The sequence below is a fragment of the Stenotrophomonas sp. CFBP8994 genome, assembly GCF_034044835.1.
In the GTDB taxonomy this organism is placed as follows: Bacteria; Pseudomonadota; Gammaproteobacteria; order Xanthomonadales; family Xanthomonadaceae; genus Stenotrophomonas; species Stenotrophomonas rhizophila_A.
In genome coordinates this window covers 395786-451485 of the sequence record NZ_JAXCWT010000002.1, presented here as the reverse complement: position 1 = coordinate 451485, position 55700 = coordinate 395786, and the positions used below count along the sequence as shown (strand labels likewise).

The following is a 55700-nucleotide window of genomic DNA, read 5'->3' as shown; positions in this document are numbered from 1 at the left end:
CGACGCGAGAAAGTATGCGCTCGCAATCAACCTTGGTGACCTCGCCCAGACTAATGACGATATCGTCGGCATAGCGGGAATATTCACCCCCATATTCCTCCGCAATCTTCTCGATCTCACGATCCTGCGGAGCAAAGGCTAAGTTTGCCAGCATTCCGCTTGATGGAGCTCCTTGGGGAAGGTGGCCGAGATCCCGAATGTCGGCATGTGGCGCCGCTGCTACCCTAGCCGTATTTGTCCAGCGCCATTTATACTCCCTGGGCCTGAGCGTCCCGTTTGCCCGAGCAGGCGCAACCCGAGTGCACATCCTGGCCAATTCAAAGCTGAGTAGACTGGGATACCCCAAGTCCTTAAAGACATGATACACCTGCCGCTCGGAAACAGACTCAAAGAAGTCCTTAATATCAAGTTTCACCATCCACTTCGCGCCGACATGCCGCTTAGCATTACTGATGATAGAGCATCCGGGAGCATACGCTGAAGACGCAGAACTCAGTCTTGCCAGCGCACCAGGCGACAGGAGAATTTTATCGTGAATCCACCGCTGCGCACGCATCAAGATACTGTGCGGAGCACAGATCAGCCTGTTCCCGCCGCTACGCTTCCGGATTTGAAAGATTTGATACGGGTGGCTTTCGCGTCTCACGACGCTTCGTAAGATGCGCCACGGACAGTTTGTCAGTTTTGCAAGATGCATCAAACTGAAAACAACCGGAACCCTTGCTTCGCGCATTTTAGAAAGCGCGGCCAGCAACTTACCAGAGTACTCAGAGCGAAAACCGCTCCGAACTGCTTCGCTTTTCAAGCTGTGAGGGGATGGCCCAAGCATTACTTTGATCCGCGACCACGCGCTAGCGGGGTTGGTTCGCTTCTCAGAGGTATAGGCGCTTCTTACGAAGCTCTGAGAAGTGAACGAACTTCGATAAAGACTAGAAGGTATCCAGGCTCAAGGACTCCCTGAGCCCTGCCGCTCGAACTGGCAGGTATGAGTGTACATTGCACGCTCACTTCGCTAAAACTTGGCCACCCCCTCACAGGAGTCAGGGTAATACAAATCGGATAACAGCGATAGCCTCCCTGCTGCCTTCGCCTTCCGTTGGGGCGCGGTCCTAGATGCAGCCTTCATCCGGTCGATAAGTTCTGCACCGAATTGGGTGATCCTACCGTCCGGACTTGAGAGAAGGCTTGCCTGTACGGCGAGCTCTCTAAGTATCTTGATGTCCTTCGCCGGAAGCAACAATTGCTTCTGGACCCTTTTGTCATCCCACCTCCCATGTACTGATGCCAAGCCCAAGGCCACCATCATTCTCATTCTAAGGTCATCCCTGCGCCCGCCGTCTCGATTCAATAAGGAGAGTGCAAGCCGATACTGGCCAAAGTCCCAAAGTGTCTCGGCGAGGGACAAGGCATTTGCCACCCCAAAGCAACGCTGGAGGGTCGCTGGAATCCCTCTGTTAGGGAATAGCGGCTTGAAGCCCTTACCAGTAGCCCAAAGCATTGCAGGCGTATTGTTAGGGCAGCCATGTTGAAACACTATCGCCCCTCCACCTTGCGAGTAGCCAGACCACGCGTCTCCTCTGAGCCTTCTCCCATACTTTTCGGCCACGAAGTTCATTGCAGGCGACATAACTATTCGCCGATCTGATGGCGGAAGGATCGTAACCATTCGGGACGGGTCCACTGGAACATCGCGCCTGACGGCGGCAACGCTATTCTTCAAAGAGGCATAGCAAACGATCCAGACTTTTGTCCACCCGAAAGAGACCCAGCTTTTTACGGACTTGGCCACCCTGTCTCGCCAGTAGGACCTGATCCGGTCCCCAGAACCCACAAAATCCTCCACAAGAACAATGTTGCGAATTCGATCAGCGCGCATTGAGGCAACGGTTGGATTCGCTCTTACACGATTGCCATGAACTCTTACGAGATTCTCAAGCAAGTGTTTGATACGATCCGAGCTACTGCCAGGAACTCTCCGTTCCTTGCCACTTTCGTACACCGTCGGCGGAGGCTCGTCTACGCTGACAAAAGCTACGTTTTCCTTGCCAATTCGAAGAAGCACCCCCTCAAGCGCCAACTGAAGGTTTACCTCGAAATCGCTTTGGGAAACAAGAGTCAGCCGCCTTAGAAACTGCCTCGCCACTTCACGATCCGCAGGATCGAACTGCGCAAGCCAAGTCGACGCTTCGCTGGTAAATTCTAGGCGCACAGTGGGGCACCGAAATTTTGGACGGTCGAGCCATCATGCCTGCCTCGGCTGCCCTCTACAATCCTGTTCAACGTGTTGCGAGGCCGGAGTGGTCGCTGGCCTGAATGGCCAACACTTTCTTACAGCCTTTCGGACTACCTGTTTCGCAGCAGTTCGAGAGCTCAGAATGCGCCTTTGAAAGGCAGCATCAGCGTGAGAGGGTGGATGGGTGAAGCGATGAAACCGTGCTTGAGGTAGAACGCCTTGGCGGGCTCATCGATGGCATGGCAGAGCAACGCCCGTGCGCCGACCTGACCGCACGCCTGCAGCGAACGCAGCACCGCATCCTTCAACAAGCCCTGGCCAATGCCTTGCCCCGCCCTGTCCGCATGTACCGCCAACCGCCCCAACACGATGACCGGAATGGGATCGGGCATGTTGCGGCGGATTCGTCCGGGCGCGGCTTCATGCGCCATCGAGCCGGCTGAGAGCGCGTAGTAACCGACAACGCGACGCCGCTCGTCGCAGGCCACGAAACATCGCGATGCGCCGGATGCCTGGTTCTGGCGTGCGCGTTCAAGCAGCCATTTCGCAAGGGCTGGAGCACTGCAGCGGAAGTCATCCAACAGATGTTCCGCGTGCAGCGGGGCTGGTGCGGAGAGCCACAAGGGCTCAGCGTTCCCAGGGCGCCGGCGTGCTCAACAACCGGCGCAGCGCCAGGTTTTCCTCCAGCGGCGCGTCCAGCAGCGCATTGAAGCGCTGCAGCTGCTCAGCATTCAACGTGAACTGCGTCTGGTCGGCCAGCACCTCGCGCGCCCTGTCGCACGCGGCATCCAGGATGAACTCGGTGCGATTCACGCCACTGATTGCTACTGCACGATCGATCAGAGCCTGCTTATCGGCAGGTGCGCGGAAATTGATGACTTTGCTTGCGGTTCCCATGGGAAACACTCGCACGTTGCTGGATTGTGCATACATTGTACATACGCCCTGTAGGCCCCTCAAGTGGGGCCTGCAGTGTCTGCTTCCGACCGCGCAGTATCCAATTGATTCTATTCAATAAAAGCAGACTTCCGATAGCGCCTGCCTTTCGTGGCGCCGGGCGGCCTCCGGGGTCAAGCCGCCTCGGCCAGTCGCCGTGCGCGCCGCGCACGCACGGCCTCGGCCAGCGCTTCGAGCACCTGCAGCGAACTATCCCAGCCGATGCAACCATCGGTGATGCTCTGGCCGTACACCAGCGGCTGCCCTTCCACCAGTTCCTGGCGGCCAGCCACCAGGTGGCTTTCCACCATCACGCCCACGATGCGCTCTTCGCCTGCCGCCAGCTGTGCATTGATGTCGGCGATCACCTTCGGCTGGTTCTCCGGATTCTTGCTGCTGTTGGCGTGGCTGGCATCAATCATCAACCGCGCCGGCAGCTGTGCCTTGGCCAGGGTCTGGCTGGCGGCATCCACGCTGGCGGCATCGAAGTTCGGCACCTTGCCGCCGCGCAGGATCACGTGGCAATCCGGGTTGCCGGCGGTGGCGACAATGGCCGTATCGCCCTGTTTGGTCACCGACAGGAAATGATGCGGGTTGGATGCGGCCCCCACCGCGTCGGCGGCGATCTTGATGTTGCCGTCGGTACCGTTCTTGAAGCCGACCGGGCACGACAGCCCGGAGGCCAGCTCGCGATGCACCTGGCTTTCGGTGGTACGCGCGCCAATCGCGCCCCAGGCAACCAGGTCGGCGATGTACTGCGGCGAGATCACATCCAGGAACTCCACGCCGGCCGGCAGGCCCAACTTGTTGATGTCGCGCAGCAGGCCGCGCGCAACGCGCAGGCCCTTGTTGATCTGGAAGCTGCCATCCAGGTCCGGGTCGTTGATCAGGCCCTTCCAACCCACCGTGGTGCGCGGCTTTTCGAAGTAGACGCGCATGACGATTTCCAGTTCGCCCGCGTACGCATCGCGCAGCGGCTTCAGGCGCTGCGCGTATTCGATCGCCGCGACCGGGTCATGGATCGAGCACGGGCCGATCACCACCGCCAGGCGGTCATCGCGGCCGTGCAGGATCTCGTGCAGTGCGGCGCGCGAGGCGCTCACCGTGGAGGAAGCTTCATCGTCGCAGGGCAGCATCGCCAACAGCTGCGCCGGCGGGGTCAATGGTTCGATCTTGCGGATGCGCAGGTCGTCGGTGTGGGGGGGCATGGGGTGTCTCCTGGAAGGTGGGGGTCCCCAGCGCGGCGGCAACAAAAAAGCCGCCAGGTGCGCTGGCGGCTTTCGGGAATGCGTCTGAAGGTTTCTTCAGGGTGAGCGCATGCCTTCCTCCGCCGGTGGCTTCGGAAAGTAATACCAAAAGTAGGAATTGGCGTGGCGTGCGTTCATTGGGGAGTATTGATAGCACAGGGGTTTGGGAGTGCCAACTGTTTCATTCGCAACTGGGGTGCAGTGTTCAGGGCTGCAGGCCCGACGGTACGATTGGCGCCGAGACCCGGAGGAGTGCCGTGCATGCGCCCGTTAGTCCTGATGTTCTCCCTGTTGATGCCCGCGTCCGTTGCGCTGGCCGCCGCCCCACCCCACGCGCTGCCGTCCCCGCCCGCGGTGGATGCGCAGATGCAGCGTCTGATGCGGGCAACCCAGGCCCAGGGGCTGGCGTTGGCCGTGATCGATGACGGCAAGGTCGTGCAGGTGCACGCGGCCGGCAAGCGCAATGCGGCCGGCGAGCCGCTGCAGCCGGACACCATCATGTATGCCGCGTCGCTGACCAAGGCGGCGTTTGCCTACATGGTGCTGCAGCTGGTGGACGACGGCATCGTGGATCTGGATCGCCCCATCGCCGCCTACCTGGACCGTCCACTGCCGGAGTATCCGGCCGACAAGCGCTACGCGCCTTGGCCCGACCTGAAGGACGACCCGCGCTGGCAGCAGATCACCCCGCGCATGCTGCTCAGCCATCGCAGCGGTTTCTCCAACTTCGCCTTCCTTGAACCGGAGGGAAAACTGCGGCTGCATTTCGACCCGGGCACGCGATATGCGTATTCCGGGGAAGGGCTGATCCTGCTTCAGTTCGTGCTCGAACAGGGCGTAGGCCTGGACGTGGGCAAGGAAATGCAGCGGCGGGTGTTTGATCGCCTCGGCATGACCCGTACCAGCATGACCTGGCGCGCGGACTTCGCCGGCAACCTGGCCGACGGCTGGACCCAGGATGGCAGCACCGAACCGCATGACGAGCGCAGCCGTGTGCGGGCGGCGGGTTCGATGGACACCACCATCACCGATATCGCGCGGCTTGCCGCAGCGCTGGTGAGCGGTGAAGGCCTTTCGCCCGCATCGCGACGTGAGCTGGTGCGCGCGCAGTGGCCGATCACCACCGCCTCGCAGTTCCCCACGCTGCAGGACGAACTGCCCCCGGCGAAGCGGCGTGCCGACCTTGCCGCCGGGCTGGGCGTGGTGGTGTTCGACGGCCCGCAGGGCCATGGTTTCTACAAAGGCGGGCATGACGACGCGGTGGGCAACACGATGGTCTGCCTGGCACGTGGCCAGCGCTGCGTGGTGATCCTGGGCAACGATGTGCGTGCGGAGGCGGCATTCCCCGCACTGGTGCGCTACGTCCTGGGTGACACCGGCGCGCCGTGGACCTGGGAATACGGCAACAAGGTGTTTGTCCCATAACGAAAGAACCCCGCCTTTCGGCGGGGTTCTTCGTTTACAGCACGACGGGATGTCGCGTGTGCGGGGACCTTAGAAGTCCATGCCGCCCATGCCACCCATGCCGCCCATGCCGCCGCCGCCCATGGCCGGCTCGTCCTTCTTCGGGGCTTCGGCCACCATCGCTTCGGTGGTGATCATCAGGCCGGCGATCGAGGCAGCGTTCTGCAGGGCAGAACGGGTCACCTTGGTCGGGTCCAGGATGCCGAACTGCAGCATGTCGCCGAACTCGCCGGTGGCGGCGTTGTAGCCGTAGCTGCCGGTGCCTTCCTTGACCTTGTTGACGATCACGGACGGCTCTTCGCCGGCGTTGGCGACGATTTCACGCAGCGGGGCTTCCATCGCGCGCAGGGCGATCTGGATGCCGTGGTTCTGGTCTTCGTTGGCGCCCTTCAGGCCAGCCAGCGCGGTGACCGCACGGACCAGGGCAACACCGCCGCCCGGCACCACGCCTTCTTCGACCGCCGCACGGGTAGCGTGCAGGGCGTCGTCCACGCGGTCCTTCTTTTCCTTCATTTCGATTTCGGTCGACGCACCGACCTTGATCACGGCAACACCGCCGGCCAGCTTGGCCACGCGTTCCTGCAGCTTCTCACGGTCGTAATCGGACGAGGTGTCTTCGATCTGGGTCTTGATGCGGGCCACGCGTGCCTGCACCGCGTCCTGGTCGCCCTGGCCGTCGACGATGGTGGTGTTTTCCTTGGAAACCTGCACCTTCTTGGCGCGGCCGAGGTCGGCGATGGTCGCCTTCTCCAGCGACAGGCCGATTTCTTCGGAGATCACGGTGCCGCCGGTCAGGGTGGCCATGTCTTCCAGCATCGCCTTGCGACGATCGCCGAAGCCCGGTGCCTTGACGGCCACGACCTTGACGATGCCGCGGATGGTGTTGACCACCAGGGTCGCCAGCGCTTCGCCTTCGACTTCTTCAGCCACGATCAGCAGCGGCTTGCCGGCCTTGGCGACGCCTTCCAGCACCGGCAGCAGGTCACGCACGTTGGAGATCTTCTTGTCGTGCAGCAGGATGTACGGATCATCCAGGTCGGCGGTCTGCGCCTGCTGGTTGTTGATGAAGTACGGCGACAGGTAGCCGCGGTCGAACTGCATGCCCTTGACCACGTCCAGCTCGTTTTCCAGGCCCGAGCCTTCTTCAACGGTGATCACGCCTTCCTTGCCGACTTCACGCATCGCTTCGGCGATGATGTTGCCGATCGACTCGTCCGAGTTCGCCGAGATCGTACCGACCTGGGCAATCGCCTTGTCGTCGGCGGTGGGCTTGGAGATGTTCTTCAGCTCGGCGACGGCGGCGACCACGGCCTTGTCGATACCGCGCTTGAGGTCCATCGGGTTCATGCCGGCAGCCACGGCCTTGGCGCCTTCGCGGATCAGGGCCTGGGCCAGCACGGTGGCGGTGGTGGTGCCGTCGCCGGCGTCATCGTTGGTACGCGAGGCAACTTCCTTCACCATCTGCGCGCCCATGTTCTCGAACTTGTCAGCCAGTTCGATTTCCTTGGCGACGGACACGCCGTCCTTGGTGATGGTCGGGGCGCCGAAGCTCTTTTCGAGCACGACGTTGCGGCCCTTCGGGCCCAGGGTGGCCTTGACGGCATTGGCGAGAACGTTGACGCCGCGCACCATGCGGGCGCGGGCGTCTTCACCGAAACGAATTTCCTTGGCAGCCATTGCGATTACCTTTTATGTGGCGCCGGGCGATGCCCGGCTGCGTTGATCTGAAAAAAGAAGAAGCGGCGGGGCAAGCCCGGCGGCGCAAACTCAGCCGATGACGGCGAGGATGTCGTCTTCGCGCAGGACCTTGTATTCCACGCCTTCGCTCTTGTAGGTGCTGCCGGCGTACTGGCCGTAGATCACCTTGTCGCCAACCTTCAGCGACGGCGCGCGCACGCTGCCGTTGTCCAGCGGCTTGCCCGGGCCCACGGCCACGACTTCACCCTTGGTCGACTTTTCCTTGGCCGAGTCGGGGATGACGATGCCGCCGGCGGAGACTTCGTCGGCTTCGATCGGCTTGACCACAACGCGGTCGTGAAGCGGCTTGATGTTCATGCGTGCCTCTTAAGTTGTTGATTGGTTTGAAAAAGTCCGGCGATCTTAGCACTCACCCCAGGTGACTGCCAGCACCGCTCGTGAAAAAACCCGCCAGTGCGGGACAGGGCAGAGATGGTGCTGTCCCGAGCCCTTTCAAGGGGGTGCCGACGAATTCCCCCAGACCGCCATTTTCTTGACGCACGTCCCACTGCGGAGTGCCGAAGCCGACAAATCGATAGATGTGTCATATGGATTAGCTAGATTCGGCCGGCAAAACCCAATCACAAGGAGCCGTAGATGAGGTTGCTCACACCGCTGTCCCTGGGGTGCCTGTTGGCGCTGGCCGCTGGTCCCGCCCAGGCGGACGTATTCATCAATGAACTGCACTACGACGACAGCACCCCGGCCGGGGATGTCGGCGAAGCCATCGAGGTGGTCGCCACCGGCGGCGAGGACCTCGGTACCTACCGGCTGTACCTGTACAACGGCAGCACTCCGTCTGCGGCCACGGTCTATGCCAACAACGCCGTGCCGGCCGGTACCGCCGCCGGCTGCGGCAAGGCCAGCATCGCCACCGTCACCTACCCCACCAACGGCCTGCAGAACGGCGCCAACGACGGCATCGCGCTCGTGGATGCCAGCGGCAAGGTCATCCAGTTCATCAGCTACGAAGGCACCATCACCGCCGCCGGCGGCCCGGCCGCCGGCCTGACCAGCCAGAACATCCCCGTCAGCGAGAGCAACAGCACCGCCCCGGGCACGTCCCTGCAGCTCACCGGCAGCGGCAGCCAGTACACCCACTTCACCTGGGCCGGATCGGCGGCGCAGACCTTCGGTGCCTGCAACACCGGCCAGACCTTCAGCGGCGGCGGCAGCACCGGGCCCAACACCCCGCCGTCGGTGAGCACCACCACCCCGGAACAGGGCGCAACCAGCTTCCCGGCCGCTGCCGACCTGGCCGTGACCTTCAGTGAAAGCGTCACCGTCAGCGCCGGTGCGTTTGCCCTGAGCTGCGGCCAGTCCGGCACGGTGCCGCTCACCCACGCCAGCAGCGGTACCCGCTTCACCCTGTCGACCAACACCGCGCTGCTGGCCGGTGAAGCCTGCCGCTTCGACATCCGTGCCGCGCGCATCAAGGACGCCCAGGGCGCACGCCCGGCGGCCGATAGCCGCATCGCCTTCACCGTGGCCAGCGGCGGTACCGACCCCGGTCCCGACCCGGATCCGGGCAGCTACTACTCGAAGGTCAACACCTCCAGCCCCAGCCTGCTGCGCTGCTCGCTGCACGCCACCATCAAGGGCCACACCTCGTACCCGTACAGCGGCACGGGCACCAGCACGTGGACCATCCTGGAAATCGCCGACGAGGATCCCAACAACAGCGGCCGCATCCTGGACGCGTACCGCAACCGCAGCTACGCCAAGGTCACCGACCGGGCCGGCACCGGCAGCGGGCTGACCTACAACCGCGAGCACACCTGGCCCAATTCACTGGGCTTTGCCAGCACCACCGGCGACAAGGGCCTGCCGTACGCGCCCTATACCGACACCCACATGCTGTACCTGACCGATGCGCAGTGGAACGCGGACCGCGGCAACAAGCCGTTCGCCAAGTGCGACAGCAACTGCGGCGAGCGCGCCACCGAGGCCAACAACGGCACCGGCGGGGGAAGTGGCGGCTACCCGGGCAATTCCAACTGGGTACGCACCCCGGACGGGAATGCCGGCACCTTCGAGGTGTGGGGCCACCGCAAGGGCGACATGGCGCGTGCGGTGATGTACATGGCGATCCGTTATGAGGGCGGCAAGGACGCAGCCACCGGCCAGTCCGAACCGGACCTGGAGCTGACCGACGACCGCAGCAGGATCGTGAAGACCTCGGCCTCGCCGGCCTACATGGGCCTGCTCTCGACCCTGATCGACTGGCACCTGTCCGACCCGCCGGATGCTGCAGAAAAAGCCCGCAATGAAGTGATCTACAGCTTCCAGGGCAACCGCAACCCGTTCATCGACCACCCGGAATGGGGCACGCCTGCCCTGTTCACGTCGGCCAAGCCGGCAACCTGCGAGTTGGCGAACTGAGGCATCCCGGGTCGCCGGCCAGGCGCCGGCACCAGGGCAATACGGTGCGCCGGCCACCCGCCGGCGCCACCGGGATTCGATTCTCCGGCCGGTTCCCCTGCGGAACCGGCCGGCATCGCCAGGCCGCGATCTCTATACTCGGCGGTCATGTCGACCCCCGATCCCGTATTCATCCTCCTGACCACCTGCCCCGATGCGGCCACCGCCACGCGGCTGGCGCATGCGCTGGTGGAAGAACGCCTGGCCGCCTGCGTGACCCGGCTGGACGGGGCGCACTCGACCTACCGCTGGCACGGTGAGGTAACCGAGGACGCTGAGGTCCAACTGCTGATCAAGACCACCGGCAGCCGCCTGGATGCGGCCATCGCGCGCGTGCAGGTGCTGCACCCGTATGAACTCCCCGAGTGCATCGCGGTCGAAACCCGCGCCGGACTGCCGGCGTACCTGGATTGGATTCGGGCCCAGACCCGAGAGGAAACTGATTGATGACGCTGTTTCGTCGTGTTGCCGCGCTGTGCGCGCTGTTCCTGGTGTCCCTGCCGGCACTGGCCGTCAGCGAGAAAGACCTGCTGCCGGTGGATCAAGCCTTCGGGCTGAGCGCGCAGGCGCGCGACCGCGACCGTATCGAGGTGAGCTGGAAGATCGCGCCGGGCTACTACCTCTATCGCCACCGCACCACGGTCAAGAGCGACGCCGGCTTCAGTGCCGAGGCGCTGCAGATGCCGGCCGGCAAAAAGCACCACGATGACTTCTTCGGCGAAGTGGAAACCTACCGTGAGCGGCTGACCGCCGTACTGCCCGGCAAGGCTGCCGACGGTGCTGAAACGGTGACGCTGGAAGTGCGTTACCAGGGCTGCGCCGATGCCGGCGTGTGCTACCCGCCGCAGAAGCGCAGCGTGCAGGTCACGCTGCCGGGTGGCAGCGCCCGCGCCGACAGCGCCATGACCCCGGCCTTGGGCGCCGCCGCCGCGTCGCCGTTCAACAACCCGCTGGCCGGCAATGCCGCCGGTGGCCTGCGCCTGCCCGGCGCGGCCAGCACCCCGTCACTGCCGCTGCCGTCCGAACGCGCCTTCGGCTTCGAAGCCATCGTCGGCGATGGCAATGCCGTGCTGCTGCGTTTCAGTCCGGCGCCGGGCTACTACCTCTACCGCGACCGCACTTCGCTGAAGCTGGAAGGCGCCCCGGGCATCCGCGCGGACAAGCCGCTGTGGCCGGCCGCCAAGTCGCACCGCGACGAGCACTTCGGCGATGTGTCGGTGTATTTCGACCAGGTCGATGTGAAGCTGCCGCTGCGCCGCAGCGTGGCCGAGGCCGCCGATGCCACGCTGGTGATCACCTTCCAGGGCTGCCAGACCGATGGCATCTGCTACCCGCCGATGACCCGGCGGGTGAAGCTGGCGCTGCCGGCCGGCAAGGTCAACGCCAGTGCGGGTGAAGAAGCGCGCCGCAGCGAAGTGATCGCCCCGCTGGTGACGCGCGATAAGCGTGCGCAGGAACGCGAGGCCAACGGCATTGCGACCCAGCCGATGCTGATCCGCCCGAACGAACCGGCGCTGGCGCTGCCCGCCGACGGCACGCCCGACGCCAGCGCCGACAACGACCAGCGCACGCGTCCGCCGGGCAGCAGCGGCAGTGCCACGCCGATCACCCTGATCACCGCGTTGCTGCTGGCCCTGGCCGGCGGCCTGATCCTCAACCTCATGCCGTGCGTGCTGCCGATCCTGTCGCTGAAGGTGCTGGGCGTGGCGCAGAGCGGCGAAAGCCGCCAGCGCGCGCGCAGCCACGCGCTCTGGTACACGGCAGGCGTGCTGGTGGCGTTCGCCGCGATTGGCGCACTGGTGCTGGCGCTGCGTGCCGCCGGGCAGGCGGCGGGCTGGGGCTTCCAGCTGCAGCACCCGTGGTTCATTGCCGCACTGGTGTACCTGATGTTCACCGTGGGCTTGAGCCTGTCCGGGGTGTTCACCCTGGGCGGCAGCCTGGGCGGCGTGGGCCAGTCGCTGGCCTCGCGCAGCGGACCGATGGGCGATTTCTTCACCGGCGTGCTCGCCTGCGTGGTGGCCAGCCCGTGCGTGGCGCCGTTCATGGGGGCGCCGCTGGCCTATGCCTTCACCGCACCGGCGGTGCCGGCGATGCTGGTGTTCCTGATGCTGGGCCTCGGCCTGGCGCTGCCGTTCCTGCTGATCGGCTTCGTGCCTTCGCTGGCCAAGCGCCTGCCGCGCCCGGGCGCGTGGATGGAAACGCTGAAGCAGGTGCTGGCCTTCCCGATGTATGCCACCGCGCTGTGGCTGCTGTGGGTGCTGGGCAAACAGCGTGGCGTGGATGCCATGGCACTCGTGCTGGCCGGGCTGGTGGTGCTGGGCCTGGCGCTGTGGTGGTTCGAGCGCAGCCGCTGGCGCAGCCAGCGCGTCGGTGCCGCATTGGCGCTGGTGCTGCTGCTGGGCGCACTCGTGCCGGTGTGGGGCGTGACCCGCATCGCTGCACCGGCCAAAGCCGCACTGGCCGCGGCCGACAACGTGGTGGCCTATTCGCCGCAGATGCTCGACCGGCTGCGCCAGGACAACCGCGTGGTGTTCGTCAACATGACCGCCGACTGGTGCGTGACCTGCAAGGCCAACGAACGCGCGGTGCTGGGCACCCAGGGTTTCGAGGAAACCCTGCGCCGTACCAACGCGGTGTACATGCGCGGTGATTACACCAACGTGGACCCGGAGATCACCGCGTTCCTGGAAGAGCACAAGGCGGTCGGCGTGCCGCTGTACGTGGTCTACGGCCCCGGCGCACCGCCGACCGTGCTGCCCACCGTGCTGACCCAGGCACTGGTGGAAGAAGCGCTGCTGCGCACCGCGCGATGAGCACGACGCCGCCCCGCACCTCGTTGATGGTAGTGGCGGCGCTGGCTGCGGCGCTGGGGTTGGGCACCGGCGTGTACTACGTGGCACGCACGCCACAGGAAACGCGGTTTCCCGCGGTGGAGCGCCCGGCCGCCGCGCCGGCCCAACCCGGCGATGCGATGCCGGCCATCACCCTGCCGGACGTGGATGGCACGCCCCTGGACTTCGCCCGCTTCGGTGGCCGCCCCCTGTTGATCAACGTGTGGGCCAGCTGGTGCGGTCCGTGCGTGGAAGAGATGCCCATGCTGGCCGCGTTTGCCGCTGCACAGCCGGCCGATGGCGTGCAGGTGGTGGGCCTGGCCATCGATACGCCGGACGGCGTACGCGATTTTCTTGACCGCGTGCCGGTGACCTACCCGATCGTGATCGAGCAGCCTGCGCCGGATGACGCCAGCGTGCGCTTGGGCAACGCCCAGGGTCTGCTGCCCTACACGGTGCTGGTGGGTGCGGACGGGAAGATCGTCAAGCAGAAGCTGGGACCGTTCGCAGACGGGGAAATCGAACGGTGGGTGGGCAGTACCGACCAACGGTCGGTACCTACCGCCGGGGCGCCGGCGACTACGCGGTAGGTGCCCACCGTTGGTGGGTACGGATGCCCACTCAGGCGAAGAACCGCCGCAGGTAGCCCGCCGTCCTGCCTGCTTTCGATCGGCTCACCTGCTCGGGTGTTCCCGCCGCCACGATCTGCCCACCCTGCTCGCCCGCGCCGGGACCCACATCGATCACCCAGTCCGCATCGGCCACCACGCGCAGGTCGTGCTCGACCACCACCACCGTGTTGCCCGCATCCACCAGCCCGTGCAGCTGCGCCATCAGCTTGTCCACGTCGGCCGGGTGCAGGCCGGTGGTGGGCTCGTCGAGCACGTACAGACTGTTGCCGTGCTGGCTGCGCTGTAGTTCGGTGGCCAGCTTGATCCGCTGCGCTTCGCCACCGGACAGTTCCGTGGCCGGTTGCCCCAGGCGCAGGTAGCCCAGCCCGATATCACGCAGCAGCTGCAGCGGGCGCTGCACCACGGTTTCCTCGGCAAAGAACGCCAACGCCTCCTCCACCGTCATCGCCAGCACCTGCGCGATGTTGCGGCCGTTCCACTCCACCTCCAGCGTCCTGGCGTTGTAGCGCTGGCCGTGGCAGGTCGGGCATGGCGCGTACACGCTGGGCATGAACAGCAGCTCCACGTGCACGAAGCCTTCGCCTTCGCAGGTCTCGCAGCGGCCCTGCGCCACGTTGAAGGAAAAACGACTGGCGCTGTAGCGCCGCGCCTTGGCCATGCGGGTACCGGCGAACAGCTTGCGCACGTGGTCGAACAAGCCGGTGTAGGTGGCCAGGTTGGATCGTGGCGTGCGCCCGATCGGCTTCTGGTCGACGTTCACCAAGCGCTTGATCGCCGTGTGACCGCCATGCAGGCGGCCGCGGGTGCGCTCGATCCGGCTGGGTTGTGGTAGATCATCGTCCGCATCGGGCGCCACCGGCTCATGGCCTAGGTGCTCACCCACCAGCTCCACCAGCGCCTGGCTGACCAGGCTGGACTTGCCCGAGCCGGAGACACCGGTAACCGCGCAGAACGTGCCCAGCGGAAAGCGTGCATCCAGCCCGTGCAGGTTGTTGCGGTGGATGCCGCGCAGCTCCAGCCAGCCGGCAGGCGTGCGCGGGCTGCGGGTGGCACGGTCGTGCTTGCCGAACAGGTAGGGTGCAGTGGCCGAGGCGGCGACGCCGCGCAGCCCCTCGGGCTCACCGCTGTACAGCACCTGCCCACCATGCTGGCCTGCACCGGGACCGACATCCACCAGCCAGTCGGCACGGCGCAGCATTTCCAGATCGTGCTCCACCACGAACAACGTGTTGCCGCCTGCCTTGAGCTGGTCAAGCGCGCCATACAGGGCCTCGCCATCTGCCGGATGCAGGCCGGCGGTGGGCTCATCCAGCACGTACACCACGCCGAACAGGCTGGAGCGGATCTGGGTGGCCAGGCGCAGCCGCTGCAGCTCACCCGGTGACAGCGTCGGGGTGGCGCGGTCCATCGACAGGTAGCCCAACCCCAGCGATTCAAGCGTACCGATACGCTCAACCAGATCGTGCGCGATGCGCTGGGCAGCGATACGCTTCTCCTCGGACAGGTCGGGGGTGTGGCGCAGCTGTTCGGCATTGCGCCCGGCTGCGCGGCTGCGCGTTGCCCCCTTTGCAGGCGCGTTGAAGCGGCCTTCCGCCGCCGGCCGCAGCGCCTCGGCCATCGCCGCCAGCGACAGCTGGGACAGCGCGCCGATGTCCATGCCGGCGAAGGTCACCGACAAGGCAGCACGCTTGAGGCGCTTGCCGTCGCAGACCGGACAGACTGTACCCACCATGTAGCGCGCCACGCGCTTCTTCATCATGGCGCTCTGGGTGGTGGCGAAGGTGTGCAGCACATAGCGGCGCGCGCCACTGAAGGTGCCCATATAGCTGGGCTCTTCCTTGCGGCGCAGCGCGGCGCGGGTTTCTGCCGGAGTGAAGCCGGCATACACCGGCGCCACGGGCTGCTCGTCGGTGAACAGGATCCAGTCGCGCTGCTTCTTCGGCAGGTCGCGCCAGGGAATGTCAACGTCGTAGCCCAACGTCACCAGGATGTCGCGCTGGTTCTGCCCGTGCCACGCCGGCGGCCACGCGGCGATGGCGCGCTCGCGGATGGTCAGCGAGGGGTCGGGAACCATGGACTGTTCGGTCACTTCATACACGTGGCCCAGGCCGTGGCAGTTCGGGCAGGCGCCCTGCGGTGTGTTCGGCGAAAAGTCCTCGGCATACAGCATCGGCTGTCTGGCCGGATACGTACCAGCGCGCGAATACAACATGCGCAGCAGGCTGGACAGCGTGGTCAAGCTGCCCACGCTGGAGCGTACGCTCGCGGTGCCGCGCTGCTGCTGCAGCGCCACCGCCGGCGGCAGGCCTTCGATGGCATCCACGTCAGGCACGCCTACCTGGTCGATCAGGCGGCGCGCGTAGGGTGACAACGACTCCAGGTAGCGACGCTGCGCTTCGGCATACAGTGTGCCGAAGGCGAGCGAGGACTTGCCGGATCCGGAAATTCCCGAGAACACCACCAGCGCATCGCGCGGGATCTCCACGTCGACGTTCTTCAGGTTGTGCTCGCGGGCCCCGCGCACGCGGACAAATGCGTTGCGGAGCTGGGCGGGAGACGATGTTTTTCGACGTGTGCTCATGGTGGGAAGCATACCGCCGGCGGCGCCGCCCGTTGGGCGGCCCACGTAGACGCCGCAATCACGAACCCATCACGCTACCGCCGGACGAAGCCCGCGCACTGGCGCAGGCCGTGCCACCACGAACGCGGCCACCGCTTCGGACAACAGCGCCGCCTGCCGCTGCATCGCCTGCGCGGACGCCGAGGCTTCCTCCACCATCGTCGCGTTCTGCTGCGTGCTGCCGTCCATCTGCAACAACGTCCTGCCTACCTGCTCGATGCCCACGCTCTGCTGCTGCGAGGCCGCCGCGATGCTGGCGCTGATCGCGGTGACCTGCTCCACGCTGCCGACGATGCGGCGCATGGTGGCACCAGCCTCGCCTACCAGGCGGGTACCGGCGTTGACCGTCTCCACCGAGGTCTCGATCAGCTGCTTGATCTGGCGGGCGGCATCGGCGCTGCGCTGGGCCAGCAGGCGTACTTCCCCCGCGACCACCGCGAAACTCCGGCCCTGCTCGCCGGCCCGTGCGGCTTCCACTGCAGCGTTGAGGGCGAGGATGTTGGTCTGGAAGGCGATGCCGTCGATCACCCCGGTGATGTTGCCGATGTGCCGTGAGGAGGCGGCGATGTCGTGCATCGTGGACACGACCTGTGCCACCGCGTTGCCGCCCTGCCCCGCGATGGCAGCGGCATCCATCGCCAGCTGGTTGGCCTGCTGCGCCGAATCCGCGTTCTCGCGCACGGTTGCAGTGAGTTCCTCCATGGAGGACGCAGTTTCTTCAAGATGCGCCGCCTGCCGTTCCGTGCGTTCGGCGAGGTCACGGTTGCCGGCCACGATCTCACCGGCCGCGCCATTGATCGCCGAGGTGGCGTGCTGGATGCGCGCCACGATGTCGGCCAGCTGTGCCACGCTGGCGTTGGCATCGTCGCGCATCTGCGCGAACACGCCCTGGTAGTCACCCTGCATGCGGACGCCCAGGTCGCCGTGCGCCAGCCCGGACAGCAGCGCCTGCAGCCCGGCCAGGTTGCCCTGGAAGGTATCCAGCAGGCGGTTGATGCTCACCGCCAGGGTCAGCACGAAGCCCTGCTTGTCGTTCACCGCGATGCGCGCCTGCAGCTGACCCTGCGCGGCGGCGTCCACCAGCGCGGCCACTTCGGTTTCGACCGTGGTTTCCAGCGCGCGGCTGCGCCATTCCACCGCGGCTCCCAGCAACTGGTCGTGGTCGAGGATGGGGTTGAGTACCAGCTGATAGCGGATTCCGCCCTGCTCGATCTCGTGTGCACTGGCATGGCCGCGCTGCAGCTGCACGGCGACGCCCGCAAACACCGGATGCAGCGCCTGCGCCGGTTGGCCCTGCCACTGGCCGGGCGTGCAGCCCAGCGCAGTGCACAGCGCATGGTTGAGGAAGCCGATGCGGCCGTCAGGCTCCAGCACCATCAAGCCGGTCTGGGCACTGTCCAGCGCCTGGCGCGCACGGGTGTTGTCGCGCGCGGCGGCCCGCTCGGCCTCGATCCGGCCGCGCAGTCGTTCCTGCATATGTCGCAGGCGTTGCGCCAGCTGGCCGAACTCATCGTGCGGGTTATGCACGACCAGCACCGTATCCAGCCGGTCCTCGGCGATGTCCTCGGCGAAGCGCAACGTGTTGGCGATCGGGCGCTGCACCGCCTGCAGGGTCAGCAGCAGCGTGGCGATGAGCAACGCAGCCACCAGCAGCAGCGTGACCGCGAACACCACCGTCATCGCCCTCGCCTGCGCCTGCAGGCGCCCACGCGCGGCCTCCAGCGCCGTTGCCTGCGCACGCTGCACCTGCTCAAGCGACGGCGCGATCTGTGCAGCGGTATCGGCCAGCGACTGCGCTTCCACATCCAGCCCGACCCGCGCGGCGGTGTAGCCAAGTAGTGCACCCTGGTAGCTGTCCATCGCGGTGCGAAGCGCGTCCTGTGCGGCCGCCGGCACGCCCGGCGCTGCCAGCGCCAGTTCGAACGGCAGCTTGGCGTCGCTTGCGCGGTCGGCATGGGTGGAATCGCCAGTGAGCAGCAGCAGCGCTTCCTGACGGCGGATGGCCTGCCACTGGGCGTCCAGTGCGGGTCGTTGCAGGGGGCCCAGCGCGGCCTCCATCGCAGCAGCGGCGGCCTCCAGCTGCGCGCGCAACCCGGCCTCGCCCCTTCCCATTTCATCCACGCGTGCATTCAGCGCGTTGATCCCCTCGGCAAACTCGCCGATGCGGGTGGCCAGTGCCCTCAGTGAAGCCGCATTGCCGTTGGCGGCGGCGGTGCGCTGCAGTGCCTCCAGCGACACCTGCAGGCGTTGGCGTGCCTGCTGCAGTGCGTTCCGGTCGGCATCGTCGAAGCTCGCCGCGTAGCGGGTCTGCAGGCGACGGGCATCGGCCACCTGGGTGCCCAGCAGCGCCATCAGGCTGGTCGCCTGCTGGTGGGTGGCGAAGGTGTCGGCGGCGCGTTCGCTGTTGTACCTTGTCCAGGCGTAGACGGCGGCCACCAGCAGCAGGCCCGCTGCACAGGCCACCAGGCTGATTTTAAGCTTGCGCGCCACGCTGAGCCGGCGCAGGGGTTCAGCCCTGCGGGCAAGGGACGACAGCACACGGCGGGGGATGGCCGACATGACGCACTCCAGACAGAAGGACGCATCGGTATCGGCCGCATTCGCCTGGACTTTAGGGCAGGATCCATTTGCATCCTGCCCTGTCCGCGCAGTGCCTACGTTGTAGCGGGCGTTGAAGACCGCACGATGACGGTCGGCGGTGCGGGCATTGGATTGGGGAGGTGCACCCGCGGCAGAGGCCAACGTAGTGCGCAACGCCGGCGCGATCACAGCACGATGGGGCTGGCCGGCACCTGCGGCACTGGAATGTCGCGCTCATCCAGCAGCAGGCGCAGGTCCAGCTCGATGGAGGTGCACAGCTGTGAGATCGGAATGTCGTTGGCGCCACCCTCGAAGGGATTGGCGCTGCTTTCGCCGACCTGGTCCAGCGCGGCATACATCCACGACACCAGCACGCTCAGCGGAATTGCCAGCCACACCCTGTGCCCGGCCATCGCCCCGCCCACGGTGTCGTTCATGGGTGCCAGCAGGTCGATCATGCCCAGTGGCAGCAGCAGGCACAGGATGCGGACAAAGATCACGTTGATCACCGCGTACTGGCGCGGGTAGGGGTAGTTCTTGATCCGTTCGCTGCGCGCCTGCTGGTCGTGCAGGTCACGCAGTACGCGCTGCAGTTCGGCGAAGCTGGCCTGCGGCAGGTCGCCTGCATCCAGCAGCTGACGCAGCGATGCGCCCTGCAGCGACAGTACTTCGGTGGCCTTGCCGCCAGCGCCCAGGATGCGCGCGCGTTCTTCGGGGGTGACGTACTTGATCAGTTCGGTATCCAGCGTGCGCACCTTTTCCGGCACGTCATAGCGCTTGCGGTACTCGACGTTGGGCGCCAGCTGCACGGTCTCCCAGGGTTTGGTTTCGCGCATCTGGTAGCGCAGCGCGGTCAGCCACGCCAGGTGGCGGTATACCAGCCGCCGGGTGTGTTCGGGATGGGCCACGTAGTCGCGGCTCATCGTGCCCCACAGGCGGCTGGCGGCGGTGATGGAGGCCCACACCTGCTGCGCTTCCCACAACCGGTTGTAGGTCTGGGTGTTCTTGAAGCCTGCGATCAGCGCCACGCTGGTACCCAGCATGAAGATCACGTTCCATGGCACCGCCAGCCAATGCAGCCCGCCGAGCTGGTACAGCGCCACCAGCGCCACATCCAGCAGGATCAGCAGGTACAGCGGGCGGCGGGTCCACAGCAGGAACTCGGTGAACGTATAGGAGCGGCCGGCGTGCATGAGGGTGTTCTCCAGCAGGGGGAAGCGCCGCTCAGGGGGCGGCGGTGGGCACCACGCTCACCACGTGGGTGATGCCGTTGCGGAACATCTTTGCGTAGGGGCAGACACGTTCGGTGTTGCGCACCAGCTCGGCAGCCACGCCGGCCTCCAGGCCGGGCAGGTAGGCTTCCACCTCGGCCGACAGCAGGTACAGGCCGTCGATCGGGTCGCGCGAGAAGGTCACCGACACCTCGATGCAGGGGTCTACCAGCACCAGCCCGGCACGGCTGGCCAGCAGGTTCATCGCGCCGTGGAAGCAGGCCGCATAGCCGGCAGCCAACAGCTGCTCGGGGTTGCTGCCGCCCCCTGGACCGCCCAGCGAGGGAGGCAGGCGCAGGTCGAGTGCCAAGGCGCCATCGTCGGAGACGACCACGCCCGAAGCGCGTCCGTGTCCCGTCTCGCCGCCGCTCACCCGCACCCGCCCGGTGTAGAGCGGGCGCACCTCGTCGCCACGGTATTTGTCGAGAACGGCGGGCGACGGCGGCTTCAGGTCGGACATGGCGTTTCCACGAGGTGCGGGCGGACGGGCAATCAGTTGCTGCGTACCAACCCGGACTGCTGCAGCCAGGCATCGAAGCCCTGGCGGCCCAGCCACGCCTGGCCGACCGGCACCAGTGTGTCGTCCTGCAGTTGCGCACCGAAGTACGGTGCCTGTGCGTCGCCCACCACCTGGCGGGGATCGTGTGTGCGGTCGAGGAAGCGCTGTGCCAGTTCGTCCATCGGTGCGCGCTCCGGGCCGGCGATCTCCACCACCCCATTGACGGCAGGCTGCAGCGCAATGCGCGCCACTGCGTCGGCCACGTCGTCCGCCGAAATCGGCTGCACCAGCGCGGTGGGCAGGCGCAGCGCTTCACCGGCGGACTGGAGGATGCCCGGCAGGAATTCGAAGAACTGGGTGGAATGGATGATGGTGTAGGCGATGCCCGCCTCGCGGATCAACCTCTCCTGCGCGATCTTGCCGCGGAAGTAGCCACTGGCCGCCAGCTTGTCGGTGCCCACCACGGAGAGGGCCACGTGATGGCGTACGCCGGCCTTGGCTTCGGCGGCCAGGATGTTGCGCCCGGCGGTCTGGAAGAAGGCCAGCACCGCCGCGTCTTCGAACGACGGCGAGTTGGCCAGGTCGATGACCACGTCGGTGCCGGCCATGGCCGCCTCCAGGCCGTCGCCGCTGATGATGTCGATGCCGGTGGACGGTGCGGCGATGACGATGTCATGGCCGCCCGCGCGCAGGCGGTCGACCACCTTGCTGCCAATGCGGCCGGTGCCGCCGATGACCAGGATCTTCATGTTCTTGCTCCAGAAGGGGAAGGAGGAACCCCGGTGGCCGGGGCATGTGACGATGCTAGGCACGCCGCTGCGGCGGCAGTAGGTCCGCGCGCGGACGCGCACTGTTGCCTGTCAGGCACCAATGGCGTTCATTGCCATGCGCCGGCATCGACGTCGCGCGCCGGTGCACTGGCCTGCTGCACGCTTTCCCAATGGGTCACCACGTCCAGGTCGAGTGCACGCACCTCGCTGGTGATGAAGTCGATGAACGCGCGGATGCGCTTGGGCAGCTGGCGTCGGCTGAGGTAGCACAGGTAGTGCCCGCGGTCGTCGGCGGCGTACTGGTCCAGGCAGCTCACCGACAACCCGGCATCCAGCGCAGCGCGCACCTGGTAGTTCGGCAGCTGCGCCAGGCCCTGCCCCTGCAGGACCGCCTGCAGCGCCAGGTCGGCGTCGTTGAACACCAGCGCCGACGCCGGTTCCACGCTCAGCGGCCGGCCGTCCACACGAAACTCCCATGGCTGCAGCCGCCCATTGGCCTGGCGCTGGCTGATGCAGGCATGCGCGGCCAGCTCGCCCACGGTGGCCGGCAGGCCGTGCCGCACCACGTAGTCCGGTGCGGCGCAGACCAGCAGCTGCATCGGGATCAGGTGCTTGGCGATGACCTCGCTGTCTTCCAGCACGCCGTCGCGGAACGCCACATCGATCCGGTCGGCGGCCAGGTCCAGCGGGCGCTCTTCCAGCTGCAGTTCGAGCGTGACTTCGGGGAAGTGGGCCCGGAATGCCGACAGCAGCGGCGCGATCACCTTGCGCCCGAACCCATGCGTGGCACTCACCCGCAGGTGCCCCCGTGGCGGCCCGTCACGCAGGTCGCGCATTTCCTCCAGCGCCTGCAGGATGCGGTCGACACCGGGGCGGCAGCCGTCGTGGAACAGCTCGCCTTCGCGGGTGAGCGAGGTCGACCGGGTGGTGCGCAGGAACAGGCGAACGCCCAGCTGCCCCTCCAGTTTCTGCACGCTGCGGCTGACCGCCGAGCGGCCGATGCCGAGCCGATCGGCCGCGCGCGAGAAGCTGCCTTCGTGGGCCACGGCAATGAACGCCATCACCCCGGCGTAGCTGGCCGAAAAGCCGGTGGTGAGCGGGTCGACACCGTCGTCTACGGTGGCCGGATCAGTCAGGGACATGCGGGCGGCGCTCCAAGATGGCGCGCATGTGCGCGCAGGCAGGCGTGGGCCGCTTCCAGCCGTTGCCTGCATTCAGCAGCAGGCAACCCCAGCAACGGCATGAGCTCCTCGATCGACGCACCGGCCACGTCATGCAGCAACAGCAGCAGGCGGGCGTCGGCAGGCAGCGCCTCCAGCGCAGACAGGAACGTGGTCCACACCTGATCGGCGGGGCGTGGCAGGCCTGCGGCGTCGGCGGTGGATGAGGTGCTCATGCAAGGCAGACGGACCAGCGCGATGCCCTGTGACAGCCCCCGTCCGTTGGATTGGTGCGCAGCGCTCAACACCGTGCGTCGATAGTGTCCTGCTTACGGCACTGTCCCTGCGGCGCGCGCTCGTGTTGAATGCCGCCATGGATACTTCCCTCGACCTTTTCACCCAGCTGCGCCCGCGCGTGCTTGGCGTGGCCTATCGCATGCTGGGCTCCATGGCCGAAGCCGAAGACGTCGCGCAGGAGGTGTGGCTGCGCTGGAACGGCACCGACCGCGACGCGATCGAGAATGCCGAAGCCTGGCTGGTCGCCACCACCACCCGCATCGCCATCGACGAGCTGCGCATGGCGCGCCGCAGCCGCGAGCACTATGTGGGCATCTGGCTGCCGGAGCCGGTACTGACCGACGATGCCAGCACGCCTGAGCGCCTGCACGAAGCGGCCAGCGATCTCTCCGTTGCCTTCCTTGCGGTACTGGAACGGCTGGCGCCGGAAGCACGCGCCGCCTTCCTGCTGCACGATGTGTTCGACCGTGACTATCCCGAGATCGCCCGCATCCTCGACAAGAGCGAAGCAGCCTGCCGGCAGATCGTGCACCGCGCACGCACCCGCCTGCGCGAGGAGCGCCCCCTGCACGCGGTGCCGCACCGCACCCACCAGCAACTGCTGCAGGCGTTTACCGAGGCACTGGACAAGGGCGACCTGAAGTCGATGATCGCGCTGATGGACACGTCGGCGCAGCTGATCGGCGATGGTGGCGGCTTCGTCAGCAGCTTCCCCAGGCCGATGCTTGGCGGTGCGCGCATCGCCCAGCTCCTGTTCGCGCCCACCCTGCGGCGCCGCACCGAGCTGCGCATGGTGCCCGCGTTCATCAATGGCCGCTTGGGGGTGCTGCGCTACTTTGGCGAGCACCTGGATTCGGCGATGTCGTTCGATACCGATGGTGAGCGCATCACCCAGATCCTGGTGCAGCGCAATCCGAACAAGCTGGCGCGGATCCTGGCCGCGCAGCATCCGGCGCTACGCTGATGACCCTGCCTCCGTCGCGCTGGCGTACGCTCCCGCGCAGCTTCTACCGGCGGCATCCGACCGAGGTCGCGCCCGAGCTTCTGAACAAGCTGCTGGTGCGCGATGATGGCCGGGCCGGTCGCATCGTTGAAGTCGAGGCCTATGCAGGCGACCAGGACCCGGCCGCGCATTCGTTCCGGGGCATGACCCCGCGTACGGCCACCATGTTTGGCGAATGCGGCCATCTCTATGTCTACTTCACCTACGGCATGCACTGGGGCAGCAACGCGGTCTGCGGCGAGGTCGGCCAGGGCTGGGGCGTGCTGCTGCGGGCACTGGAACCCGTGCAGGGATTGGAACTGATCCGTGAGGCGCGGCCAGCCATTCGTCGCGATCGCGAGCTGGCCAGCGGGCCCGGACGGCTGTCGCAGGCGATGGGTATCGACAAGGCACTGGATGGCGCTGACCTCGTCAGCAATGACCGCGGCATCCGGATCGTGTCGGACGGGATGGCGCCACCGGAGGATCCGGCAGCGGGTCCCCGCATCGGCATCAGCCGCGCCGTGGAGTTCCCATGGCGCTGGCATGTGCGCGGGCATGCGCACGTGTCCGGCCGGCGGTCGAAGGCGTAACGACCAACGGTCGTTACCTACCGGGGTAGCGCACGACCGTTGGTCGTGCGGTGCGCCTTCAGCAGCGGCAACGGATCGTAGGCGCCATCGGCACCGTAGATCCCCCAGTGCAGGTGCGGCGGCGTGCCGGCCGCATTGCCACTGTCACCGACGTAGCCCAGCACGGTGCCTTCGCTGACCACCTCGCCCTCGGCCAGCCCCTCGCGCCAGTCCTCGAGATGCGCGTAGTAGTAGCGCTCGCGCGCCGGTCCAATGACCCATACCTGGCGCCCGCCCAGCCCGCTGTCGCGCACCGCGACCACCACGCCTGGCGCCGCGCTCCGCACCGGCGTGCCGCGCTTGGCGAAGATGTCCACGCCGGCATGGGTGCGGTCGCGTCCGCGTGGTGCGCCGAAGGTGTCGGCGATGCGCCGTGCCGCCACGCCTTCCACTGGCACCGGCAAGGTGCTGGGCGCAGGCATGCGCGCCAGCGCCCACATGGCGCGCGGTGCCTTCAGCCATTCGCTGTTCCAAAGGGTGAGCAGTGAAATGCCCAGCAAGGCAGGAACGACCAGCCAGCCCAGCCAGCGGCGCAGCGCAAAGGCGCGGGTACGCGACGACGTCGGCGCGGGGGGAACGGTGACGGTATCCGGAGGCAGTGGCTCTTTCATTGCTACAGCATCGCAGACTCAACGTGCAGGATGCATGTTGCGCTGCCCGGCCCGAAGCCGCACCCGCAGGTCGTCGATGCAGGTGAACAACACCGGCACCACCACCAGGCTGAGGACGGTCGACGTTGCCAGGCCGCCGATGACCGTGATCGCCAACGGCTGGCGGAAACTTGCATCGGCCCCCAGTCCCGCTGCGATCGGCAGCATGCCGGCCACCATCGCCAGCGAAGTCATCAGGATGGGGCGGGCACGATGACTGCATGCGTCCAGGAGCGCCGCGTCACGACCCATGCCCTGTTGGCGCATGGCCTGCGCCGAATGATCGACCAGCAGGATCGAATTCTTGGTCACGATTCCCATCAGCATGACCAGTCCGATCATCGCCGGCACATCCAACGCACTGCCGGTCGCCAGCAGCGCCATCAGGGCGCCTCCCAACGAGAGCGGCACGGCGGATAGGATGGTCAACGGCTGGAACGCGTCTTTGAACAGCAGAACCAGCACACAGAACATGCAAAGCAGGCCGGCACCGATGGCCAAGAGGAAGCCACCGGCAAGCTCGCCCGCCAGTTCGGAGTCCCCGGCTTCGATCGGTTTGACCCCGGCCGGCATCGCCTGGCTGATCGGCAACGCCGCTACCGCAGCTTCGGCGTCGCCCAAGGGTATTCCCGCAAGGCCGGCGCTGAGGGTGACGACGCGCTGCCGGTCGAAGCGGTCTATCTGACTTGGGCCGCTTTCCATGTCCAGGGTAGCGATGTTGTGCAGCGGCACCGGACCCTCACGACCCGGCACGCGCAGGCGCCCGATCGCCGCCAGATCCGCTCGCAGCGCGGGAGCGACCTGCACGCGGATCAGGACCTGGCGCGTATCCAGGTTGAGCCGTGGCAGAACGGCGTCCGCGTCACCACCCAAGGCAATCCGTATTGTTTCTGCGATGGAGGCAGTAGTGACCCCCAGCTCGGCGGCGCGGTGCGGGTCTGGACGCACGGTCAGTTCCGGCTGCTCCAGGCTGGCCGAGGAACCGACGTTGGCCAAGCCGGGAATGCCGCGCATCTGCTGCTCAAGCGTCTGCGCGGTGTTCCGCAGCAGGCGCGCATCATCGCTGGCCAGGATCAGGGTCATCGCCGTGCCAAGATTGCCGCCCCCCACGCTGAAGCGCGCTCCCGGCAGTGCTGCCAGCCGCTCCCGCACCTGTGCTTCGATCGCCTGCTGCCCCGCGCGCTGGTCACGCGGGCCCAGGGTGAGGGTCAACAATGCGCGACGCACTTCCAGGCTCGATGCACCATCCCCGTCGCCTGGCTCACCTACCCGCGCGAATACCTGCGCTACCCCGGGCACGTCCCCGAGGGCCCTTCGCACGCGCTCGGCGGCCGCCACCGAATCGACCAATGCCACCCCGGGTGGCAGTTCAACTCCTACGTCGACATAGCCCTGGTCGGCTGCCGGCATGAAGCCGGTAGGTAGCAGGGGAAGCAATCCGAACGAACCCAGGAGAAACGCCACTGCCGCCGCCAGGGTAATGCGTCGATGGGCCAGTGCCCACTGCACGGTGGCCAGGTACCTTCGCATCAGCCAGCCATGTACATGTGGGCGCGCGGGCAGCGGACGGAGCCAGTGCACGGCCAGCAGCGGCGTCAGCAACCGCGCTACCAGCAGCGAGGCGAGCACGGCGATGACCGTAGTCCAGCCGAACTGTGCGAACAGCAATCCGGCAATGCCCGGCATCATCGCGGTGGGCAGGAACACCACTACCAGCGTGAGCGTGGTGGCCATCACCGCCAACGCGATTTCGCTTACCGCGTCGGCCGTGGCCTGGGCAATCGACTTTCCACGCCTTCGGTGGGATTCGATATTTTCGATCTCGACGATGGCATCGTCCACGAGAATGCCTGCAACCACCGCCAGGGCCAGCAGCGTCAGCGTGTTGAGCGAGAATCCCAGCCACGGCATCAGCGCGAACGTCGGCAGGATCGACAGCGGCAAGGCCATCGCAGCGACCGCCGTGGCACGCCAGTCGCGCAGGAACCACCACACCACCAGCACCGCCAGCACTGCACCCTCCAGCAGCATGTGCATGGATCCTCGATACTGCTCAAGCGTGTAGTCCACGCGGCTGGAAACCGGACTCAGCACCAGGCCCGGGTGCTGCCGCTGCATGGCATCCAGCGCACGCCCCACCGCTGCAGCGGTAGCTGCCTCGTCACTGCCACGCGTACGGTAGACATGGATGCCTACCACCTGCGCGCCATCGAGCAGTGCCGCCTGGTCCCGCTCACGATGGCCATCGACCACGTCGGCCACCTGGTCCAGACGCAACCAGCGGCCGCGGGCAAGTGGCAATGCCACTGCCCGCAGCGCATCGGCGGTCGCCACTGTGGCCAAAGTGCGCAGGGACTGCTCGCCGCCCCCAAGACGCACCCCGCCCGCCGAAGACTCCATCTGCACCGACGCCAGCGCGCGCGAAACGTCAGTGGCGGTCACATCGAGCGCGGCCAGCCGCACCGGATCCAGCTCCACCCTTACTTCGCGCTGCACGCCGCCCAAACGTTCCACCTGCCCGACCCCGGGCACCGTACGCAGCGCCTTGCCCAGCACATCGTCGACGAACCAGGACAGATGCGCCTCGTCCAGCGTGGCCGACTCCACGGCATAGGTGAGGATCGGATTGCTGCCGACCACGTCCGCACTGACCGCCGGCGGAAGCAGGTCGTCGGGCAGCATGGTGCGTGTACGGTCCAGCGCCGCCTTGACCTCATCCAGGGCCCCGGACAACGATGTGCCGATCTCGAATTCGGCCGAGATGTGCACGGCGCCGTTACGCATCTGGCTGCGCAGGTGGCGCAGCCCGACCAGGTTGGCCAGCGCATCCTCAACTGGCCGTGCCACGGCCGTTTCCAGCTGTGCCGGCGCCGCTCCGGGCTGGGCCAAGGTCACATTGACGGTCGGCAGTTCGATATCGGGCAGGTTCTGGATGGGCAGGCGCACCCATCCCACCACGCCGGCCACCGAAAGAAGCACGAACAGCAGGATCACCGGGGTTGGGTTGCGGATCGACCACGTCGCGAAGTTCATGGCGTACCCGGCACGATCTGGACGCGGTCGCCGTCGGCAAGGAAGCCGGCACCCTCTTCGACGATCCATTCCCCCGCTTCCAAGCCCGAAGCGATTTCAACCTGACGGTCGTGCCGCCGTCCCACCGCTACCTCACGTGCGCTCACATGGCCGTGGGTCCCTGAGGCATTGAGGGTGAACACCCGGTTCCGTCCGTCGCGGACCACCACCGACGCGGCGGGCACCACCAGTGCAGGCGTGCGTGCCAAGCCGATGCTGCCTTCCACATACATGCCGGCGCGCGCCGCGCTGCCTGCGTCGATATCCGCGTAGACCAGCGCCTGCCGCGTCTCCGTCGCCAGTCCCGGGGCGAATTGGCGGATTCTCGCCTGCGCAGCACTGCCATCGGGCAGGCGCAGCAGGACCGGCTGGCCAACCTCCACCTGGCCCAGCTGGACCGCGCCCAGCTCGCCCCGCCATTCCAGCCGCCGCTGGCGGATGAGTTTGAACAGGGCATCGCCGCGCTCCGGCACGGCGCCAAGGGTAGCCGTGCGTTCACTGATCACCCCGTCATCGGGCGCGCGCAACACGCTGTAGCTGATTTCCACCTGTCTGGCGTGCAGCGCTGCCCGCGCTGCGCGTACTGCGGCCGCTGCAGAGGCCGCGTCTGCAAGCGCCTGCAGGATCGACTGCTCGCTCAACGCTCCACTGGCGCGCAGCTGCTCCGCACGCCGCGCATCGCGACCGGCCTGTGCGGACGCGACCTCGGCCTGCGCCAAGGCCGCCTGCAGGCGGTCAGCGTCGGCCCGCAGCAGCGCGTCGTCGAAACGCGCCAACACCTGGCCCTTGCGCACCAGGTCGCCAACGTCGGCATCCACGCTGGCCAGGCGCAGCCCGGCCAATGGGGCGCCGACCACCGATTCCTGCCAGGCTGCAATCGCACCGGACGCGGTAACGTCGCGTTGCCAGGACTGTCGCGCCACGCGCACGCGCGTGACCGTCATGGCCGCCGGTGCCTCGGCCGCGCCACGTGGTACGCGGGTTGCCCGGTTGCCGGGTTGGACCAGTACCAAGGAAGTCAGCACCGCCAGGGTGATCGCCAACGCGGCCACCAGCACTTTGAAGCGCAGCGTGGTGCGGCCGCTCAACCGCGACGGAATCGGCGGCAGCGAAGCGGCCCAGTGGCGGTTGCGGGAAGGGCGCGGGCGATGGTCGACCATGCGGGGCTCGGGGGCGGAGGAGGCGGCGGCGATTCTGGAGCCGGACGGGTTACCCGGCTCTTACTGACCCGCAGGCAGCCGCGGCATGGACGGTAAGTCGCGTGTAAGTCCGCGGCGGCAAGACTCGCTCCGCCCTCCCTCGGAAGTTCCGCCCCATGTTCAAGTACCTGGTTTCCGTTCCGCTCCTGCTTCCCACCCTCGCCCTGGCGCAGAGCACCACCAGCAGTGGTGACCTGATCGCCAAGGCCAATGACGATCGCTGGTCGATCGGCGTGGCCGCCTCCGTGCGCCAGAGTCCCTATGCCGGCGAAGGCACCCGCGTGCGCCCGGTACCGCTGCTTACCTATGAAGGCGAGCGGATCTTCTGGCGCGGCTTGACCGGTGGCGTGCACGTGGTCCAGGGCGATACCTTCAGCTTGGATGCCGTTCTGAGTGGCCGTTTCGACGGCTTCGACATCAAGGACCTTGGCCGCCGCGAGCTGCAGGCCAACGGCGTGGACCCCGAGCGCCTGGACGACCGTGATGATGGGCTGGATGCCGGCATCACCGCAAGCTGGAGCAGCCGCGCCGGCGAGTTCAAGCTGAGTGCACTGGCCGATGTGACCGATGCCAGCGGTGGCTACGAGATCGCCGCCGACTATGCGTATGCGCTCAAGTGGGGCCGTACTACCGTCATTCCGGGCGTCGGGGTACGCTGGATGTCCGATGATCTGGTCAACTACTACCACGGCACGCTGGATGAGGAAGTTGCACGCGGCGTGGCGCGCTACCAGCCCGGCTCGGCCGTGGTGCCGCAGGTGAGCATCGCCTTCACCCGTCCGCTGGGCAACAAGTGGCGTTTGATGGGCGGGGTGGACTACAAGTTCCTGCCCGATGAAATCACCGACAGCCCACTCAGCGAGCCGGACACGGACGGCTCTGCCGGCCTGCGCATCGGCATCACCCGGAGCTTCTGATGTCCCAGCCCACGCCTGCCGCCCTGCCCAACCGGATCGCCCTGGTCGAAGACCACGGGCGCCTGGCGAGCCTGGTCGAGCGTGGGCTGGGTGCCGCGGGCATCGCCGTCGACACGTTCCCCACTATGGAAACGGCCTGGCATGCCATCGGCCAGCATGCCTATGCGCTGGCCGTGATCGACCGCGGCCTGCCTGACGGCGATGGCCTGGACCTGGTGCGGCGGATGCGGGCGGCCGGCAACCGCATGCCCTGCCTGATGCTGACCGCGCGCGATGCCCTGCACGACCGGGTGGATGGACTGGACGCCGGTGCGGATGACTACCTGCCCAAACCCTTCGCCATCGAAGAGCTGGCGGCGCGGGTGCGTGCATTGATGCGCCGCCCGGCCGAACTGCGCGACCTGCAGCTGGTGCATCACGACCTGCGGGTCGTTGCCGAAGAGAGTTGCATGCGTTGCGGTGACGAACAGGTCAGCCTGGCACCGGCCGAACTGCAGATCATCATTTCGCTGGTTCGTGCCGCCGGCCAGGTGGTGCGCCGGGGTGCATTGGAATCCGCGGCATGGGGGGTGAGCGAAGCGGTCACCCCCAACGCGCTGGATGTTGCCCTGCATCGACTGCGGCGCAAGCTGGGCGCAATCGATTCAACGCTGTCCGTAGTGAACGTACGCAACCTTGGCTTTGCCCTGCGGCCTGCCGATGCTGCCGCGTAGCCTCAGCGCACGCTTGATGCTGGCCACGCTGGTGGCGCTGCTCGCCGCAGCCACCGCTGCGGCGGCCGTGATGCTGATGCTTCGCACCAGCTCCCTGGAAGACATGGTGCGCGAGGAACTCGCTGAAGAAGTGGTGGAGCTCAGGGAGGGCATGCGGGTCGGCGCCGACGGCGCCGTAACCCTGGAACTGTCGCCCGAGGTCGGCAACGTCTATGCCGCCATGCGCAACGACGCCGCGTACCGCCTGACCGACCAGCACGGCCATACCGTCGCCACCAGCCAGGACGGCCCGGCCCTGCAGACGCTGTCGGCGCTGCCGGCGGGCGCGCCCGCAATGACGGTCGCCGCACCCGACGGTGACGTTCACCTGCGGGTGGCCGACGCGGCATTCGAGCACGCAGGCCGCACCTACCACGCCCGCATCGCGCGCAGCGACCGCCTGGTGGCAACCCTGAAAGACCACGCCTCCAAGCTGTACCTGCGCGCCGGGGCGGCGGTGGTGGTGTTGGCATTGCTGACCTTCACTGCCGTGATCTACTTCATCGTCAACCGGATGGTTCGTCCACTTCGCCAGGCCTCGCGTGTGGCGGCACGGGTGGGCCCGCGCAACCTGGGCACACGCTTGAACAGCGAAGGCCTGCCATCGGAAGTCGTGCCCTTGATCGACGCCTTCAATGCCGCGCTGGAACGCCTGGAACAGGGCTTCCGGGTGCAGCAGGAATTCCTTGCCTCGGCGGCGCACGAGCTGAAGACACCGCTGGCACTGCTGCAGGCGGAAATCGAGCTCAGCGGCGCCCCCAACACCGCGTTGCTGCTACGCGACACCGCGCAGATGGCGCGGCAGGTGCACCAGCTGCTGCACTTGGCCGAGGTCAGCGAGGGACATAACTACACGTTTGCACCGGTGCAGGTGCGCAGCGTGATCGATGACGCCGTCGATTACCTGTCACGGGTCGCCGATCAACGCGGGGTGGATGTGCTGGTCACTACCGAGGGCGCGGAGTTCCCGCCGGTGGAGGCGGATGCGGGCGCGCTGTTCGTGCTGGTGAAGAACCTGCTGGAGAATGCGCTGAATCATGCGCCCCAGGGCAGCATGGTTCGGATCGTGGTGGAGCCGGATCGTTTCCACGTGCGCGATGCCGGCCAGGGCGTTGGCGTTGCCGACCGTTCGATGCTGTTCAAGCGCTTCTGGCGCGGCAACGCCAAGGACGGCGATGGCGCTGGTCTGGGACTGGCGATCTGCATGGAGATCTGCCTGTCCCATGGGTGGTCCATCGGGCATTCAGCGGACGACGGTGCCCCCGGTGCATGCTTCGTCGTGGTCACAAACACCGCTGCCTGTTCGGCGGCAGGCTGTCGCTCAACGGCTACCGGGTGGTAGCCGTTGGCCGCATCATTGCACCGGCACGGCGTCAGGGAAGGTCCAGCGCCCTTCCAGGATCTCCGCACGGGGCCGGTACAGCCGCACCATGTAGTTCCAGCCGGCCATGGTGGGCAGGCAGTTGGGCACCTGGCCATCGCAGCCACCGAACTGGATGTCGATCGAGCCGTCGGCGCTCTTCTTCGCGGTGAGGTTGTTGAGGGTGTAGGCGTTCTGCGGGTTCTTTTCGTAGTACCCCTCGGCGTTGTAGAGGCTCACCGACCAGAACCCGTCCACGGGCACATCGGCCACGTGCAGCCGGTACACGGTGCTGCCATCGTTCCGGGCCGGCACCACGTTGAGGTACATCGCGTCCTTGTCAGGGTTGCCGCCCCAGGCCGAGGCGGCACCGATCACGCGGCGCACCGGGTCGACCGTGTCGCGGGTGCCGAACATGTGCCTGGTGTCGGGCAGCGTGGATGCCAGCGTCAGCAGTGCGGCGCGCACCTTGTCCTGGCTCACCGTGTCCCACTTCGGTACCTCGAAGCTGCCCGGCGCAGCCTGCTGGACCTTGATCGCATCCTGCAGCGCGTGCACCTTTGCGACATCCTCCGGGCTGGATGGATCCACCAGCGTTCGAAGGGCGACCACCACGTAGCGGGTGCCGTCCTTGCCACGGCTGAGCGTGTAGTCGCCGGGCGTGTAGTTGACCTGGGTGGTGTACTGGTCCTCGTCGATGACCTGCATGGACATGAAGCGATCACCCGCATCGGGGAGCGTGATCGTGACCGGGCCGGCATCGAGGTCGAACACCGCGCTGGAGTACAGCGTGTCGCGATTCAAACGGACCACGGTCTGGCTGTCGATCGATGCCGGTTCGCGATGATGGAACAGCTTGCCCAGTCCCTGCTCCTTCACCAGCGCGCCGAGATAGCGATCGGATTCGGCGCGCACGAAGTTGTCGGCGGTCACCGGCACGCTTCCGGGTTCTGGCGCGCGGGTAGGTTCTGCGGACGGCGGTGCGGGTGGCGCCATTGATGACGCAGGCGCCGGTGGCGCACTGGCTGCATCTGCGGCGGGCGCGTCCGGCTCCCGTCGGCAGGCGGATAAGGCCACCGCGAAGGCGAGGGCGACCAACGGGAGGGCGAAGTGGGACTTGCGCGTAACGTCGTGATTCACGGCGGGATCTCCAACGCGGAAAGCTGGAGCGTAGCAATGGCCCCGCGCGCCAAAAACCGTACTTCTACTGCGGTTCGGCCCGCATTGCCCGCAGCAGGGTCGACCGCTGCGATGAAGACCGCGACTAGAGGACTTTCCGCCGCGTTGACACCTGAAGGTAGACCTTAGGCGTATCTACCGTTCCTGCGCACTTCATGAGCACCCTGGCGTCATCACGTACAAACAAGGTCATCCTGGTGGTCGAGGATGAAATCGAGCTGTCGAGACTCTTCATTGAAGTACTCAGTGGCGCGGGCTACACGGTCGTTCCGGCCTACTCGGTGACCGATGCCCTGTTCGCCATTGCCGACCAGCCGTTCGACGCGGCGATCCTGGACGTTGAGCTGCGAGACGGCGCCGTGTTCCCGGTCGCGGATCGCCTTGCGCGCCTGGGCACACCGTATCTGTTTGCGTCCGCCGTGTACCTGCAGGCGGTGCCCGCTGCACACAAGGCGGTGCCGTTCATCGCCAAGCCGTTCGAGATAGACGACCTGCTGGCCCACGTGGAGCGTGCGTTGGGCTGCAGCCGGAAGGCCAGCTAGCTTGGGCGCCGGCCGACCGTGCCGCGACACTAGACGACCGGTCTAATCCAGAGTACAGTGCGGTCCATGAGCCCGACCGCAGCCACTGAAAGCACCGACGTCCGCGACAGGATCCTGTCCACCGGCCAGCGCATCATGGGCGGCAAGGGGTTCTCGGCGGTGGGCTTGAATGAAGTGTTGAGTGCCGCAGGCGTACCGAAAGGCTCGTTCTACCATTACTTTGCGTCGAAGGAAGCCTTCGGCGACGCGCTTCTTGACGACTACTTCGCGGCCTATCTGGCCGACATGGACCGCACCTTTGCCCAGCCCGGGAAGAACCGCGCGCAGCAGTTGGAGGCGTATTTCGCCGCCTGGAAGGACAACCAGTCGTTCGAGGACTGCCAGGGCAAGTGCCTGGCGGTGAAACTCGGCGCCGAAGTGGCAGACCTGTCCCACAGCATGCGCACAACGCTGCAGCGGGGCACCGCCGGCATCATCGAGCGGCTGGCGCATGTAATTGAAGCGGGCGCCGCCGAGGGCTCGCTTGCCTTCACCGGCAAACCCGACACAGTGGCGCAGAGCCTCTACGCGCTGTGGTTGGGGGCGAGCCTGATGGTGAAGATCGTGCGCGATACCCAGCCCTTCGACACCGCGTGGCGGACCACGCAACAGATTCTCCACCCTTCGGCCTGACCACAGGCCGCAGGTACTTCACGCCCTGTGGGCGTTTTTTCACGCCGGCATTCTAGACGACCGGTCTACTGTTCCCCTCCATCTACCAGGAACCGTTCCCCATGAAGGTATTGATCGTCCTCACCTCCCACGACGCGCTTGGCAACACCGGTCGCAAGACCGGCTTCTGGCTCGAAGAACTTGCCGCGCCCTACTACGCGTTCCAGGACGCGGGCGCCACCATCACCCTGGCCTCGCCCAACGGCGGGCAGCCGCCGCTGGATCCAAAGAGCAACGAGCCCGACTTCCAGACCGACCTCACCCGTCGCTTCGAGGCCGATGCGGCGGCGACCGCACAACTGGCCAACACCGTTCGCCTGGACAGCGTTTCGCAGGCCGACTTCGACACCGTGTTCTATCCCGGTGGCCATGGGCCGCTTTGGGACCTGGCCGAAGACAGCCAGTCCATCGCGCTGATCGAATCGTTCATCGCCGCCGAAAAGCCGGTCGCGCTGGTCTGCCACGCCCCGGGCGTGCTTCGCCACGTCAAGGCCGCCAACGGCAACCCGCTGGTGCAGGGCCGGAAGGTCACCGGTTTCACCAACAGCGAGGAAGCCGGCGTCGGCCTGACCGACGTGGTGCCCTTCCTGGTCGAAGACACGCTCAAGGCGCTGGGCGGCGATTACTCGAAGGGGCCGGACTGGGGCTCGTACGTGGTCAGCGATGGCCTGCTGATCACCGGGCAGAACCCCGCGTCCTCCGCTGAAACCGCCGCCGTGCTGCTGAAGCGGCTGGCGGCGAAGTAAGCGCAGCCTGCGACCATCGCCCGCCATGCGGCGGGCGATGCGTATCAGATCCGCTTGCGCATGACCGCGCAGGTGGCCGGGCACAGGCCGGAGAACTGCTTGGTTTCCCGAATCGAAACGGGGACAGCGTCCCGTGCAACGTGGGCAAAGCCGCAGCGCTCGAACAGGGTGCTGGAAGAGACCGTAAGCAGATAAAGCTCCTCCACGCCCACGCGGCGGGCAAGCTCCTCCGCCTTGCCCACCAGCACCTCACCTTGGCCGCGGCCTCGAAACGCGGGGCTGACCGCGAGCGACCTCAGCAGTCCGACATCGTGGTACGGCTCGATCGCGATGACCCCGCACAGCATTTTGTCTTCCCACATACCGCAGAACGTGGTGGACACCGGGTCGAGGTCTTCGGTGGGCAACCCGACGCGTTGAAGCAACGCAATGACCTCTGCGTTCAATGCCATCTGCTTGAAGGACAACATGTTCTCGGCTCCAACAGGGCTGACCCTGGCTGCACTACGGCGGTGATCAGGAAACCCGCTTGCCGTCCTGATCGATCACCACCTCACCGTCTTCCTTGGCGAAGGGCACGGTGACGGTCGGAAGAATCTCCAGGACGACCTCGGAAGGCCGACACAGGCGCGTTCCCAGATCGGTCTGCACCCAAGGCCGTTCGATCAGGATCGGGTTGTCCATCAGCGCATCCAGCAATGCGTCATCGCTGAGCGCAACGTCGTCCAGCCCCAATTCCAGGTAGCGCTTCTCTTTCTTGCGGATGGCGCCACGTACGTTAACGCCGGCGGCATTGATCAGTTCGACCAGGCGCGCACGGCTTGGCGGATCGACCAGGTATTCGATCACCTCAGGTTCGATCCCCGCATGCCGGATCAACGCCAGCGTGTTGCGCGAGGTGCCGCATTTCGGGTTGTGGTAGATGACGGCCTTCATGTGCCCTCCTCATCAAGAACGGTTTCGACGACGGCGGCAGCAGCAGCCAGGCTCGCAGCTTCCACTGCCCCCTTTCGCTCACTGTAGCGCTCTACCAGGTAGTCACTGCGGCCGCGAACCAGCAGGGTGAATTTGACCAGTTCTTCCATCACATCCACAACGCGGTCGTAGTACGCCGACGGCTTCATCCGCCCCTGCTCATCGAACTCCTGCCAGGCCTTGGGGACCGACGACTGATTTGGAATCGTCACCATCCGCATCCAGCGACCCAGTACGCGCAGCGCGTTGACCACATTGAAGGATTGCGAGCCACCGTTCACCTGCATCACCGCCAGCGTGCGTCCCTGGGTGGGCCGCACGCTGCCTTCCTCCAGCGGCAACCAGTCGATCTGGTTCTTGAACACCGCCGTCAGCGTGCCGTGCCGTTCCGGGCTGACCCACACGTGGCCTTCGGACCAGAGCGAGGCCTGCCGCAGTTCCTGCACTTTGGGATGCGTGGCGGGCACCGAGTCGAGCATGGGCAGCGCGTGCGGATCGAACAGCCGCGTCTCAGCCCCGAGGTGTTCGAGCAGGCGCTGCGCCTCCAAGGCCAACTTGCGACTGAACGACTGGGGCCGCAGCGAGCCATAGAGGATCAGGATGCGCGGACGATGCGCCAGCACGGTCCCTGCGTCCAACCGGGCGGCCATGGGAGTACCCAGCGCACCCGGAACCAGGTTGGGGAGGTCGGTCATGGTTTGTCCCGCGACATAATTTCGACTATTCTAGAATTATGGAACATAAGCACGCAACCCGGGCCCTTGGTGCCCTGAGCCATGCCACCCGCCTGTCCATCTACCGTCTCCTGGTACAGGCCGGTACGGGCGGCAAACTGGCGGGCGATATCGCCCAGGCACTCAACCTGCCTGGCGCGACGCTGTCTTTCCACTTGAAGGCACTGTCAGCCGCCAAGCTGATTAGCGCCGAACACCTGGGCCGGTCCATCTGCTATCGGGCGAACTTCACTGCGATGAAGGCCTTGGTGGGCTACCTCACCGAGAATTGCTGCGCTGACGACACGCCGTCTGAGCGGCCTGGCTGCTGCTGAGTCCCTTTCATGCGCACGGAGACCTCCCGCCTGTCCTTCCTGGATCGATATCTGACGCTGTGGATATTCATCGCGATGGCGTTGGGCGTGGGCCTGGGTGCACTGTTCGACGACGTTCCCACCGCACTGAACCGCCTGTCGATCGGCACGACGAACGTTCCGATCGCCATCGGCCTGATCCTGATGATGTACCCGCCGCTGGCCAAGGTGAAGTACGAGGCGCTGCCAGAGGTGTTTGCCGACAAACGGGTGCTGGCGCTCTCGCTGCTGCAGAACTGGATCGTGGGACCGTGCCTGATGTTCGGCCTGGCGGTGCTGTTCCTGCGCGATTCCCCCGAGTACATGACCGGGCTTATCCTGATCGGGTTGGCGCGCTGCATTGCCATGGTGCTGGTGTGGAACCAGCTTGCACGCGGCGACAACCAGTACGTGGCCGGGCTGGTGGCCTTCAACTCGATCTTCCAGATCCTGTTGTTCAGCGTGTACGCCTGGTTCTTCCTTTCCTGGCTGCCGCCGATGTTCGGCCTGCAGGGCAGCGTGGTCAACGTCAGCATGTGGACCATCGCCGAAGCGGTGCTGATCTACCTGGGCGTTCCATTCCTCGCCGGCTACCTCACCCGTCGCTGGCTGCGAGCCGCCAGGGGTGAACGCTGGTACGAAGAGCGCTTCCTGCCGGCGATCAGCCCGATCACGCTGGTCGCACTGCTGCTCACCATCGTGGCGATGTTCAGCCTGAAGGGCGCCGACGTGCTGCGCCTTCCGTTCGATGCGGTGCGCATCGCCATTCCGCTCACGCTCTATTTCATCATCCAGTTCGGCCTCAGCTTCTTCATGGGGCGGCTCATCGCCAGGGATTATCCGCGTACCACGGCCATAGCCTTCACTGCCGCCGGCAACAACTTTGAACTGGCCATCGCCGTTGCCATCGCCGCTTTCGGGCTTGCCTCTCCGGTGGCCTTTGCCGCCGTCATCGGGCCACTGGTCGAAGTACCCGTGCTGGTGCTGCTGGTCCGCGTGGCGTTGGGGCTGGGCGGGCGCTTTTTCCCTGATAAGCTCCGGCGCGTCCCGCTGCGGTCTTAACCGCAGCGGGCCCCTGCCCCGGCCCCGTAGTTCACCGCATGCCCCTGTTGTCTTCGTTCCCCGGCCACGCCATGCGTGCGCTGCTGCTGGTTGTTCTTTTCACCCTGTCTCCGCCGGGTCTTGCGCAACAGCATCCGTCGCCTGGTACCGGGTTTACCGGCTACCACCACACCGCGTGGCGGGCCGGCCAGGGCGCACCGGGCGATATCTGGGACATCCAGCAGGACCCCAACGGCACGCTGTGGCTGGCGACAGGCTCCGGGCTGTACAGCTTCGATGGGCACCGGTACGTACGCCAGCAGACGAACGCCGGTGCTGCGCAGCCCTCGCTCAACCTGGTGACCCTGCGGGGCGACAGGAGCGGTGGCCTGTGGTTGGGGTATTACCACGCCGGCATCGCCCATCTGGGCAGCGACGGCACCCTGCGCTCTTACCAGCGAAATGAAGGGGTGCCGCCGGGCGTGGTGTCGGGGTTTGCATACGACAGCAACGGCGTGCTCTGGGCAGCGGTTGACGAAGGCCTGCGCCGGTTCAACGGGACGCGCTGGGAAAAACCGCCCGCATCCATGGGCCTGCCCGAGCGCCACGCGCACTGGCTGCTCAACGATTCCCGGGGCCGGTTCTGGGCGCTGGTCGGCCAGAAGGTGTGGTTCATTCCCAAGGGCGGCGCTGCGTTCGTCCCCACCGGCATCGAGGTCTCCTTGATGGCGACGCTGGCCGAAAGCCCGTCGGGCGAGATCTGGCTGGCCGACCGGCGCCGCGGCGCGGTGCCCATCGCCGATGCCAACGGCCTGCTCCCGGCCGCTGAACGGCAGGCCCGCCTGCTTCCGGACGTGCTGGCCAGCCGCCTGCATTTCACCTCGGACGGCGCCATGTGGGCGCCCATGCGCGGGGGCGGCGGCATCCTGCGGGTGCTGTTCGACGGCAAGCACGCGGTGCGCATGGAGCGCTTCGATGTTCCGCAGGGGCTGACCTCCACTTCGGCCGTGCCGGTCTTCGAGGATCGCGAGGGCAACGTGTGGGTAGGTACCAACCTCGGCCTCAACCGCTTCCGCGCGCAGAGCGTCCGCACTCTCACGGAAGGGCCCAACGATCCTTACCGCATCCTGGCGAGGAATGCGGGCGGCGCGCTGTTCGGGTATGGCGAAGACATGGTGCCGTATGACCTCGACCGCCACGGCCTTGGCCTGGATCGGGCCGGTCTGCAGCGCGCGGCATTGAGGGACACCCGCCCGCTGTGGCAGTTCGAATGGACCAGCCTCGCCCGGCGCAGGGGAACGGCGCTGGAGGTAGTGCAGTTCCCCGGCACTGCACGCGGCCTGCAACCGCAGGCACTGCATTTTCCGGGCGCCGAAGAGGCCTGGGCCTGCGTGGGCGAGAACCGCGTCGTGCATTACCTGCGCGGTTCCTGGACGGAGGACGCGCGCATCACCCTGCCCGGCTGCACCGTCATTGCACCAGACAGCGCGCAGGGCCTGCTGTTCGGCTATGCGAGCGGGGAGCTGGTGCTGCGCGACGCGACCGGGGTGCACCGCATCGGCTCGACCCGGGGCCTCGACGCAGGCCCGGTCACCGCCGTGCTTGCGCATGAGCACCTGCTGCTGGTTGCCGGCGAGAAGGGCTTCAGCATCAGCAGCAACGGAGGTGCGTTCAGCGCGGTAACGGCCGACATTCCCGGCGTGCTGGAAGGCATTACCGGCATCGTCATCGACCCGGACCAGCAGGTGTGGTTGAACGGCGGGCGTGGCTTGGTGCGCCTGGATCTTGCCGATGCGATCGCCAGCGCGCGCACCGGAAACGCCGTCTCGCCGAGGCTGTTCGATGACGTCGATGGCATGCCCGGTATCGCGCTGCAGAGCGGCCCGATTCCCACCGCGCAACTTTCGAAGGATGGACTGCTGTGGCTTGCAACCAACCAGGGCCTGGCGTGGCTGGATACCACCCGCCTCCACCGCACGCGCGCGGCCCCCAGCGCGCGCATCGGCGATGTGCATTTCGGTGATGAAACCCTGCCCCTGCGCGACGGCACCGTGGTTCCCGCGGGCATCACCCAGCTGCAGATCGACTTCGTCGCGCAGTCGCTTGCCCGCCCGGAACGCAACCGCTACCGGTACCGGCTTTCCGGCGTGGACTCCGGCTGGCGCGACGCCGGCAGCGCCACCACGGCCTACTACACCAACCTTGGACCGGGCAGCTACACCTTCGAGGTGCTGGCTGCCAACGAAGATGGCGTATGGGGGAGCGCCCCAACCACGCGTGCCTTCCGGATCGAGCCGCTGCTGACGCAGACGTTCTGGTTCCGCGGGCTGTTGTTGATCGCGCTGGTGGTGCTGGTCGCTGCGGCCGCGCGCGTGCGGGGCCGCCACATCACCGCCCTGGTCAAAGCGCGCTACGAAGAGCGGCTGCAGGAACGTGAGCGCATTGCCCGTGACCTGCACGACACCCTGCTGCAGGGCGGACAGGGCCTGTTGTTGCGGCTGCACGCGATCAGCGCCATGCCGTCCCTTCCGGACGAGGCGCAGGCGCGGCTTGAATCGGCCATGCAGGCTGCGGAAGACAGTCTCCGGGAAGGCCGCGAACGCGTCGCTTCGCTGCGCAGTGACACCGGCGCCGGGCTCGATCTCGCTGCGGCGCTCACCCATGTCTACAACGAAGAGACGAACCCGGCGGGCACGCGGTTGCGGGTGGTGGTCTCGGGCGAAGCGCCGCGCCTGAACGACGCCGCCGAAGAAGTGTTCCTGATCGGCCGCGAGGCAATCCGCAATGCGTTGGCGCATTCGGCCGCCACGGACATCGACATTGAGCTGAGCTTCGGCCACACCTTCTGCCTGCGGGTACGCGACAACGGCCGGGGCATGGTGGAGGGCACCGTGAAGCAGGGGCGCTGGGGCGTGCAGGGAATGCACGAGCGCTCAGCGCGCCTGGGCGGCGCCCTGCGCATCAGGTCCAGGCCAGCACGAGGCACCGACGTTGCGCTGTCAGTGCCGGGTGGGCGTCTGTATGCACGTCAGCAGGCCGTTGCGCCGAAACGGTGGCATGCTTTCTTCAGGAGAGGGCGGGGGCGTCAGGGCTGAGGGACTGGAATTCCCTTGGCCCGCCAGCGCACTGGTCGCCGCGGAGGGATCTATCAGCTGCGCTTGATGGTCGACACGATCAGCCGCACCAGCTCTGCCTCCGCCACCGCGTGCTCAACCACCCCGGCGGCGACCGCTTCGGAGAGCGACTCCGCCGCGCCCAGGATCGCCCAGTAGCCCGCGTCTGGTACTTCGCTGCCGGTGGCGAAGCCACCCACCCATTCCGCGCACTTGGCGATGAACTCCTGCTGGTACCGCCGCTTTACCTCCATCAACTCGGGTGACCCCGCGAGGGCAGCGAGGATTCCCTGGATCTCGCTGCCCTGCGACAGCACGCAGTCGATGTAGCCACCGGCAATGGCATGGGCGCGATCCTTCAACCGAGCCTTGGCCTTGCCGATGCGCGCTTCAAACACCGCAGTCTGGCGCTGGTCGTAGTCCTGATAGAGCGCAGCCAGAAGGCCGTTGCGGGTGATGAAGTGGTCATAGGCCACCGGCTTGGTGACGCCGGCCGCTGCGGCCAGGCGCCCGAGCGACAGCGCATCGGTTCCCTCTTCGCCCACCAGCGCCCACGCCACATCCAGCAACTGGCGCGCGCGTTGTTCGCGCGGCATGCGGCGACGGGGCGGTTCGGGGCGTGTGGGCATCGGAAGGGTCGGTCAGGCAGCAGCAGACGCGCCAATGGTACGGCCGATGTCCGCCGCGGTGCGCAGGTGCGCTTCTGCGGAACCGCTGTCCGATTCCAGCAGCAGCGTGGACGACTGCACGCGTGCGCCGCAGTAATCAAAGATGCCCATGTCGATCTGCGTCTTCATCGCGGTGCCGTAGCCACGCCGCTCGATCATGGCCGCGTCCGCGCCCCCCAGTCCCACCAGGTGCACCTGCAGGCGCTGCAGCTTCTTGACCACCTTGCCCTCAGGGCTCTCGGCATAGGCCCAGCCCTGGGTGAACACGCGGTCGATCCAGCCTTTGAGCAGTGCCGGGAATGACCACCAGTACAGTGGATAGACCAGCACCAGCGCGTCCGCCCGATCCATCCGGGCATGTTCGGCGGCCACATCCTCCGGCGGCGCTGCGGTTTGGCGGAACAAGGCGTTGTCGGCCTGGTTGAAGCGGGGGTCGAAGCCCTCCGCAGCCAGGTCGGCGATCTCCACCGTGTTGCCGGTGCTGGCGGCAAGGATGGCGTCGCCGATCCGGCTCGCCACCGCGTGGGTGAGTGAGCCGGGTTTGGGGTGGGCAACTACGATCAGGCTGTGCATGGGGAATGCTCCCGGAGTGACGTTACCTACTAAAGGTAATATCGCTCTCCCGGAACACCAGTGCCATGAACGGAACGCTGAGGCGGCATCTGCGGCGGTCGAGGTGCGACATCGCCCGCGCCCCAAGCGATCCGCCAGAAATTCAAACGATTGCTTGAAACACCCCTAACTTCGCCGAACTGGACACGATCCACCAGTTCCGCCAGACTCCGCCCTTTCTCGTTGCGTGGCACCCATGGCGAAACTGCTGGTCCTGCATGGCCCCAACCTCAACCTGCTCGGTACGCGCGAGCCGGGCGTGTATGGGCACACCACGCTGGCGCAGATCGACCAGGCCCTGCTGGCCCAGGCGCAGGGCGCCGGGCACGCGGTGGAAAGCCTGCAGTCCAACGCCGAGCACGTGCTGGTGGACCGGGTGCAGGCTGCCCGTACCGACGGTACCACCTTCATCCTGATCAATCCGGCCGCGTTCACCCACACCTCGGTCGCGCTGCGCGATGCGCTGGCGGCGGTGGATGTGCCGTTCATCGAAATCCACCTGTCCAACCCGCACGCCCGCGAACCGTTCCGCCAGCACAGCTACTTCAGCGACAAGGCGGTCGGCGTGATCTGCGGCTTTGGCGCCGACAGCTATCGCTACGCGATGGACGCGGCGCTGGTGCGGCTGGCGTCCGCCTGACACCCCATTGACCCGAGCGCAACGCGCTTCCCACTCCACTGACATCAAACACCTGAGGCCCCTATGGATCTCCGCAAAATCAAGAAGCTGATCGACCTGTTGGAAGAGTCGAACCTTGCCGAAATCGAAATCAAGGAAGGCGAAGAATCCGTCCGCCTGTCGCGCGCCCCGGTGTCGGGCTACGGCATGGTGCAGGCCCAGCCGCAGATGATGATGGCCCCGGCCCCGGCCCAGCCGGCCGCCCAGGCGATGCCGATGCAATCGCCGACCGAAGCCTCCACCGGCGGTACCGCCAAGCCGGCTGCGGCGCTGCCGGAAGGCCATGTGCTGCGCTCGCCGATGGTCGGCACGTTCTACACCTCGTCCGCACCGGACAAGCCGGCCTTCGTCACCATCGGCCAGCAGGTCAAGGCCGGCGAAACGCTGGCGATCATCGAAGCGATGAAGATGTTCAACCCGATCGAAGCCGATGCTTCCGGCACCATCGTGGCCATCCTGGCTGAAAACGGCCTTCCGGTCGAATTTGACCAGCCGCTGTTCGTGATCGGCTAAGGATCCGTCCATGCTCGACAAAGTCGTTATTGCCAACCGAGGGGAGATCGCGCTGCGCATCCTGCGCGCGTGCCATACCCTGGGCATCCGCACGGTGGCCGTCCATTCCACGGTCGACCGCAATCTCAAGCACGTGGCCATGGCCGACGAGTCGGTCTGCATTGGTCCGGCGCCGTCGCCGCAGAGCTACCTCAACATTCCGGCGCTGATCGCGGCGGCGGAAGTCACCGATGCCCAGGCCATCCACCCGGGTTACGGTTTCCTGTCGGAAAACGCCGACTTCGCCGAGCGCGTGGAAGAATCAGGCTTCATCTTCATCGGCCCCAAGGCCGACACCATCCGCATGATGGGTGACAAGGTCGAAGCGATCCGCGCGATGAAGGCCGCCGGCGTGCCGTGCGTGCCGGGTTCGGGCGGCCCGCTGGGCGAAGACATCGTGGCCAACACCAAGATCGCCCGTGAGATCGGCTACCCGGTCATCATCAAGGCGGCCGGTGGCGGCGGCGGTCGCGGCATGCGCGTGGTGCATGCCGAGGCATCGCTGAAGACCTCCATTGAAACCACCAAGAGCGAGGCCAAGGCCGCGTTCGGCAATGGTGAGGTCTACATGGAGAAGTTCCTGGAGAATCCGCGCCACGTGGAAATCCAGGTGCTGGCCGATGGCCAGGGTAACGCCATCCACCTCGGTGAGCGCGACTGCTCCATGCAGCGCCGCCACCAGAAGGTGGTGGAAGAAGCGCCGGCACCGGGCATCAGCGCCGAACAGCGCGAAGAGATCGGCAAGGTCTGCACCGAAGCCTGCGTGCGCATCGGTTACCGCGGCGCGGGCACCTTCGAGTTCCTCTACGAAGACGGCCGCTTCTACTTCATCGAAATGAACACCCGCATCCAGGTGGAGCACCCGGTAACCGAAATGGTGACCGGCATCGACCTGGTGGTGGAGCAGCTGAAGATCGCCGCCGGCCACAAGCTCAGCATCAAGCAGAGCGATGTGGTGCTCACCGGCCATGCGATCGAATGCCGCATCAACGCTGAAGATGCCGAAACCTTCGTGCCGAGCCCGGGCCTGATCACCGCGTTCCATCCGCCTGGCGGTCCGGGTGTGCGCGTGGATACGCACATCTATGCCGGCTACCGCGTGCCGTCGAACTACGACTCGATGATCGGCAAGCTGATCGTGCACGGGCCGGATCGGGAAACGGCCATTGCGCGCATGCGCGTGGCGTTGAGCGAAATGGTGGTGGACGGGATCAAGACCAACGTGGCGCTGCAGCAGCGCATCATGCGGGACAAGGGCTTCCAGGCCGGTGGGCAGAACATCCATTACCTGGAGAAGCGGCTGGCTGAGCGCAAGAACAAGTCGATTGCGTTGACCTGATCCGTTCGGTGGTGGATTGAACAGGGAGGCGGGCATTGCCCGCCTTTCTGCTTTATTGCGTCATGGGTGACTCACTGTTGCCGGGTGATCCTGCTCTACATGGGCCGACCAACGGTAGGCGCTACCCGGGCAGCGCGCGGTGCTCAATCGCGCAGCGGGATGGCCAGCAGCGGCTGCGCGCCGAGGGTACCCATGGCCTGCCGTGCGGCACCCAGCTCTTCCAGGTGCAGCTCGCCGGGTGCCTTGGCGATGACCTTGAACAGCACGTTGTTGCCGATCATGACCTGCGCTTCGTCCTGCAGCGAGAGCAGGCCGGTGGGATGGGCATGCTGGCGCATGGCAAGGGTCACCAGGGTGGTGGCGCCCCGCACGCTGTTGTTGTTGGCTGCAGCGGCGGCATGCACCGCACGCCCCCGGTCACCGCTGGCCACCAGGAATGTGCGGCTGTACAGCGTCTGCCCTTCCTGCAGGCCGGCGAACTGCGCGGCATCCAGCGCCAGCGCCGTGTACACCCGGCCGGCGTGCGGCGGAATGCGCGCCAGGGCGCGGTTGATGCGCGCCACCGCCTGCTCCGAATCGCGGAACACAGGCTGCAGGCTGCCGTATTGCAGGAAATCGTCCATGGAGCGGCGGCGCCAGGTGAGGTAGCTGCGGATGGCGGCGCGCTGCAGCTGGCTCAACCGCAGCCGCGCGTTCTGCGCCACGGCGCTTTCATACACCTGCGCGGCTTCCAGGCTGGGCATGCCGCGATATTCCACGTTGAACTCGGCCTGGGTCATGAAGCGATGCTCCTGCGCCGGAATCGCCTGGCGGATATCGACAATGCGGTGCGCCGGGTGGTTTCGGCGATGCAGGCGGCCGGCACCGGCGCCGCGTGGCAGATACACCGAAATCCGCTGGGTGTGCTCGTCCACCTGGCGCAGGCGCACGCGGAAGTAGCGGTCGTTGAAACGCAGGTAGTGGCGCAGCCGGTTGCCTTGGCGGCTCATGTACCAGCCTGGCCGACCCACATCGGGCACGATGCCCCGTCGGCGCGCCTGGTGCTCGCCCAGTGCCTGCCCGTGATGGGTCTCCAGCTGGCGGGACAGTTCCGGCGAGAACTCGGGTGGCAGCGCGGCGCAGGCGTCGCCCGGTGCCCGGCGACAGCGCAGCGTGCGGACAGGCTTGGGGGCTTCCTCGCGCAGCTGGTAGACGCCGTCGCGCTTGACCAGTTCCAGCGCGCCGATGCGCAGGCCCAGTCCATCGGTCAGCGTGGCGGCGTAATAGCGCCCATCCACGCACACGGCGTTGCCTGCAAGCTGCGCGGCCGGATCGTTGTAGTACAGGATGCCATCGGGTCCAAGCAGGTCCAGGCGCAGCCGGGCATGCTCGATTGGCGCCTGCTGATGCACCCGCCCGGCCAGGTGGTCGAACACCGCAATGGAACTGTCCGCGCGGTGCACGCTGGACGTTGCCGGCCGTGTGGCCGGTGCGCGTTTCCATTGCCAGTCGCCGGTATCGAAGATCACATCGACGGTGCCATGATCGGTCAGCACCTGCAGCCGCCCCTCACTGATGCTGAGATCCCGTTCGGCACCCTCAAACCGCACCTGGACGCGGCCGTGGTGCAGGTCGGCGGTGGTCTGGCGGATCGTCATGCCCGGCCGCCGAGGCGCAACCGGCGGGGTGTCACTTTCGCCAGAGCCACGCGACGCGGCGGCGGCTGGCACCGGCTCCTCGTCTTCCGGTCCTGCGGGTGCGCCGGGTTCGAGTCCATGCATGCCGCCCAGCACCATCACCGCGTCGGTCAGCTCGGTCCGATCGAGTGGTTGATGGTCGAGCACATCGGCGCCCATATCGAGTACGACCGCCGCCTCCTGCATACCCAGCACGCTGCGCCCGCCCAGCATGGCAGCTTCGGCCAGGGTGGAGAGCGCATCCCCCACCTGCAGCAGCGCGCGCATGCCCGTGCCCAACGGCGGCGCACACCGTACCCCTTCGTGCCGTAGCCACGCGGTGCGGGTGTCGCTGAACAGCTCGGTCACCGGGCTGCGCAACAAGCCCGCGACGCCATGCAGCACGCCCGGCAGGCTCGGCGAGACAGGCACCGGGATGCAGTTGGCCGGGCGTGCGCTGGGAGCTGCGTGCGCTGGCAGCGGCCGCGCGGTGCTCAGTGGCAGCCTCGCGGCATTGGTCACCGTCAGCACCGCCGCCAGGGCCTGCATGGGTGTTTCAACGCGACGGATGACGGTGGGGTCCACCGGCTGCGGCTGCGGACCGGTGACAGGACTGCGGGCGTGGAAGCGACCGGCGGCATGCCGGTGATCGACTGCGGTGGTGGGCATGGAGGGCTCGTTCAGAAGGCGAGCCCGATGAGATCGAAGCTACGCCTTTCTGTCCAAGCGAATATCCCTACCGGGATCGCATCTCTGATAGGCGTGGACAATCGCTGATGCGACCCAGGCCCCGCAGCGGGGTGCCAAGGCCCTGCATCAGCGGCTGGCGTCGGCGGCCGTGATCTGGGTGTCCTTGACCGGCGCCACGCCCAGCGACGACGTCGGGTCGACGATCACCATGGTTTCGGTCGAGCCGTCCGGCCAGACCACCTGGAACGTACTGCCCGCCGGCAACGAAGCGAAGGGCATGCCGCTCTGCGCGCGGTACACCGCAGCCACCTGGCTGGCACCGGCGCGGCGCACGTCTTCGTGTGCCTTCACCGAGGTCAGGGTCACCTTCGACAACTTCCGGTAGCGGTCATCGTAGGTGTCGATCATGACCAGGCCCACGGCACCGGCCGAGTAGGCCACGAACAATGCCACCCAGAACCAGAACTTGGCACCATGCAGGAATCGACGGTAATTCATGACCGGTCACTCCGCTTGATCAACTGCTCAACCAACGTTTTCATTTTCCCCGCACCTTGCCGCGAAACCGCAGCGTCATACACAAAAGTGGCGAAGTCCTGCCCACCGTCCTGCGAACAGATCCCTCCGTTCGCGCAGAAATTGTTCATCAATACACTGTCCGGCCCGCAGGCCATGCCCAGCTCGCACGCCGCCAGGCGCCAGGCCAGTTCACTGAACTGGTCGCCGGCCACCAGGCCCTGCAGGGCGCCGTCGCCACTGGCGCGCTGGCCCATGGCGGTGGAAATGGCCATGTACGCTTCTGGATCACGCGAATCCATCACCCGCTCCACCAGGCCACGGCGGTACTCGGGGGTGTCTTTCAATGGCTGGCCATCGGCAAACAGCGCCGCCTCGGCCGCCAGGTTGCCTGCGCGCGCAGCCAGCACGCGCTGGGTGACAATCAACGAGCGGCCAAGGCCGTCGCTGGAGACGAATCCCGCGCAACGGCGCGCTACACGCTCGCGTGCCTGCACCATCGGCGAAGATGCGTTCATGCCCAGCCCGGTAAGCACGTTGTTGTCGAGCTGGTAACCGCCCGGGTCCATCGCATAGATCGCGCAGTAGTCATACACGCGGCTGACCATCCAGCCTGCCTCGGCATTGCCGTTGGCCGCCTGCAGGCGCAGGCGCTGGGCGTAGGCGAACAGGTCGGTGTCGCCCTCGATATCGGCGCGGATGTCCAGCGGCAATCCCGACGGCACCGCCGTGCTGCGCTCGCTGGCCAGCAACTGGCGCGCCAACTGCTGGGCCTGCAGCGGCGCAGCCGACCCCGTGCCGACCTGCAGCTCACTCACGGCAGCCGACGCATGGTCGGCCTGCAGCGCACGGCCGCCCGCGCGGTAGCCCACCACCCCCAGCAACGCCAGGGCCGGTACCACCAGCAGCCAGGTTTTGAGCGTGGGCGCGAGGGCCATTCAGCGAACCGGTTCAAAGGAGACAGACAGCAGGATGCGGAGTTTAGCAATGGCGTACCCTGTTGTCTGAACAGGCCGTCGCGTCGCTTCTCACCGCCTTCTGAGACGGTCGTCGCCGCGACCGTCCGCAATCGTCTAGCATTCACCGTTTTCCGCAGGTCCTTATCGCCCATGCCGTTCCTGGAACTCACTCTCCACTGCACCGAAGCCACCCAGCCGCGCTATGAGAATGCGCTGGACGACGTGGGCGCGCTGGCGGTGACCCTGCTCGACGCCGATGCCGACACCAGCAACGAGCGCGCCATCCTGGAACCGGGCGTGGGCGAAACCCCGTTGTGGAATGACCTGGTGCTCAGCGCCCTGTTCCCCGCCGATTCCAATGCCCTGGCGCTGCTGGCCGCGCTGGAGGCGTTCGATCCGGGCCTGGAATGGACCGATGTCAGCTTCCGCGCAGTGCAGGACGAGGATTGGGAACGCGCTTGGCTGGACCAGTTCCAGCCGATGGCCTTCGGCGACAGCACCTGGATCGTGCCGTGGAACCATGAACTGCCCGAGGCTGCGCAAGCCGCTGATGCTGCCGTGGTAAGGCTGGACCCGGGCCTGGCGTTCGGTTCGGGCACCCACCCCACCACCGCGCTGTGCCTGCGCTGGCTGGACGGGCTGGCCGCCGAAGGCGCGTTGGCCGGGCAGACGGTACTGGATTTCGGTTGCGGCTCGGGCATCCTGGCGCTGGCTGCGCTCAAGCTCGGCGCGGCCAGGGCCGTGGGCGTGGACAACGACCCGCAGGCGGTACTCGCCACGGGCGACAACGCCGAGCGCAACGCGCTGCAGGACCGCATGCAGGTCTACCTGCCGGCCGACGAACCGCAGGCCACCTACCCGGTAGTGGTGGCCAATATCCTGGCCTCGGCGCTGGATGCGCTGGCCGATGTGCTGGCCGCACGCGTGGCACCAGGCGGCCGCATTGCGCTGTCGGGCATCCTGCATGGGCAGGAAGACGAACTGCTGGTGCGGTATGCGCCCTGGTTCGAGCAGCTTGACGTGGCGCGCGACGACGACTGGATGCGCATCACCGGCGTGCGCCGTGCTTGAATGACCCGATGAGCGAACCGACTCCGCCACCGCGACGTCCACTGGCCACGTTCCTGCGTGCGTCCGCTGAACCCACGCCCGAGGCGGTCGACGCGGTCGCCCCGGACAGCGAGGCGGACAACAACGAGGACAATCCCGTTGTTGCCGAGGCGTATGTGGAGGACATCGAGCAGACCGAAGCGGACATCGACCCCGCTCCGGTCGCGGTGGCCGAGCCCATCGCGCCCAACGCTGCTGCCACGCACGCCCCCAGTTTCATGCGCGCCCCCGAACGTGCAGCGCCCACGCCGCGTTGGCAGTGGGCGCTGGTCGGTGGCCTGGTCGTGCTGCTGTCGCTGCAGATCGCCGTCGCCGACCGCGCGCGACTGGCCGCCGATGCTGGAAGCAGGCCGTGGATTGCCGGGCTGTGCAGCGTGCTGCGCTGCAGCCTGCCGGCCTGGCAGGAACCGGCCGCCTTCAGCATGATCAGCCGCGATGTGCGGCCGGTGCCCGGCCAGCCCGGCGCGCTGCAGGTGCAGGCCAGTTTCCGCAACGATGCCCGCTGGGCACAAGCCTGGCCCTCGCTGCGGCTGTCGCTGTCCGACGCCGATGGCCGCGTGATCGGTACCCGCGTGTTCGCGCCGCACGACTACCTGGACCCTACGGCCGATGCCGCTTCCGTACTGGAACCGGGCCAGAGCGCGCAGATCGCGTTCCGGGTGCGCGAACCGGCTGCGTCCACCGTCGCATTCACCTTCGAGTTCCTGTAACCCGGCGTCCTGCCAACGAGCGTGGCGGCACGGCCACGCACGCGCTAGACTGGCCCCCTCCAAATTCTCCGCCAGGGTTGTGGTCCGCCCTGGCTTCGCACCGGGATCCTTCTTGAACGCTGTCCTTTCTCGTCCTGACAATAGTCGTGGCGCGCCGAAGCCGCCGCTGCGCGAACACGTGGCCCAGTCGGTCCGGCGTTACCTGCGCGACCTGGACGGCTGCGATGCGGATGACGTGTACGAGATCGTCCTGCGTGAAATGGAAATCCCGCTGTTCGTGGAAGTGCTCAACCACTGCGAAGGCAACCAGAGCCGCGCGGCGTCGATGCTGGGCATCCACCGTGCCACCCTGCGCAAGAAGCTGAAAGAGTACGGCATCGCCACCTGAGGCCCCGGTGGGGGTGCGGGACGGCCTACAATATGGGCCCGCTCCGCTTCGATCTCCTGCCCCCATGAGTTCCGATCTGCTGCCCGTGCGCCGGGCCCTGCTTTCCGTTTCCGACAAGACCGGTCTGATCGACCTGGCCCGCGCCCTCGCCGCGCGTAACGTCGAGCTGCTTTCCACTGGCGGTACCGCCAAGGCAATCCGCGACGCCGGCCTGCCGGTCAAGGACGTGGCCGACGTCACCGGCTTCCCGGAAATGATGGATGGCCGGGTCAAGACCCTGCACCCGCTGGTGCACGGCGGCCTGCTTGGCCGTGCCGGCCAGGATGAGGCGGTGATGGCCGAACATGGCATCGCGGCGATCGACCTGCTGGTGCTGAACCTGTACCCGTTCGAGCGCGTCACCGCCAACGCGGACTGCACGCTGGCCGATGCGGTGGAAAACATCGACATCGGCGGCCCGGCCATGTTGCGATCGGCGGCGAAGAACTTCGCCCGTGTTGCAGTGGCCACCGATCCGTCGCAGTACGCCGAATTGCTCGCCGAGCTGGATGCCAATGATGGCAGGCTGTCGGCCGCCAAGCGCTTCGCGCTGTCGGTGGCCGCGTTCAACCGCGTGGCGCAGTACGACGCGGCGATCAGCAACTACCTGTCGGCGGTAACCGCCACCGATGCGGCCGTGCCGATGCGGACCGAGTTCCCGGCGCAGATGAATTCCAGCTTCGTGAAGGTCATGGACCTGCGCTACGGCGAGAACCCGCACCAGGCCGGCGCGTTCTACCGCGACCTGTCGCCGGTGGCAGGTACGCTCGCCACGTTCCAGCAGCTGCAGGGCAAGGAACTGAGCTACAACAACCTGGCCGATGCCGATGCCGCATGGGAATGCGTGCGCCAGTTCGACGCGCCGGCCTGTGTGATCGTCAAGCACGCCAATCCGTGCGGCGTGGCCGTGGGCGCCGGCAACGGCGATGCCTACGAATTGGCGTACGCCACTGACCCGACCAGCGCCTTCGGCGGCATCATCGCCTTCAACAAGCCGCTCGACGCCGCCACGGCCAAGGTGATCCTGGACCGCCAGTTCGTGGAAGTGCTGATCGCCCCGGATTACGAACCGGCTGCGCTGGAGTACGCGCAGAAGAAGGCGAACGTGCGCGTGCTGCGCATTCCGCACGGCGAAGGCCGCAACAATTACGACACCAAGCGCATTGGCTCGGGCCTGCTGGTGCAGAGCGCGGACAACCGTGGCATGCGCCGTGACGAACTGACCGTGGTCAGCAAGCTGGCTCCGACCGAGAAGCAGTTCACCGACCTGCTGTTCGCCTGGAGCGTGGCCAAGTTCGTCAAATCGAACGCGATCGTCTATGCCAAGGACAACCGCACCATCGGCGTCGGCGCTGGCCAGATGAGCCGCGTGTATTCGGCGCGCATCGCCGGCATCAAGGCCGCCGACGCGAACCTGGTGGTAGAAGGTTCGGTGATGGCGTCCGACGCGTTCTTCCCGTTCCGCGACGGCATCGACGCCGCCGCCGCCGCCGGCATCAAGGCGGTGATCCAGCCGGGTGGTTCGATGCGCGACGCCGAGGTGATCGCCGCGGCTGACGAACACGGCCTGGCGATGGTGTTTACCGGCGTGCGTCACTTCCGCCATTGATTGTTCGGCGTAAGGTGGGGGCCGACCAGGCGTCGGCGCCCGCTGACAGGTTCTGACCGGAGCTGGAGGGTGATCGCATGACCGACAACCATGGCGAGCTGATTCTGTACCGCACCGATGACGGTCGGACGGAGGTTCATCTGCGCGCCGCGGAAGGTACGGTCTGGCTGACGCAGGCAGAAATGGCCCAGCTGTTTGATACCACCAAGCAGAACATCAGTCTGCATGCCCGCAACATCTTCGCAGAGCAGGAGCTGTCAGAGGAATCAGTTGTCAAGCATTACTTGACAACTGCCGCCGACGGAAAACGTTATAAAACAACGAATTACCGACTGGAATTCATCATAGCCGTCGGTTTCCGGGTCCGCTCGCCTCGCGGAGCACAGTTCCGCCGCTGGGCCGGCTCGTCGTTGGCTCAGTATCTGGCCAAGGGCTTCCTGCTCAACGACGAACGACTCAAGGACGCCGAGCGCGCGGACTACTTCAAGGAACTGCTGCTCCGCATCCGCGACATCCGAAGTTCGGAGAAGCGGTTCTACCAGACGCTGCGTGATCTGTTCAAAGCCAGCAGCAGCGATTACGACGGCACGGCAGCAACAGCCAAGACGTTCTTCGCCACCATCCAGAACAAGCTGGTCTTCGCCATTACCGGCCGCACCGCTGCGCAGCTGATTGTCGAGCGCGCCGATCCCGACGTGCCTCACATGGGCCTGACAAACTGGTCCGGCGACAAGCTCCGCAAGTCCGACGCGGTCGTGTCAAAGAACTACCTGACGCAGAGGGAACTCGATCAGCTGAACCGGCTGGTCACCATGTTCCTCGACTTCGCAGAAGACCGTGCCGAGCGTCGCATCGAAACGCGGATGGACGACTGGATCACGCAGACCGACCGTTTCCTCGACTTCAACGAACGCGCTGTGCTCAACGGTCCGGGCCGCATCTCAAGTCAGCAGATGGAGTTGATCATCGCGGAGCGATACGCAGCATTTGATGCGGAGCGGCGCGGAGCGGACAGGATCACATCAGAACGCGAGGCCGAGGTTGACCTGCAGCAGTTGCACACCGAAGCCAAGCGTCTTGTCTCCGCCGTGAAACCGGACTGACCTCCTTCCACTCAACTTTCTTACTGTTACCCCAGGAATGCCCCAATGAAAATCCTCGTCATCGGCTCCGGCGGCCGTGAACATGCCCTGGCCTGGAAGCTGGCCCAGTCGTCCCGTGTCACCGAGGTGCTGGTTGCACCGGGCAATGCGGGTACCGCCACCGAGGCCGGCTGCCGCAATGTCCCGGTGAAAGTCACGGACCTGGACGGGCTGCTGGCACTTGTGCAGGCAGAAGGTGTCGAGCTGACCGTGGTTGGCCCGGAAGTACCGCTGGTGGCCGGCGTGGTCGACCGCTTCCGCGCTGCGGGCCATCGCATCTTCGGCCCCACCGCTGCGGCGGCGCAGCTGGAAGGAAGCAAGGCCTACGCCAAGGACTTCCTCGCCCGCCACAACATTCCCACCGCGTTCTATGCCGTGCATACCGAGGTGGATGCTGCGCTGGCCTACGTCCGCGACAAGGGCGCACCGATCGTGGTCAAGGCCGATGGCCTGGCCGCGGGCAAGGGCGTGATCGTGGCGATGACGCAGCAGGAGGCCGAAGACGCGGTGCGCGACATGCTGTCGGGCAATGCGTTCGGCGATGCAGGCGCGCGCGTGGTGATCGAGGAATTCCTCGATGGCGAGGAAGCCAGCTTCATCTCGATGGTCGATGGCACCACGGCGCTGCCGATGGCCACCTCGCAGGACCACAAGCGCGTGGGCGATGGCGATACCGGCCCGAACACCGGCGGCATGGGCGCGTATTCGCCCGCACCGGTGGTTACCGAGGAGGTGCACGCACGGGTGATGCGCGAGGTGGTGAACCCCACCGTGCAGGGCATGATCGCCGATGGCATTCCGTTCACGGGCTTCCTTTACGCCGGGCTGATGATCGATGCCAGTGGCGCGCCGAAGGTGATTGAATTCAACGTGCGCTTCGGCGACCCGGAAACCCAGCCGGTAATGCTTCGCCTGCAGTCGGACCTGGTGGAACTGGTGGAGGCGGCGATCGATGCACGCCTGCATGAAGTGGAAGCGCGGTGGGACCCGCGTCCGTCGCTGGGCGTGGTGATGGCGGCGGCGCCGTATCCGGAAACGCCGATCACCGGTGATGTGATCCACGGGCTGGACCAGGTGCCGTCTACGGCCAAGGTGTTCCACGCCGGCACCACGCTGGACGCGCAGGGCCAGGTGCTCAGCGCTGGCGGCCGCGTGTTGTGCGTGGCCGCGCTGGGCGACAGCGTGGGCGATGCGCAGGCCAATGCGTATGCGGGCGTGGCGAAGGTGACGTGGAAAAACGAATTCCACCGCAATGACATTGGCTGGCGGGCTATCGCGCGCGAGAGGGCGTAAGAGCAGCCGACTAACAGTCGGCTCTACCCTCGGTAGGTGCCCACTGTTGGTGGGCACGTCCTTGGCGCAACAAAAAAGCCCAGCGATGCCGGGCTTTTGTTTGA

At 66.4% G+C, this 55700-nt stretch carries 51 protein-coding genes (1 of these 51 cut by a window edge); 25 read left to right on the top strand and 26 right to left on the bottom strand.

Features of this window, described 5'->3' with window-relative positions:
• The 5 genes from SOM39_RS06735 to SOM39_RS06715 form a co-directional block, all read right to left on the bottom strand.
• A protein-coding gene (locus SOM39_RS06735; RefSeq protein ID WP_320458067.1) for a reverse transcriptase family protein crosses the window boundary here: on the bottom strand, positions 1 to 697 show its 5' portion. 407 nt of this gene lie to the left of the window's left edge; only the first 697 of its 1104 coding nucleotides appear in the window; its start codon is at positions 695 to 697; the stop codon falls past the left edge of the window.
• 315 nt (positions 698 to 1012) lie between these two features.
• Positions 1013 to 2209: a phosphoribosyltransferase-like protein gene (locus SOM39_RS06730; RefSeq protein WP_320457878.1), complete on the bottom strand. Its 1197-nt coding sequence runs from the start codon at positions 2207 to 2209 to the stop codon at positions 1013 to 1015.
• Between the two features lie 161 nt (positions 2210 to 2370).
• Positions 2371 to 2814 (bottom strand): GNAT family N-acetyltransferase, encoded by a 444-nt coding sequence (locus SOM39_RS06725; protein WP_320457877.1) that lies wholly within the window; start codon positions 2812 to 2814, stop codon positions 2371 to 2373.
• Between the two features lie 46 nt (positions 2815 to 2860).
• Complete coding sequence (locus tag SOM39_RS06720) at positions 2861 to 3166, bottom strand: DUF1778 domain-containing protein (RefSeq protein WP_320457876.1); 306 nt, start codon at positions 3164 to 3166, stop codon at positions 2861 to 2863.
• A gap of 137 nt (positions 3167 to 3303) precedes the next feature.
• Positions 3304 to 4377, bottom strand: a complete 1074-nt coding sequence (locus tag SOM39_RS06715) for a 3-deoxy-7-phosphoheptulonate synthase (protein WP_068854192.1) — start codon at positions 4375 to 4377, stop codon at positions 3304 to 3306.
• A 300-nt stretch (positions 4378 to 4677) separates the two neighbouring features.
• Here SOM39_RS06715 and SOM39_RS06710 point away from each other — a divergent pair, with 300 nt between their 5' ends.
• Complete coding sequence (locus tag SOM39_RS06710) at positions 4678 to 5841, top strand: serine hydrolase domain-containing protein (RefSeq protein WP_320457875.1); 1164 nt, start codon at positions 4678 to 4680, stop codon at positions 5839 to 5841.
• A gap of 69 nt (positions 5842 to 5910) precedes the next feature.
• Here the strand turns inward: SOM39_RS06710 and groL are convergent, their stop codons facing one another.
• Together groL and SOM39_RS06700 are read right to left on the bottom strand one after the other, a co-directional pair.
• Entirely contained in the window at positions 5911 to 7557 is a 1647-nt protein-coding gene (groL, locus tag SOM39_RS06705; RefSeq protein WP_217537969.1) for a chaperonin GroEL, read from the bottom strand.
• Between the two features lie 90 nt (positions 7558 to 7647).
• Positions 7648 to 7935 (bottom strand): co-chaperone GroES, encoded by a 288-nt coding sequence (locus SOM39_RS06700; protein ID WP_068854195.1) that lies wholly within the window; start codon positions 7933 to 7935, stop codon positions 7648 to 7650.
• Between the two features lie 279 nt (positions 7936 to 8214).
• Here SOM39_RS06700 and SOM39_RS06695 point away from each other — a divergent pair, with 279 nt between their 5' ends.
• The 4 genes from SOM39_RS06695 (at position 8215) to SOM39_RS06680 (ending at position 13459) form a co-directional block, all read left to right on the top strand.
• Entirely contained in the window at positions 8215 to 9999 is a 1785-nt protein-coding gene (locus tag SOM39_RS06695; RefSeq protein ID WP_320457874.1) for an endonuclease, read from the top strand.
• Between the two features lie 147 nt (positions 10000 to 10146).
• Positions 10147 to 10485, top strand: a complete 339-nt coding sequence (cutA, locus tag SOM39_RS06690) for a divalent-cation tolerance protein CutA (protein ID WP_068854197.1) — start codon at positions 10147 to 10149, stop codon at positions 10483 to 10485.
• Positions 10485 to 12851, top strand: coding sequence for a protein-disulfide reductase DsbD domain-containing protein (locus SOM39_RS06685; protein ID WP_320457873.1), 2367 nt, complete (start codon positions 10485 to 10487; stop codon positions 12849 to 12851). Before cutA ends, SOM39_RS06685 begins: the two co-directional genes overlap by 1 nt.
• Positions 12848 to 13459, top strand: a complete 612-nt coding sequence (locus SOM39_RS06680; RefSeq protein WP_320457872.1) for a TlpA disulfide reductase family protein — start codon at positions 12848 to 12850, stop codon at positions 13457 to 13459. The genes SOM39_RS06685 and SOM39_RS06680 overlap by 4 nt, the downstream gene beginning before the upstream one ends.
• A 31-nt stretch (positions 13460 to 13490) precedes the next feature.
• On the opposite strand, the gene SOM39_RS06675 is transcribed toward SOM39_RS06680, so the two are convergent.
• The 7 genes from SOM39_RS06675 to SOM39_RS06645 form a co-directional block, all read right to left on the bottom strand.
• Complete coding sequence (locus tag SOM39_RS06675; RefSeq protein WP_320457871.1) at positions 13491 to 16082, bottom strand: excinuclease ABC subunit UvrA; 2592 nt, start codon at positions 16080 to 16082, stop codon at positions 13491 to 13493.
• Positions 16083 to 16151: 69 nt separating this feature from the next.
• On the bottom strand, positions 16152 to 18680 hold the full coding sequence (locus SOM39_RS06670; RefSeq protein ID WP_320457870.1) for a methyl-accepting chemotaxis protein: 2529 nt from the start codon (positions 18678 to 18680) through the stop codon (positions 16152 to 16154).
• A gap of 206 nt (positions 18681 to 18886) precedes the next feature.
• On the bottom strand, positions 18887 to 19894 hold the full coding sequence (locus tag SOM39_RS06665; protein WP_320457869.1) for a bestrophin family protein: 1008 nt from the start codon (positions 19892 to 19894) through the stop codon (positions 18887 to 18889).
• Positions 19895 to 19925: 31 nt separating this feature from the next.
• Positions 19926 to 20432, bottom strand: coding sequence for an Ohr family peroxiredoxin (locus SOM39_RS06660; protein WP_307105896.1), 507 nt, complete (start codon positions 20430 to 20432; stop codon positions 19926 to 19928).
• A gap of 32 nt (positions 20433 to 20464) precedes the next feature.
• Positions 20465 to 21220: an SDR family oxidoreductase gene (locus SOM39_RS06655; protein ID WP_320457868.1), complete on the bottom strand. Its 756-nt coding sequence runs from the start codon at positions 21218 to 21220 to the stop codon at positions 20465 to 20467.
• Between the two features lie 128 nt (positions 21221 to 21348).
• Positions 21349 to 22383 carry a LysR family transcriptional regulator gene (locus SOM39_RS06650; RefSeq protein WP_320457867.1) on the bottom strand — a complete coding sequence of 345 codons (1035 nt, stop codon included), beginning with the start codon at positions 22381 to 22383 and terminating at the stop codon, positions 21349 to 21351.
• Positions 22374 to 22637 carry a hypothetical protein gene (locus SOM39_RS06645; protein ID WP_093534796.1) on the bottom strand — a complete coding sequence of 88 codons (264 nt, stop codon included), beginning with the start codon at positions 22635 to 22637 and terminating at the stop codon, positions 22374 to 22376. The genes SOM39_RS06650 and SOM39_RS06645 overlap by 10 nt, the downstream gene beginning before the upstream one ends.
• 137 nt (positions 22638 to 22774) lie before the next feature.
• Between SOM39_RS06645 and SOM39_RS06640 the strand changes: the two genes are divergently transcribed.
• Both SOM39_RS06640 and SOM39_RS06635 read left to right on the top strand, forming a co-directional pair.
• Positions 22775 to 23662 carry an RNA polymerase sigma-70 factor gene (locus tag SOM39_RS06640; protein ID WP_320457866.1) on the top strand — a complete coding sequence of 296 codons (888 nt, stop codon included), beginning with the start codon at positions 22775 to 22777 and terminating at the stop codon, positions 23660 to 23662.
• Entirely contained in the window at positions 23662 to 24273 is a 612-nt protein-coding gene (locus SOM39_RS06635; RefSeq protein WP_099047418.1) for a DNA-3-methyladenine glycosylase, read from the top strand. The genes SOM39_RS06640 and SOM39_RS06635 overlap by 1 nt, the downstream gene beginning before the upstream one ends.
• A 17-nt stretch (positions 24274 to 24290) precedes the next feature.
• Here the strand turns inward: SOM39_RS06635 and SOM39_RS06630 are convergent, their stop codons facing one another.
• Genes SOM39_RS06630 through SOM39_RS06620 form a run of 3 tightly spaced genes read right to left on the bottom strand, consistent with a single transcriptional unit; the run spans position 24291 to position 29194 of the window.
• Positions 24291 to 24923: a peptidoglycan DD-metalloendopeptidase family protein gene (locus SOM39_RS06630; RefSeq protein ID WP_184125859.1), complete on the bottom strand. Its 633-nt coding sequence runs from the start codon at positions 24921 to 24923 to the stop codon at positions 24291 to 24293.
• 18 nt (positions 24924 to 24941) lie between these two features.
• The gene (locus tag SOM39_RS06625; RefSeq protein ID WP_320457865.1) at positions 24942 to 27995 is read right to left on the bottom strand and encodes an efflux RND transporter permease subunit; all 3054 of its coding nucleotides are present in this window, start codon (positions 27993 to 27995) and stop codon (positions 24942 to 24944) included.
• Positions 27992 to 29194 (bottom strand): efflux RND transporter periplasmic adaptor subunit, encoded by a 1203-nt coding sequence (locus SOM39_RS06620; protein ID WP_217977534.1) that lies wholly within the window; start codon positions 29192 to 29194, stop codon positions 27992 to 27994. Before SOM39_RS06620 ends, SOM39_RS06625 begins: the two co-directional genes overlap by 4 nt.
• Positions 29195 to 29349: 155 nt before the next feature.
• On the opposite strand from SOM39_RS06620, the gene SOM39_RS06615 reads away from it, so the two are divergent.
• Genes SOM39_RS06615 through SOM39_RS06605 form a run of 3 tightly spaced genes read left to right on the top strand, consistent with a single transcriptional unit; the run spans position 29350 to position 32244 of the window.
• Positions 29350 to 30150, top strand: coding sequence for a MipA/OmpV family protein (locus tag SOM39_RS06615; protein WP_095363070.1), 801 nt, complete (start codon positions 29350 to 29352; stop codon positions 30148 to 30150).
• Complete coding sequence (locus SOM39_RS06610; RefSeq protein WP_095363071.1) at positions 30150 to 30863, top strand: response regulator transcription factor; 714 nt, start codon at positions 30150 to 30152, stop codon at positions 30861 to 30863. The genes SOM39_RS06615 and SOM39_RS06610 overlap by 1 nt, the downstream gene beginning before the upstream one ends.
• Positions 30826 to 32244 (top strand): sensor histidine kinase, encoded by a 1419-nt coding sequence (locus SOM39_RS06605; protein WP_320457864.1) that lies wholly within the window; start codon positions 30826 to 30828, stop codon positions 32242 to 32244. The genes SOM39_RS06610 and SOM39_RS06605 overlap by 38 nt, the downstream gene beginning before the upstream one ends.
• A 12-nt stretch (positions 32245 to 32256) precedes the next feature.
• Here the strand turns inward: SOM39_RS06605 and SOM39_RS06600 are convergent, their stop codons facing one another.
• A complete protein-coding gene (locus tag SOM39_RS06600; protein ID WP_320457863.1) occupies positions 32257 to 33195 on the bottom strand; it encodes a DUF1254 domain-containing protein in 939 nt (312 codons plus the stop codon).
• A gap of 401 nt (positions 33196 to 33596) precedes the next feature.
• Here SOM39_RS06600 and SOM39_RS06595 point away from each other — a divergent pair, with 401 nt between their 5' ends.
• The 3 genes from SOM39_RS06595 to SOM39_RS06585 all read left to right on the top strand — a co-directional run bounded on the left by SOM39_RS06595 (position 33597) and on the right by SOM39_RS06585 (position 35440).
• The gene (locus tag SOM39_RS06595; RefSeq protein ID WP_068854208.1) at positions 33597 to 33983 is read left to right on the top strand and encodes a response regulator; all 387 of its coding nucleotides are present in this window, start codon (positions 33597 to 33599) and stop codon (positions 33981 to 33983) included.
• A gap of 66 nt (positions 33984 to 34049) precedes the next feature.
• Complete coding sequence (locus SOM39_RS06590) at positions 34050 to 34655, top strand: TetR/AcrR family transcriptional regulator (RefSeq protein ID WP_320457862.1); 606 nt, start codon at positions 34050 to 34052, stop codon at positions 34653 to 34655.
• A 101-nt stretch (positions 34656 to 34756) separates the two neighbouring features.
• On the top strand, positions 34757 to 35440 hold the full coding sequence (locus tag SOM39_RS06585) for a type 1 glutamine amidotransferase domain-containing protein (RefSeq protein ID WP_307105879.1): 684 nt from the start codon (positions 34757 to 34759) through the stop codon (positions 35438 to 35440).
• Between the two features lie 44 nt (positions 35441 to 35484).
• Here the strand turns inward: SOM39_RS06585 and arsN2 are convergent, their stop codons facing one another.
• From arsN2 to arsH, 3 genes are read right to left on the bottom strand one after another with little or no spacing between them, the layout of a single operon-like run.
• Positions 35485 to 35910: an arsenic resistance N-acetyltransferase ArsN2 gene (gene arsN2, locus SOM39_RS06580; protein ID WP_320457861.1), complete on the bottom strand. Its 426-nt coding sequence runs from the start codon at positions 35908 to 35910 to the stop codon at positions 35485 to 35487.
• 46 nt (positions 35911 to 35956) lie between these two features.
• Entirely contained in the window at positions 35957 to 36376 is a 420-nt protein-coding gene (gene arsC, locus SOM39_RS06575) for an arsenate reductase (glutaredoxin) (RefSeq protein ID WP_184125867.1), read from the bottom strand.
• Positions 36373 to 37110, bottom strand: a complete 738-nt coding sequence (gene arsH, locus SOM39_RS06570; RefSeq protein ID WP_320457860.1) for an arsenical resistance protein ArsH — start codon at positions 37108 to 37110, stop codon at positions 36373 to 36375. The genes arsC and arsH overlap by 4 nt, the downstream gene beginning before the upstream one ends.
• Before the next feature lie 38 nt (positions 37111 to 37148).
• Here arsH and SOM39_RS06565 point away from each other — a divergent pair, with 38 nt between their 5' ends.
• From SOM39_RS06565 to SOM39_RS06555, 3 genes are read left to right on the top strand one after another with little or no spacing between them, the layout of a single operon-like run.
• On the top strand, positions 37149 to 37463 hold the full coding sequence (locus SOM39_RS06565; protein ID WP_320457859.1) for a metalloregulator ArsR/SmtB family transcription factor: 315 nt from the start codon (positions 37149 to 37151) through the stop codon (positions 37461 to 37463).
• A gap of 9 nt (positions 37464 to 37472) precedes the next feature.
• Positions 37473 to 38543 carry an ACR3 family arsenite efflux transporter gene (gene arsB, locus SOM39_RS06560; protein WP_320457858.1) on the top strand — a complete coding sequence of 357 codons (1071 nt, stop codon included), beginning with the start codon at positions 37473 to 37475 and terminating at the stop codon, positions 38541 to 38543.
• 38 nt (positions 38544 to 38581) lie between these two features.
• On the top strand, positions 38582 to 41617 hold the full coding sequence (locus SOM39_RS06555; protein ID WP_320457857.1) for a sensor histidine kinase: 3036 nt from the start codon (positions 38582 to 38584) through the stop codon (positions 41615 to 41617).
• Between the two features lie 53 nt (positions 41618 to 41670).
• Here the strand turns inward: SOM39_RS06555 and SOM39_RS06550 are convergent, their stop codons facing one another.
• Both SOM39_RS06550 and SOM39_RS06545 read right to left on the bottom strand, forming a co-directional pair.
• Entirely contained in the window at positions 41671 to 42264 is a 594-nt protein-coding gene (locus tag SOM39_RS06550) for a TetR/AcrR family transcriptional regulator (RefSeq protein WP_320457856.1), read from the bottom strand.
• 12 nt (positions 42265 to 42276) lie between these two features.
• Entirely contained in the window at positions 42277 to 42876 is a 600-nt protein-coding gene (locus tag SOM39_RS06545) for an NAD(P)H-dependent oxidoreductase (protein ID WP_320457855.1), read from the bottom strand.
• 235 nt (positions 42877 to 43111) lie between these two features.
• Between SOM39_RS06545 and aroQ the strand changes: the two genes are divergently transcribed.
• The 3 genes from aroQ (at position 43112) to accC (ending at position 45485) form a co-directional block, all read left to right on the top strand.
• On the top strand, positions 43112 to 43555 hold the full coding sequence (gene aroQ, locus SOM39_RS06540; protein ID WP_320457854.1) for a type II 3-dehydroquinate dehydratase: 444 nt from the start codon (positions 43112 to 43114) through the stop codon (positions 43553 to 43555).
• Positions 43556 to 43618: 63 nt separating this feature from the next.
• Positions 43619 to 44107: an acetyl-CoA carboxylase biotin carboxyl carrier protein gene (accB, locus tag SOM39_RS06535; RefSeq protein WP_184125873.1), complete on the top strand. Its 489-nt coding sequence runs from the start codon at positions 43619 to 43621 to the stop codon at positions 44105 to 44107.
• 10 nt (positions 44108 to 44117) lie between these two features.
• Complete coding sequence (accC, locus tag SOM39_RS06530) at positions 44118 to 45485, top strand: acetyl-CoA carboxylase biotin carboxylase subunit (protein WP_068854222.1); 1368 nt, start codon at positions 44118 to 44120, stop codon at positions 45483 to 45485.
• A gap of 143 nt (positions 45486 to 45628) precedes the next feature.
• Here accC and SOM39_RS06525 read toward each other — a convergent pair whose 3' ends face one another.
• The 3 genes from SOM39_RS06525 to SOM39_RS06515 form a co-directional block, all read right to left on the bottom strand.
• The gene (locus SOM39_RS06525) at positions 45629 to 47809 is read right to left on the bottom strand and encodes a hypothetical protein (protein ID WP_320457853.1); all 2181 of its coding nucleotides are present in this window, start codon (positions 47807 to 47809) and stop codon (positions 45629 to 45631) included.
• A 147-nt stretch (positions 47810 to 47956) separates the two neighbouring features.
• Positions 47957 to 48328, bottom strand: a complete 372-nt coding sequence (locus SOM39_RS06520; protein WP_068854224.1) for a hypothetical protein — start codon at positions 48326 to 48328, stop codon at positions 47957 to 47959.
• Positions 48325 to 49284, bottom strand: a complete 960-nt coding sequence (locus SOM39_RS06515; protein ID WP_068854225.1) for a hypothetical protein — start codon at positions 49282 to 49284, stop codon at positions 48325 to 48327. Before SOM39_RS06515 ends, SOM39_RS06520 begins: the two co-directional genes overlap by 4 nt.
• Before the next feature lie 171 nt (positions 49285 to 49455).
• Between SOM39_RS06515 and prmA the strand changes: the two genes are divergently transcribed.
• The 6 genes from prmA (at position 49456) to purD (ending at position 55596) form a co-directional block, all read left to right on the top strand.
• A complete protein-coding gene (gene prmA / locus SOM39_RS06510; protein ID WP_320457852.1) occupies positions 49456 to 50376 on the top strand; it encodes a 50S ribosomal protein L11 methyltransferase in 921 nt (306 codons plus the stop codon).
• Positions 50377 to 50384: 8 nt separating this feature from the next.
• Entirely contained in the window at positions 50385 to 51125 is a 741-nt protein-coding gene (locus tag SOM39_RS06505; protein ID WP_320457851.1) for a DUF3426 domain-containing protein, read from the top strand.
• 112 nt (positions 51126 to 51237) lie between these two features.
• Positions 51238 to 51513, top strand: a complete 276-nt coding sequence (fis, locus tag SOM39_RS06500; RefSeq protein WP_068854228.1) for a DNA-binding transcriptional regulator Fis — start codon at positions 51238 to 51240, stop codon at positions 51511 to 51513.
• 64 nt (positions 51514 to 51577) lie between these two features.
• A complete protein-coding gene (gene purH / locus SOM39_RS06495) occupies positions 51578 to 53161 on the top strand; it encodes a bifunctional phosphoribosylaminoimidazolecarboxamide formyltransferase/IMP cyclohydrolase (RefSeq protein WP_249833215.1) in 1584 nt (527 codons plus the stop codon).
• 77 nt (positions 53162 to 53238) lie between these two features.
• Positions 53239 to 54264, top strand: a complete 1026-nt coding sequence (gene rhuM, locus SOM39_RS06490; RefSeq protein ID WP_320457850.1) for a RhuM family protein — start codon at positions 53239 to 53241, stop codon at positions 54262 to 54264.
• A 45-nt stretch (positions 54265 to 54309) separates the two neighbouring features.
• Complete coding sequence (gene purD / locus SOM39_RS06485) at positions 54310 to 55596, top strand: phosphoribosylamine--glycine ligase (RefSeq protein WP_320457849.1); 1287 nt, start codon at positions 54310 to 54312, stop codon at positions 55594 to 55596.
• Positions 55597 to 55700 lie beyond the last annotated feature (104 nt).

Excerpts from the sequence above, each read along its gene's own strand:
- SOM39_RS06720 (WP_320457876.1), bottom strand. The coding sequence starts at position 3,166 with ATGTATGCACAATCCAGCAACGTGCGAGTGTTTCCCATGGGAACCGCA.
- SOM39_RS06715 (WP_068854192.1), bottom strand. The coding sequence starts at position 4,377 with ATGCCCCCCCACACCGACGACCTGCGCATCCGCAAGATCGAACCATTG.
- SOM39_RS06710 (WP_320457875.1), top strand. The coding sequence starts at position 4,678 with ATGCGCCCGTTAGTCCTGATGTTCTCCCTGTTGATGCCCGCGTCCGTT.
- groL (WP_217537969.1), bottom strand. The coding sequence starts at position 7,557 with ATGGCTGCCAAGGAAATTCGTTTCGGTGAAGACGCCCGCGCCCGCATG.
- SOM39_RS06700 (WP_068854195.1), bottom strand. The coding sequence starts at position 7,935 with ATGAACATCAAGCCGCTTCACGACCGCGTTGTGGTCAAGCCGATCGAA.
- SOM39_RS06695 (WP_320457874.1), top strand. The coding sequence starts at position 8,215 with ATGAGGTTGCTCACACCGCTGTCCCTGGGGTGCCTGTTGGCGCTGGCC.
- cutA (WP_068854197.1), top strand. The coding sequence starts at position 10,147 with ATGTCGACCCCCGATCCCGTATTCATCCTCCTGACCACCTGCCCCGAT.
- SOM39_RS06685 (WP_320457873.1), top strand. The coding sequence starts at position 10,485 with ATGACGCTGTTTCGTCGTGTTGCCGCGCTGTGCGCGCTGTTCCTGGTG.
- SOM39_RS06680 (WP_320457872.1), top strand. The coding sequence starts at position 12,848 with ATGAGCACGACGCCGCCCCGCACCTCGTTGATGGTAGTGGCGGCGCTG.
- SOM39_RS06675 (WP_320457871.1), bottom strand. The coding sequence starts at position 16,082 with ATGAGCACACGTCGAAAAACATCGTCTCCCGCCCAGCTCCGCAACGCA.
- SOM39_RS06670 (WP_320457870.1), bottom strand. The coding sequence starts at position 18,680 with ATGTCGGCCATCCCCCGCCGTGTGCTGTCGTCCCTTGCCCGCAGGGCT.
- SOM39_RS06665 (WP_320457869.1), bottom strand. The coding sequence starts at position 19,894 with ATGCACGCCGGCCGCTCCTATACGTTCACCGAGTTCCTGCTGTGGACC.
- SOM39_RS06660 (WP_307105896.1), bottom strand. The coding sequence starts at position 20,432 with ATGTCCGACCTGAAGCCGCCGTCGCCCGCCGTTCTCGACAAATACCGT.
- SOM39_RS06655 (WP_320457868.1), bottom strand. The coding sequence starts at position 21,220 with ATGAAGATCCTGGTCATCGGCGGCACCGGCCGCATTGGCAGCAAGGTG.
- SOM39_RS06650 (WP_320457867.1), bottom strand. The coding sequence starts at position 22,383 with ATGTCCCTGACTGATCCGGCCACCGTAGACGACGGTGTCGACCCGCTC.
- SOM39_RS06645 (WP_093534796.1), bottom strand. The coding sequence starts at position 22,637 with ATGAGCACCTCATCCACCGCCGACGCCGCAGGCCTGCCACGCCCCGCC.
- SOM39_RS06640 (WP_320457866.1), top strand. The coding sequence starts at position 22,775 with ATGGATACTTCCCTCGACCTTTTCACCCAGCTGCGCCCGCGCGTGCTT.
- SOM39_RS06635 (WP_099047418.1), top strand. The coding sequence starts at position 23,662 with ATGACCCTGCCTCCGTCGCGCTGGCGTACGCTCCCGCGCAGCTTCTAC.
- SOM39_RS06630 (WP_184125859.1), bottom strand. The coding sequence starts at position 24,923 with ATGAAAGAGCCACTGCCTCCGGATACCGTCACCGTTCCCCCCGCGCCG.
- SOM39_RS06625 (WP_320457865.1), bottom strand. The coding sequence starts at position 27,995 with ATGAACTTCGCGACGTGGTCGATCCGCAACCCAACCCCGGTGATCCTG.
- SOM39_RS06620 (WP_217977534.1), bottom strand. The coding sequence starts at position 29,194 with ATGGTCGACCATCGCCCGCGCCCTTCCCGCAACCGCCACTGGGCCGCT.
- SOM39_RS06615 (WP_095363070.1), top strand. The coding sequence starts at position 29,350 with ATGTTCAAGTACCTGGTTTCCGTTCCGCTCCTGCTTCCCACCCTCGCC.
- SOM39_RS06610 (WP_095363071.1), top strand. The coding sequence starts at position 30,150 with ATGTCCCAGCCCACGCCTGCCGCCCTGCCCAACCGGATCGCCCTGGTC.
- SOM39_RS06595 (WP_068854208.1), top strand. The coding sequence starts at position 33,597 with ATGAGCACCCTGGCGTCATCACGTACAAACAAGGTCATCCTGGTGGTC.
- SOM39_RS06590 (WP_320457862.1), top strand. The coding sequence starts at position 34,050 with ATGAGCCCGACCGCAGCCACTGAAAGCACCGACGTCCGCGACAGGATC.
- SOM39_RS06585 (WP_307105879.1), top strand. The coding sequence starts at position 34,757 with ATGAAGGTATTGATCGTCCTCACCTCCCACGACGCGCTTGGCAACACC.
- arsN2 (WP_320457861.1), bottom strand. The coding sequence starts at position 35,910 with ATGTTGTCCTTCAAGCAGATGGCATTGAACGCAGAGGTCATTGCGTTG.
- arsC (WP_184125867.1), bottom strand. The coding sequence starts at position 36,376 with ATGAAGGCCGTCATCTACCACAACCCGAAATGCGGCACCTCGCGCAAC.
- arsH (WP_320457860.1), bottom strand. The coding sequence starts at position 37,110 with ATGACCGACCTCCCCAACCTGGTTCCGGGTGCGCTGGGTACTCCCATG.
- SOM39_RS06565 (WP_320457859.1), top strand. The coding sequence starts at position 37,149 with ATGGAACATAAGCACGCAACCCGGGCCCTTGGTGCCCTGAGCCATGCC.
- arsB (WP_320457858.1), top strand. The coding sequence starts at position 37,473 with ATGCGCACGGAGACCTCCCGCCTGTCCTTCCTGGATCGATATCTGACG.
- SOM39_RS06555 (WP_320457857.1), top strand. The coding sequence starts at position 38,582 with ATGCCCCTGTTGTCTTCGTTCCCCGGCCACGCCATGCGTGCGCTGCTG.
- SOM39_RS06550 (WP_320457856.1), bottom strand. The coding sequence starts at position 42,264 with ATGCCCACACGCCCCGAACCGCCCCGTCGCCGCATGCCGCGCGAACAA.
- SOM39_RS06545 (WP_320457855.1), bottom strand. The coding sequence starts at position 42,876 with ATGCACAGCCTGATCGTAGTTGCCCACCCCAAACCCGGCTCACTCACC.
- aroQ (WP_320457854.1), top strand. The coding sequence starts at position 43,112 with ATGGCGAAACTGCTGGTCCTGCATGGCCCCAACCTCAACCTGCTCGGT.
- accB (WP_184125873.1), top strand. The coding sequence starts at position 43,619 with ATGGATCTCCGCAAAATCAAGAAGCTGATCGACCTGTTGGAAGAGTCG.
- accC (WP_068854222.1), top strand. The coding sequence starts at position 44,118 with ATGCTCGACAAAGTCGTTATTGCCAACCGAGGGGAGATCGCGCTGCGC.
- SOM39_RS06525 (WP_320457853.1), bottom strand. The coding sequence starts at position 47,809 with ATGCCCACCACCGCAGTCGATCACCGGCATGCCGCCGGTCGCTTCCAC.
- SOM39_RS06520 (WP_068854224.1), bottom strand. The coding sequence starts at position 48,328 with ATGAATTACCGTCGATTCCTGCATGGTGCCAAGTTCTGGTTCTGGGTG.
- SOM39_RS06515 (WP_068854225.1), bottom strand. The coding sequence starts at position 49,284 with ATGGCCCTCGCGCCCACGCTCAAAACCTGGCTGCTGGTGGTACCGGCC.
- prmA (WP_320457852.1), top strand. The coding sequence starts at position 49,456 with ATGCCGTTCCTGGAACTCACTCTCCACTGCACCGAAGCCACCCAGCCG.
- SOM39_RS06505 (WP_320457851.1), top strand. The coding sequence starts at position 50,385 with ATGAGCGAACCGACTCCGCCACCGCGACGTCCACTGGCCACGTTCCTG.
- purH (WP_249833215.1), top strand. The coding sequence starts at position 51,578 with ATGAGTTCCGATCTGCTGCCCGTGCGCCGGGCCCTGCTTTCCGTTTCC.
- rhuM (WP_320457850.1), top strand. The coding sequence starts at position 53,239 with ATGACCGACAACCATGGCGAGCTGATTCTGTACCGCACCGATGACGGT.
- purD (WP_320457849.1), top strand. The coding sequence starts at position 54,310 with ATGAAAATCCTCGTCATCGGCTCCGGCGGCCGTGAACATGCCCTGGCC.